Source organism: Pectinatus frisingensis (assembly GCF_014076555.1).
Taxonomy (GTDB): Bacteria; Bacillota; Negativicutes; order Selenomonadales; family Selenomonadaceae; genus Pectinatus; species Pectinatus frisingensis.
The window spans coordinates 235,001-292,671 of record NZ_CP045424.1; the positions used below are offsets into that span (position 1 = coordinate 235,001).

Annotated in this window: 58 protein-coding genes, 1 pseudogene and 1 riboswitch (2 of these 60 running past the window's edge); of the genes and pseudogenes, 41 read left to right on the plus strand and 18 right to left on the minus strand. The window is 41.1% G+C overall.

All coding sequences use genetic code 11. The features are described 5' to 3' along the window. On the minus strand, window positions 1-311 hold the 5' portion of the coding sequence (locus F8M42_RS13570; RefSeq protein WP_196595289.1) for a helix-turn-helix domain-containing protein. Its footprint begins 151 nt before the window's first position; the window shows 311 of its 462 coding nt (coding positions 1-311); the start codon lies at window positions 309-311; its stop codon lies off the left edge, out of view. 121 nt (window positions 312-432) lie between these two features. Continuing rightward, on the minus strand, window positions 433-942 hold the full coding sequence (locus tag F8M42_RS01090) for a hypothetical protein (RefSeq protein ID WP_182187584.1): 510 nt from the start codon (window positions 940-942) through the stop codon (window positions 433-435). A gap of 48 nt (window positions 943-990) precedes the next feature. On the opposite strand from F8M42_RS01090, the gene F8M42_RS01095 reads away from it, so the two are divergent. Further along, window positions 991-1,326, plus strand: a complete 336-nt coding sequence (locus F8M42_RS01095) for a methyl-accepting chemotaxis protein (RefSeq protein WP_182187585.1) — start codon at window positions 991-993, stop codon at window positions 1,324-1,326. Window positions 1,327-1,429: 103 nt separating this feature from the next. On the opposite strand, the gene F8M42_RS01100 is transcribed toward F8M42_RS01095, so the two are convergent. Then, a complete protein-coding gene (locus F8M42_RS01100; protein WP_182187586.1) occupies window positions 1,430-2,089 on the minus strand; it encodes an RsiV family protein in 660 nt (219 codons plus the stop codon). Between the two features lie 197 nt (window positions 2,090-2,286). Here F8M42_RS01100 and F8M42_RS01105 point away from each other — a divergent pair, with 197 nt between their 5' ends. Beyond that, entirely contained in the window at window positions 2,287-3,387 is a 1,101-nt protein-coding gene (locus F8M42_RS01105) for a threonine synthase (RefSeq protein ID WP_182187587.1), read from the plus strand. A gap of 69 nt (window positions 3,388-3,456) precedes the next feature. Here the strand turns inward: F8M42_RS01105 and F8M42_RS01110 are convergent, their stop codons facing one another. Both F8M42_RS01110 and murA read right to left on the minus strand, forming a co-directional pair. Next, window positions 3,457-4,530 carry an oxidoreductase gene (locus F8M42_RS01110; protein WP_182187588.1) on the minus strand — a complete coding sequence of 358 codons (1,074 nt, stop codon included), beginning with the start codon at window positions 4,528-4,530 and terminating at the stop codon, window positions 3,457-3,459. A gap of 120 nt (window positions 4,531-4,650) precedes the next feature. Continuing rightward, window positions 4,651-5,916 carry a UDP-N-acetylglucosamine 1-carboxyvinyltransferase gene (murA, locus tag F8M42_RS01115; protein ID WP_182187589.1) on the minus strand — a complete coding sequence of 422 codons (1,266 nt, stop codon included), beginning with the start codon at window positions 5,914-5,916 and terminating at the stop codon, window positions 4,651-4,653. A 232-nt stretch (window positions 5,917-6,148) separates the two neighbouring features. Here murA and F8M42_RS01120 point away from each other — a divergent pair, with 232 nt between their 5' ends. The 8 genes from F8M42_RS01120 (at window position 6,149) to F8M42_RS01155 (ending at window position 12,264) form a co-directional block, all read left to right on the plus strand. Next, window positions 6,149-7,261 carry an aminopeptidase gene (locus F8M42_RS01120; RefSeq protein ID WP_182187590.1) on the plus strand — a complete coding sequence of 371 codons (1,113 nt, stop codon included), beginning with the start codon at window positions 6,149-6,151 and terminating at the stop codon, window positions 7,259-7,261. A 112-nt stretch (window positions 7,262-7,373) separates the two neighbouring features. Next, complete coding sequence (locus F8M42_RS01125; protein WP_229711388.1) at window positions 7,374-7,931, plus strand: biotin transporter BioY; 558 nt, start codon at window positions 7,374-7,376, stop codon at window positions 7,929-7,931. Between the two features lie 23 nt (window positions 7,932-7,954). Continuing rightward, entirely contained in the window at window positions 7,955-8,632 is a 678-nt protein-coding gene (bioD, locus tag F8M42_RS01130; RefSeq protein WP_182187592.1) for a dethiobiotin synthase, read from the plus strand. 34 nt (window positions 8,633-8,666) lie between these two features. Next, window positions 8,667-10,010 (plus strand): adenosylmethionine--8-amino-7-oxononanoate transaminase, encoded by a 1,344-nt coding sequence (bioA, locus tag F8M42_RS01135; protein ID WP_182187593.1) that lies wholly within the window; start codon window positions 8,667-8,669, stop codon window positions 10,008-10,010. Between the two features lie 454 nt (window positions 10,011-10,464). Beyond that, complete coding sequence (locus F8M42_RS01140; protein WP_196598282.1) at window positions 10,465-10,800, plus strand: hypothetical protein; 336 nt, start codon at window positions 10,465-10,467, stop codon at window positions 10,798-10,800. Further along, complete coding sequence (locus F8M42_RS01145) at window positions 10,797-11,033, plus strand: cupin domain-containing protein (RefSeq protein WP_182187595.1); 237 nt, start codon at window positions 10,797-10,799, stop codon at window positions 11,031-11,033. The genes F8M42_RS01140 and F8M42_RS01145 overlap by 4 nt, the downstream gene beginning before the upstream one ends. A 17-nt stretch (window positions 11,034-11,050) precedes the next feature. Beyond that, window positions 11,051-11,989, plus strand: coding sequence for an NAD(P)-dependent oxidoreductase (locus F8M42_RS01150; RefSeq protein WP_182187596.1), 939 nt, complete (start codon window positions 11,051-11,053; stop codon window positions 11,987-11,989). A gap of 152 nt (window positions 11,990-12,141) precedes the next feature. Continuing rightward, entirely contained in the window at window positions 12,142-12,264 is a 123-nt protein-coding gene (locus tag F8M42_RS01155; RefSeq protein WP_229711389.1) for a hypothetical protein, read from the plus strand. Between the two features lie 229 nt (window positions 12,265-12,493). Here the strand turns inward: F8M42_RS01155 and F8M42_RS01160 are convergent, their stop codons facing one another. The 7 genes from F8M42_RS01160 to F8M42_RS01190 all read right to left on the minus strand — a co-directional run bounded on the left by F8M42_RS01160 (window position 12,494) and on the right by F8M42_RS01190 (window position 19,060). Further along, a complete protein-coding gene (locus tag F8M42_RS01160) occupies window positions 12,494-13,282 on the minus strand; it encodes a putative hydro-lyase (RefSeq protein ID WP_182187597.1) in 789 nt (262 codons plus the stop codon). Between the two features lie 20 nt (window positions 13,283-13,302). Continuing rightward, window positions 13,303-14,664 (minus strand): acetyl-CoA carboxylase biotin carboxylase subunit, encoded by a 1,362-nt coding sequence (gene accC / locus F8M42_RS01165; RefSeq protein WP_182187598.1) that lies wholly within the window; start codon window positions 14,662-14,664, stop codon window positions 13,303-13,305. 14 nt (window positions 14,665-14,678) lie between these two features. After that, window positions 14,679-15,110 (minus strand): acetyl-CoA carboxylase biotin carboxyl carrier protein, encoded by a 432-nt coding sequence (gene accB / locus F8M42_RS01170; RefSeq protein ID WP_229711390.1) that lies wholly within the window; start codon window positions 15,108-15,110, stop codon window positions 14,679-14,681. 15 nt (window positions 15,111-15,125) lie between these two features. Further along, window positions 15,126-16,130, minus strand: a complete 1,005-nt coding sequence (locus tag F8M42_RS01175) for a 5-oxoprolinase subunit C family protein (protein ID WP_182187599.1) — start codon at window positions 16,128-16,130, stop codon at window positions 15,126-15,128. Continuing rightward, window positions 16,127-16,855 carry a 5-oxoprolinase subunit PxpB gene (gene pxpB, locus F8M42_RS01180; RefSeq protein WP_229711391.1) on the minus strand — a complete coding sequence of 243 codons (729 nt, stop codon included), beginning with the start codon at window positions 16,853-16,855 and terminating at the stop codon, window positions 16,127-16,129. The genes F8M42_RS01175 and pxpB overlap by 4 nt, the downstream gene beginning before the upstream one ends. A gap of 25 nt (window positions 16,856-16,880) precedes the next feature. Beyond that, entirely contained in the window at window positions 16,881-17,639 is a 759-nt protein-coding gene (locus F8M42_RS01185) for a LamB/YcsF family protein (RefSeq protein WP_182187600.1), read from the minus strand. A gap of 203 nt (window positions 17,640-17,842) precedes the next feature. Beyond that, window positions 17,843-19,060: an NRAMP family divalent metal transporter gene (locus tag F8M42_RS01190; RefSeq protein ID WP_182187601.1), complete on the minus strand. Its 1,218-nt coding sequence runs from the start codon at window positions 19,058-19,060 to the stop codon at window positions 17,843-17,845. Window positions 19,061-19,385: 325 nt separating this feature from the next. Here F8M42_RS01190 and ahpC point away from each other — a divergent pair, with 325 nt between their 5' ends. The 6 genes from ahpC to hydF all read left to right on the plus strand — a co-directional run bounded on the left by ahpC (window position 19,386) and on the right by hydF (window position 26,507). After that, window positions 19,386-19,949, plus strand: a complete 564-nt coding sequence (gene ahpC / locus F8M42_RS01195) for an alkyl hydroperoxide reductase subunit C (RefSeq protein ID WP_182187602.1) — start codon at window positions 19,386-19,388, stop codon at window positions 19,947-19,949. 289 nt (window positions 19,950-20,238) lie between these two features. Then, complete coding sequence (locus F8M42_RS01200) at window positions 20,239-20,736, plus strand: NADH-quinone oxidoreductase subunit NuoE family protein (RefSeq protein ID WP_182187603.1); 498 nt, start codon at window positions 20,239-20,241, stop codon at window positions 20,734-20,736. A 13-nt stretch (window positions 20,737-20,749) separates the two neighbouring features. Continuing rightward, window positions 20,750-22,003: a complex I 51 kDa subunit family protein gene (locus F8M42_RS01205; protein WP_182187604.1), complete on the plus strand. Its 1,254-nt coding sequence runs from the start codon at window positions 20,750-20,752 to the stop codon at window positions 22,001-22,003. Window positions 22,004-22,005: 2 nt separating this feature from the next. Next, on the plus strand, window positions 22,006-23,742 hold the full coding sequence (locus F8M42_RS01210) for an NADH-dependent [FeFe] hydrogenase, group A6 (RefSeq protein WP_182187605.1): 1,737 nt from the start codon (window positions 22,006-22,008) through the stop codon (window positions 23,740-23,742). A 122-nt stretch (window positions 23,743-23,864) separates the two neighbouring features. Next, window positions 23,865-25,283, plus strand: coding sequence for a [FeFe] hydrogenase H-cluster radical SAM maturase HydG (hydG, locus tag F8M42_RS01215; RefSeq protein WP_182187606.1), 1,419 nt, complete (start codon window positions 23,865-23,867; stop codon window positions 25,281-25,283). Window positions 25,284-25,295: 12 nt separating this feature from the next. After that, window positions 25,296-26,507, plus strand: a complete 1,212-nt coding sequence (gene hydF / locus F8M42_RS01220; RefSeq protein WP_182187607.1) for a [FeFe] hydrogenase H-cluster maturation GTPase HydF — start codon at window positions 25,296-25,298, stop codon at window positions 26,505-26,507. A 102-nt stretch (window positions 26,508-26,609) separates the two neighbouring features. Here hydF and F8M42_RS01225 read toward each other — a convergent pair whose 3' ends face one another. Further along, entirely contained in the window at window positions 26,610-27,137 is a 528-nt protein-coding gene (locus tag F8M42_RS01225) for a nitroreductase family protein (protein ID WP_182187608.1), read from the minus strand. Further along, window positions 27,118-27,540 (minus strand): MerR family transcriptional regulator, encoded by a 423-nt coding sequence (locus F8M42_RS01230; RefSeq protein WP_182187609.1) that lies wholly within the window; start codon window positions 27,538-27,540, stop codon window positions 27,118-27,120. Before F8M42_RS01230 ends, F8M42_RS01225 begins: the two co-directional genes overlap by 20 nt. 277 nt (window positions 27,541-27,817) lie before the next feature. On the opposite strand from F8M42_RS01230, the gene F8M42_RS01235 reads away from it, so the two are divergent. Beyond that, on the plus strand, window positions 27,818-28,510 hold the full coding sequence (locus F8M42_RS01235) for an SDR family NAD(P)-dependent oxidoreductase (protein WP_182187610.1): 693 nt from the start codon (window positions 27,818-27,820) through the stop codon (window positions 28,508-28,510). Window positions 28,511-28,812: 302 nt separating this feature from the next. After that, the gene (locus F8M42_RS01240; protein WP_182187611.1) at window positions 28,813-29,049 is read left to right on the plus strand and encodes a hypothetical protein; all 237 of its coding nucleotides are present in this window, start codon (window positions 28,813-28,815) and stop codon (window positions 29,047-29,049) included. A 134-nt stretch (window positions 29,050-29,183) separates the two neighbouring features. Here F8M42_RS01240 and F8M42_RS01245 read toward each other — a convergent pair whose 3' ends face one another. Together F8M42_RS01245 and F8M42_RS01250 are read right to left on the minus strand one after the other, a co-directional pair. Further along, window positions 29,184-30,026 carry a C40 family peptidase gene (locus tag F8M42_RS01245; protein WP_182187612.1) on the minus strand — a complete coding sequence of 281 codons (843 nt, stop codon included), beginning with the start codon at window positions 30,024-30,026 and terminating at the stop codon, window positions 29,184-29,186. 19 nt (window positions 30,027-30,045) lie between these two features. Continuing rightward, entirely contained in the window at window positions 30,046-30,357 is a 312-nt protein-coding gene (locus F8M42_RS01250) for an ArsR/SmtB family transcription factor (RefSeq protein ID WP_407672861.1), read from the minus strand. 517 nt (window positions 30,358-30,874) lie between these two features. Between F8M42_RS01250 and F8M42_RS01255 the strand changes: the two genes are divergently transcribed. The 9 genes from F8M42_RS01255 to F8M42_RS01295 are packed head-to-tail and all read left to right on the plus strand — an operon-like array spanning window position 30,875 to window position 40,976. Next, complete coding sequence (locus F8M42_RS01255; RefSeq protein WP_182187614.1) at window positions 30,875-32,353, plus strand: anthranilate synthase component I family protein; 1,479 nt, start codon at window positions 30,875-30,877, stop codon at window positions 32,351-32,353. Next, complete coding sequence (locus F8M42_RS01260) at window positions 32,353-32,931, plus strand: anthranilate synthase component II (RefSeq protein WP_182187615.1); 579 nt, start codon at window positions 32,353-32,355, stop codon at window positions 32,929-32,931. The genes F8M42_RS01255 and F8M42_RS01260 overlap by 1 nt, the downstream gene beginning before the upstream one ends. After that, window positions 32,931-33,941, plus strand: coding sequence for an anthranilate phosphoribosyltransferase (gene trpD / locus F8M42_RS01265; protein WP_182187616.1), 1,011 nt, complete (start codon window positions 32,931-32,933; stop codon window positions 33,939-33,941). Before F8M42_RS01260 ends, trpD begins: the two co-directional genes overlap by 1 nt. 6 nt (window positions 33,942-33,947) lie before the next feature. Next, entirely contained in the window at window positions 33,948-35,345 is a 1,398-nt protein-coding gene (gene trpCF / locus F8M42_RS01270) for a bifunctional indole-3-glycerol-phosphate synthase TrpC/phosphoribosylanthranilate isomerase TrpF (RefSeq protein ID WP_182188579.1), read from the plus strand. Next, on the plus strand, window positions 35,346-36,533 hold the full coding sequence (gene trpB / locus F8M42_RS01275; protein ID WP_182187617.1) for a tryptophan synthase subunit beta: 1,188 nt from the start codon (window positions 35,346-35,348) through the stop codon (window positions 36,531-36,533). It abuts the gene before it with no gap. Beyond that, on the plus strand, window positions 36,526-37,308 hold the full coding sequence (trpA, locus tag F8M42_RS01280; protein ID WP_182187618.1) for a tryptophan synthase subunit alpha: 783 nt from the start codon (window positions 36,526-36,528) through the stop codon (window positions 37,306-37,308). The genes trpB and trpA overlap by 8 nt, the downstream gene beginning before the upstream one ends. A gap of 22 nt (window positions 37,309-37,330) precedes the next feature. Continuing rightward, window positions 37,331-39,139: an indolepyruvate ferredoxin oxidoreductase subunit alpha gene (gene iorA, locus F8M42_RS01285; RefSeq protein ID WP_182187619.1), complete on the plus strand. Its 1,809-nt coding sequence runs from the start codon at window positions 37,331-37,333 to the stop codon at window positions 39,137-39,139. Then, window positions 39,136-39,735, plus strand: a complete 600-nt coding sequence (locus F8M42_RS01290; RefSeq protein WP_182187620.1) for an indolepyruvate oxidoreductase subunit beta — start codon at window positions 39,136-39,138, stop codon at window positions 39,733-39,735. Before iorA ends, F8M42_RS01290 begins: the two co-directional genes overlap by 4 nt. Further along, entirely contained in the window at window positions 39,732-40,976 is a 1,245-nt protein-coding gene (locus tag F8M42_RS01295; RefSeq protein WP_182187621.1) for a phenylacetate--CoA ligase family protein, read from the plus strand. Before F8M42_RS01290 ends, F8M42_RS01295 begins: the two co-directional genes overlap by 4 nt. 169 nt (window positions 40,977-41,145) lie before the next feature. Here the strand turns inward: F8M42_RS01295 and F8M42_RS01300 are convergent, their stop codons facing one another. Then, window positions 41,146-41,901 carry a sulfite exporter TauE/SafE family protein gene (locus F8M42_RS01300; protein WP_182187622.1) on the minus strand — a complete coding sequence of 252 codons (756 nt, stop codon included), beginning with the start codon at window positions 41,899-41,901 and terminating at the stop codon, window positions 41,146-41,148. A 97-nt stretch (window positions 41,902-41,998) separates the two neighbouring features. After that, the gene (locus tag F8M42_RS01305) at window positions 41,999-42,466 is read right to left on the minus strand and encodes a YbaK/EbsC family protein (RefSeq protein WP_182187623.1); all 468 of its coding nucleotides are present in this window, start codon (window positions 42,464-42,466) and stop codon (window positions 41,999-42,001) included. Between the two features lie 133 nt (window positions 42,467-42,599). Between F8M42_RS01305 and pyrF the strand changes: the two genes are divergently transcribed. The 14 genes and pseudogenes from pyrF to F8M42_RS01380 form a co-directional block, all read left to right on the plus strand. Beyond that, on the plus strand, window positions 42,600-43,313 hold the full coding sequence (gene pyrF, locus F8M42_RS01310; RefSeq protein WP_182187624.1) for an orotidine-5'-phosphate decarboxylase: 714 nt from the start codon (window positions 42,600-42,602) through the stop codon (window positions 43,311-43,313). 39 nt (window positions 43,314-43,352) lie between these two features. Beyond that, window positions 43,353-43,916 carry a Maf family protein gene (locus F8M42_RS01315; RefSeq protein ID WP_182187625.1) on the plus strand — a complete coding sequence of 188 codons (564 nt, stop codon included), beginning with the start codon at window positions 43,353-43,355 and terminating at the stop codon, window positions 43,914-43,916. A 19-nt stretch (window positions 43,917-43,935) separates the two neighbouring features. Further along, a riboswitch (cobalamin riboswitch) is annotated at window positions 43,936-44,104 on the plus strand. Window positions 44,105-44,361: 257 nt separating this feature from the next. Further along, window positions 44,362-44,610: a hypothetical protein gene (locus F8M42_RS01320; protein ID WP_182187626.1), complete on the plus strand. Its 249-nt coding sequence runs from the start codon at window positions 44,362-44,364 to the stop codon at window positions 44,608-44,610. Beyond that, window positions 44,607-46,061 carry a ShlB/FhaC/HecB family hemolysin secretion/activation protein gene (locus F8M42_RS01325; protein WP_182187627.1) on the plus strand — a complete coding sequence of 485 codons (1,455 nt, stop codon included), beginning with the start codon at window positions 44,607-44,609 and terminating at the stop codon, window positions 46,059-46,061. Before F8M42_RS01320 ends, F8M42_RS01325 begins: the two co-directional genes overlap by 4 nt. Before the next feature lie 140 nt (window positions 46,062-46,201). After that, window positions 46,202-48,098 (plus strand): annotated as a pseudogene (locus tag F8M42_RS13800) (two-partner secretion domain-containing protein); the annotation flags it as partial. An 87-nt stretch (window positions 48,099-48,185) separates the two neighbouring features. Further along, window positions 48,186-53,069 (plus strand): hemagglutinin repeat-containing protein, encoded by a 4,884-nt coding sequence (locus F8M42_RS01335; RefSeq protein ID WP_407672862.1) that lies wholly within the window; start codon window positions 48,186-48,188, stop codon window positions 53,067-53,069. Beyond that, window positions 53,036-53,770 carry a glycohydrolase toxin TNT-related protein gene (locus F8M42_RS01340; RefSeq protein ID WP_182187630.1) on the plus strand — a complete coding sequence of 245 codons (735 nt, stop codon included), beginning with the start codon at window positions 53,036-53,038 and terminating at the stop codon, window positions 53,768-53,770. Before F8M42_RS01335 ends, F8M42_RS01340 begins: the two co-directional genes overlap by 34 nt. Beyond that, window positions 53,767-54,009, plus strand: a complete 243-nt coding sequence (locus F8M42_RS01345) for a hypothetical protein (RefSeq protein WP_182187631.1) — start codon at window positions 53,767-53,769, stop codon at window positions 54,007-54,009. The genes F8M42_RS01340 and F8M42_RS01345 overlap by 4 nt, the downstream gene beginning before the upstream one ends. 173 nt (window positions 54,010-54,182) lie before the next feature. Then, window positions 54,183-54,587, plus strand: coding sequence for a hypothetical protein (locus F8M42_RS01350; protein WP_182187632.1), 405 nt, complete (start codon window positions 54,183-54,185; stop codon window positions 54,585-54,587). 222 nt (window positions 54,588-54,809) lie between these two features. After that, the gene (locus F8M42_RS01360; RefSeq protein WP_229711513.1) at window positions 54,810-55,025 is read left to right on the plus strand and encodes a DNA/RNA non-specific endonuclease; all 216 of its coding nucleotides are present in this window, start codon (window positions 54,810-54,812) and stop codon (window positions 55,023-55,025) included. 4 nt (window positions 55,026-55,029) lie between these two features. Next, window positions 55,030-55,122 (plus strand): immunity protein YezG family protein, encoded by a 93-nt coding sequence (locus tag F8M42_RS01365; protein WP_182187633.1) that lies wholly within the window; start codon window positions 55,030-55,032, stop codon window positions 55,120-55,122. Between the two features lie 19 nt (window positions 55,123-55,141). Next, entirely contained in the window at window positions 55,142-56,461 is a 1,320-nt protein-coding gene (locus F8M42_RS01370; protein WP_182187634.1) for a PepSY-associated TM helix domain-containing protein, read from the plus strand. A 96-nt stretch (window positions 56,462-56,557) separates the two neighbouring features. After that, window positions 56,558-57,133: an orotate phosphoribosyltransferase gene (pyrE, locus tag F8M42_RS01375; protein ID WP_182187635.1), complete on the plus strand. Its 576-nt coding sequence runs from the start codon at window positions 56,558-56,560 to the stop codon at window positions 57,131-57,133. A gap of 18 nt (window positions 57,134-57,151) precedes the next feature. Beyond that, window positions 57,152-57,671: the 5' portion of a hypothetical protein gene (locus F8M42_RS01380; RefSeq protein ID WP_182187636.1), read on the plus strand. Its footprint extends 164 nt past the window's final position; only the first 520 of its 684 coding nucleotides appear in the window; its start codon is at window positions 57,152-57,154; its stop codon lies beyond the right edge, outside the window.

Sequence of the window (57,671 nt, forward strand, 5' to 3'; positions counted from 1 at the left end):
ACAATATGAGCCTCAACATCACCAGTAACTTTTGGAGCGACCGGAGGAGTTATACGCTTTTTTCGTTGAATTGTAGCGGTTAATCCGTTATTGGCATATGAAGTTCTTACTTTTTGTACGGTGGTTGCCGATGTGCTGAATGCAACAGCTATTTCTGCTACAGTCATGTGTCGTTTGTTATTCTTATCTGAAGCAAGTAGAATATTAGCTCTCAATATAGCTTTTGCTGTTGTATTACCTTTGGTAACCAAATCATGCAGCATATTTCTATCTGAATCGCTAAGTTCAATTGAGTATTTGACTGATGGCATGGTATACCCACCTTTCTTATTATAGGTATAGCATACCACTACAAACGTTTATATGCAATTTTTAGATGTTACAATATACTAGTGTATGGGGGTGGGTTTGTCAATATAAAATGACAATTGTTCATAAAATCAGATAATAGGATGTATTTATTTCTATATTTTTGTTAGAAAAGATATTTTCAAGATTATATTCCAAGTATTCTTTAAACTCTTCAAGATTCCGAGGGCATTTTGGTTTTTGTGCAGCCTTCCGCTCTAATTCCTTGGCAATTCGCTGCTTTTCCTGCTCTGACCTAATCTGCGTCTCAAGATGTTGGTTAGTATTCTTTATTTCAGCTACTTCATTTCTAAGATCATTTATAGTTCCTTCTTCTAACAGTATCTTGGATTTTAGTGCCATAACCATTTTTTCATCATTTTGTATAGTGGACCTCACTTGATCAACGTCTGTTAGTTTACATTTCAATTCTTTAATTTTAGTGTGACTTTGATCTAGCTTGACTCCTTCTTCATTTAAATCAGATTCTGTTGAATCAAGTTTGGATTGTAATTTTCCTATTTCGGATTCTTTTAATTCCGATTCTTTCTGTAATTTATTTTGTTGAACAGATGATCTTTTTATTACATTCACCGCTGCACTCAATAACGTAATATACTCTTCTGAGCATTTTTCGTTAATATGAAGGTGGGTACAGATGAGGTACAAAATGGTATGGGGGCAATAAAGCAGGCAGGGACTAATTTCGGTGCGATAATGAAAATGGTTACTGATCTTTCAGGTGAAGTTGCAAATGTTTCTTCTGTTATAAAAGGCTTGGCTGATGATGGACAGAATGTTGCGGCATCAATGTCCCAAATAGATAGTTTGATGAAAAAATCTACTGATGAAACGCAGACTGTTTCTGCAGCCACCGAGGAACAGGCGGCTTCAATGGAAGAGATTAATTCTTCCAGCGAAAAATTAAATAAAATGGCACAGGAATTACAGGAGGCAGTGCGCCAGTTTAAATTGTGATCTGGGCCAAATAATTTTATATAAAAACTGCTGCTTAAAATATACATTCAAAAATCTGACTTTTGGATGTAATTAGAATAAGCAGCGGTTTTTTGTCGTGTTATCAACCTTTGGAAATAGGCAAAACAATATGAATTATACCCGTTGACCAGGGAGCAAGATCATATGGCGGATATATAAAACCTATAAATAATTTACCCGATTTTTTTTCAAGGTAATAATTCTGGGAAACATATGTTGGGGAAGTTATTTGTTCAGGTGTGAGTTCAGCCTGTCCATCACCGTCCCAAATTGATGCAGATCCATTATTGATTGCTTTTTGAAGGTCGGTAACAGTTAAATTAATATAATCTGATGAAGGGATTTTTTTGCCGGTTTTTTTGTCATAGACAATGTTATGAACAAAGTAATTACCATGTGCAGCGTGATAATAATAGCGGTATTCTCTAAATCCGACGGACAGTACAGAAGAATCATTGTAATAAATCTTGTAATGAAAACTGGCTGTTGTTTTTGGCATGCTATCTATGGCTGCACGCATGTCAGCAATATAACTTTGGATGTCACGGTTAATGATAAAGTTTACACCATCATTATTTACATTGATTATGGGATATTCGGATTTTTCACCATTAAGGTAAAAAATCTTGTTGGTAATTTCATTAGTTGATGAGGGCGCACTTTCAGTCGGTGACAGATGAATGCAAAAAAGCATTGTCATGGTAAGCAGAGTAAATATCAGTTTGATTTTTCGGTGCGTCATTGTTCCAAACCTCCTTTAATTTGTTATAATAAAGATAATATCAGTGCATTATATTAGTCAATGATGTAATTTTTTGAATTATTAGTTATGATAGAAAATCATAGATTGTATTACACTTGAGTATTATTGAATTTTTGCCGGATGTTTTATGCTATAATAAATGCACGATCAGTGGTTATCAAATGGAGGAGTTTGTTATGGATTTTGTTTGTTCTGAGTGCGGGAATAGGGAAAGCGCAGATACTTATAAACCCAGATGTGATAAGTGCGGCGGCCTATGGAAACTGGATTTTGAACCACCCAGATTTGATTTAGACGAAGTTGATAAGGGCACGTGGAGCATCTTTCGGTATCGGAGATTTATGCCGGTAGATGATGATTCGTGGCGTAATATTTCTTTGGGAGAAGGGATGACGCCGATCATTGATTTTGATGATGGGATTTTATTTAAAATGGAATATTACATGCCAACGTTGTCATTCAAAGATCGTGGAGCGGCAATGCTGATGTCACATTGCCATAGTATCGGAGTAAAGAACGTGGTACAGGATTCCAGCGGTAACGCCGGTGATAGTGTGGCTGCCTATGCCGGGCGGGCTGGAATAAAATGTGAAATATTTGTGCCGCAAAGCACTTCACCAAAGAAAATTGGTATGATCAGAGCCCATGGGGCGGTTTGTAACGTAGTGCAGGGATCACGTGATAATTGTGCTGATGTTTGTAGGGCAAAAGTGAAAAAAGAAGGCGTATATTATGCAAATCATGTATATAATCCGCTTTTTTACGAAGGTACAAAAACTTATGTTTATGAAGTCTATGAACAGATTGGAAGAATTCCGGAAAATATCATTATTCCGGTTGGAAACGGCACATTATTCCTTGGTGTTATAAAAGGGTTGGAAGAATTATTAGCAGCTGGGATAATTGATAAAATGCCACAGATCATTATAGCACAGAGTGCACAATGTGCACCTTTTGTAAAAGCTGTTGAAAAACATGCTAAGATTCCCAGCAAAGTTGAAGTAAAACCTACTTTAGCTGAAGGAATAGCCGTAGGTGTGCCGATGCGAGGCAAAGAAATATTGGAGTATATTTATAAATATGATGTTAGAACCATAGCTGTTCCTGAAGAAATGATTTTGCCCACACGCGGCAGGCTGGCAGCCAGGGGAATTTTCTGCGAGCATACTACGGCGGCAAGCTATGCGGCATATAAGCTGTATTGTAAACAATACGGCAGGATGAAGGAATGTCTGATTCCGATGTGCGGGGCTGGATTAAAGTCCGAACCATGGTAAATATAATAATGTCAAGTTTTTTAAAAAAAGCCATTCAAAGCTTTGCCGGCAATGAATGGCTTTTTTGCATTATTTATGTTGTTGGCGCATTTTTTTCCAATGCAATATGCAGCGTATTCCCGGATGGATATGTGGAATGGCAAAACAGCGATTGCAAGAAAGACAGCTTGATTTTTGTGTCTGACCGGATGCAAATTTGGTTAGTATATCTGGCTCGCAAATCAGTGTGCGGGCTAAAGAAATTAATTTTATTTTACTTGCCAAAATGGTATTTATATCATTGACACTTTTTACTCCCCCAACAATACTCATTGGAATAGAGTGATTTTGTGCAAAAGTATTAATTCGTTTGAAATAATAAAGTGAATCACTGCGAGGCTGATTGATAAAATCAACTCCGCTCCATTCGATGAATTCAATGCCTAACTGCTGGCATTTGTCAATTACATAATCCATGTCTGCAGCATATGTTTCATCATCGGTTTGGGAATCGCTGTTTATTTTTATGGCGATAGGAAAATCATCGCCGCATTTTTCTTTTATGCCTGAAATGATTTCAGAGCAAAGACGAAAGCGGTTTTTAATATCACCGCCGTATTTATCTTGGCGATTGTTAAATGTTTTGTCAATAAAACGTGATAATAAATAGCTGTGGGCAGCGTGTAGCTGAATACCATCGACACCGGCTTGCTTAAGACGATAAGCAGCAGTTATAAAAGCTTTTTTTATCACTGTAATTTGTTCGCAGGACAATTGAGCAGCATGATGGTTTTTCTTTAATTCACGGGCAGAGACATCGAAAAGATTGTCGGTATCAATGGCTCGTGGACCGGCGTGGCTTATTTGCGGCATAAACAGACTGTTATGTTGATGGATGAGTTTAGCTGCGCGGTGGAATTGAGCAATATATTTATCATCGTCAATACGGATTTGTTCTTCATTTGCTAATCCACCGGCAAGAACGCAGCAATGCCCACTTATTATGAGAGCAATATTATTTTGACTTAATGTATTGTACATTTGGTATTCGGCATCAGTCATGAATCCGTCGGTTGATCCAAGAAAACTGTGGACGGCAGAACGGATGAAGCAATTCTTTAATCTTAAATGAGATAACTGGACAGGAGTGTCAAGGGAAATCATTACAACGGCTCCTTTATAAAATATTTTTGTTGTTTGTAGAATAGAATTAAGTACCTAATTAAGATTATCCGCTGCCATAAAAATTTTGGCAGCGGATAATTTTTGGATGTTATTATTAGTTCAGCTGTTTATACGGCGGATATTAGCACCAAGTTGGCAAAGCTTGCCGACAAGATTATCATACCCCCGGTCAATATGGTGAATGTACCCGATTTGTGTTTCACCTTCGGCGATAAGTCCGGCTAAAACCATAGCGGCACCAGCTCTTAAATCGGTAGCCTTAACCTGACAGCCTAGAAGATGATCTACGCCTTCAATTACGGATGTGCGTCCTTCAATTTTTATGTTGGCACCCATACGTTTTAACTCATCAACGTGCATAAATCTGTTCTCAAAGACTGTTTCGGTGACGAGTCCCGTTCCCTCAGCAACAGTGAGCATGGCCATGAATTGAGCCTGCATATCGGTAGGAAAGCCAGGATATGGCATCGTTTTTATATCCACAGCCTTGAGCCTTTTGTTATTTTTGACACGAATGCCCTTTACATCTTCAATTATTTCGGCACCGGCTTCAGTCAATTTGGCAATAACTGGTTTTAGATGTTCGCTAATGGCATTTTCAATATAGATGTCTCCTCTGGTCATCGCAGCAGCGACCATATAAGTACCGGCTTCAATACGATCAGGGATAATAGTATAGTTGCGGCCGGTTAATTTTTTTACACCCTCTATTTTTATGACATTAGTTCCGGCACCACGGATATTGGCCCCCATCATGTTGAGAAAATTAGCCAAGTCAATTATTTCCGGTTCTTGGGCAGGATTTTCCAAGAGAGTTTTTCCTTCAGCCATGCAAGCTGCCATCATAATATTTTCTGTGGCACCTACACTGGGAAAATCCAAATAAATTTTAGCACCTCTCAGTTTATCAGGAACAGTTGCGTTGATAAAACCGTGACCTATTTCTATTTGTGCGCCAAGTGCCTCAAAACCTTTAAGATGCAGATCTATAGGCCGTGTACCGATGGCACAGCCGCCGGGCAAGGAAATCTTTGAATGGCCGCAACGAGACAGCAAAGGCCCCATGATGAGAAAAGAGGCTCGCATTTTACGAATCAATTCATATGGTGCTTCACATGATGCTATATTTGTACTGTCAACGGACAGTATATTTTTTTCTTTTTCAAAATTTACCTTGACGCCAAGTTCACTTAAAACTTCGGAAATTGTTTCGACATCATCTAAACAAGGAACTTCTTCCAATACACAAGCTTGATCTTGACCTAATAATGTAGCGGCTATTATAGGTAAAACGGCATTTTTTGCACCGCTTATTTTAACGTGACCGTTAAGTTTTACACCGCCGTTTATGACGAGTTTTTCCAATTTACATCCCCCGAAAAATGCTTATATCCCATATAGTGTAACATTTAAAGATACATCTGGCAAGCGTAATATTATTAGTAAATATATTGCAGAAAAAGTAATAAAAAAGGTTTTATGCATTTAAAATCGACCATAAAAAATGATATATATTGTTATTTTGCATAGAAGACATATTGAAAAAAGCAATATAAAGGATTACACTTTCAGTAGTGAAATATTTGGAGGTAAATAAATGGATAAACGTATAGAAATATTAGCACATAATTTAATCAATTATTCCACACATCTGCAAAAAAACGAAAAAATACTTATTGAAATCACGGATGATGGCATAGAATTGGGAAAGGCTTTATTAAAAGAAGTTTATAAGGCTGGTGCAATTCCTTTTTTAACGTACAAGGTACAGCAGCTGCAACGTCAATTATTACTGGGAGCAGCAAAGGAACAGATGAAATTTATTGCGGAATATGAATCTATGCGTATGAAAGGTATGGATGCTTATATTGCAATACGTGGCAGTGACAATGTGAGTGAATTGGGAGATATACCTCAGGATAAGATGAAATTGTACCAGATGTATTGGATGAAGCCAGTACATAGTGATATACGGGTACCGGATACAAAGTGGTGTGTGCTGCGTTACCCTAACGGAGCAATGGCGCAGCTTGCTAATATGAGCACAGATAAATTTACCGATTATTACTTTGCTGTCTGTAATCTGGATTATGGTAAGATGGATAAAGCAATGACACCCTTAAAAGAGCGCATGGAACATGCTGATGAAATTCATATTAAGGGACCGGGCACTGATATAATTTTTTCAATAAAAGATATACCGGCAGTGAAATGCTCAGGTGCTTGTAATATTCCGGATGGGGAATTGTACACCGCTCCGGTGAAAACTTCAGTGAATGGGATAATAACTTATAATACACCGGCAGTATATCAGGGAGTTACTTTCGAAAATATATCTTTTACTTTTAAAGACGGAAAGATAATAACGGCCTCAGCTAACAAGACAGAAGAGTTAAATAAAATTTTGGATACGGATGATGGGTCACGTTATATCGGTGAGTTTTCTTTTGGGTTGAATCCGTATATAACATTTCCCATGAAAGACACATTATTTGATGAAAAGATAAGCGGTAGTATTCATTTTACACCAGGATGTGCCTATGATGACGCCGACAATACTAATCGCTCGTCGGTGCATTGGGATCTTGTATTAAATCAAACCAAGGCATACGGTGGTGGGAAAATATATATGGATGATGAATTGATAAGAGAAGATGGATTATTTGTTACTAAGGACTTGCAGTGTCTCAACCCGGAAAATTTAAAATAATAAAAAATGTATAAAAGCGGTTATCGTCAACTTGATTATTAATTAAGTTGACGATAACCGCTTTTTATGTTTTAATAGTCAAAGATGAAACAATAAAGGAAGGATGATATATTTGCAAAGTCTGGTAAAAAAAATGACTGCCCGGGAACTTGTATTATGTGGCTTATTTACGGCACTTACTGCTATTGGTGCCTTTATAAGAATACCTGTCCCCGTTGTACCGTTTACTCTGCAGTTTTTATTCACGATGTTGGCCGGTATTTTACTTGGTGGCAGACTGGGTTCCCTAAGTGTTGCCATTTATGTATTGTTGGGGTTGATTGGGTTACCGGTTTTTACTGAAGGCGGGGGACCCGCTTATATTTTTCAACCTACATTTGGTTATCTTATAGGATTTATTATTGCCAGTTGGGTAACTGGACAAATTGCCAATACAGCAGGTGCAAGGCCGTCCTTTAAACGATTGTTGGCGGCTGATTTTGCAGGAATGGCTATAGTTTATGCTTTGGGGTTGCTATATTGTTATTTTATCAGTAATTTTTATCTGGGTAAGGTCGTTTCGGTATGGATGGTATTTTTATATGGTTTTATATTGGCGGCTCCGGGAGATGCTGCATTATGTATATTGGCGGCGGCAATTGGTAAAAAAATACTGCCAATGATTAGATGAATATATATTAAGAGGGTATTGTTATGAATGGAAGGGCAAAAGGGCTGTTTATTACAGCTACAGGGACTGATGTGGGCAAAACGTATGTAACAGGACTTATCGTAAAAAAGATGCGCATGGCCGGATTGAACTGCGGTTATTACAAGGCAGCAATCAGTGGGGCAGACAGTATCAAGGAAAGCGATGCCGGTTATGTGAATAAATTTGCCGATATTGGTCAAAACAATGAAAGTCTTGTGCCGTATCTTTATAAAGAAGCGGTGTCCCCGCATTTAGCAGCCAGGATAGAAAATAATCCGGTGGAAATGTCCGTAGTAGAAAATGGCTTTAATAAAAATGCACAAGAATTTGATTATTTGACGATGGAGGGAAGCGGTGGAATAATCTGCCCGATTCGCTACGACAGTTCGACAAAAATATTTTTAAAAGATATTATAAAGCGGTTTAATTTACCGTCAATAATTGTTGCTGATGCCGGACTTGGAACGATAAACGCAGTGGTATTGACGGCTGCATATATGAAGAATCATTCGCTGCCAGTTAAAGGAATTATTTTGAATAATTATACCGGAGGTATTATGCAAAACGACAATATAAAAATGATTGAAGCTATAACCGGGCTGGAGGTACTGGCATTAATAAAACACGGTGATAAAGAATTATCAATTGCCCCGAAAAAATTAGCGTCATTTTATAATTGAGATAAGATATCAGGAGAGGGTCGGGTTCATTAATATGAATAAACTTGTGGAAGAAGACTTAAAATATATTTGGCATCCATGTTCCCAGATGAAAGACTATGAAACTTTACCGCCAATAGTTATTGATCATGGTAAAGGCAGTTATCTTTATGATGTTGACGGAAACGAATATATAGATATTATAAGTTCATGGTGGTGTAATTTGCTGGGACATTGTAACCCGGTCATAAATGCTGCCGTAAAAGAGCAGCTCGATAAACTGGAACATGTTATTTTTGCTAATTTATCACATGAACCAGCAATCAAACTTTGTCAAGAGTTGGTAAAGGTTTTGCCACCGGGTTTAAGTAAATTCAATTTTATGGATAACGGTTCATCTGCCGTAGAGTGCGCACTAAAAATGGCATTTCAATATCAGGCACAGATCGGACAGACTAAACGGACCAGATTCATGTGTTTATCCGGAGGGTATCACGGTGAAACAATAGGGGCTTTATCAGTTGGCAGTATGGATCTTTATGCTAAAATTTACAAGCCGATGCTGATGGATACCATTCATATACAGGCACCGGATTGTTATCGTTGTCCATATGGATTGCAGCGGGATGATTGTCAATGTGAATGTTTTGAATATGCTGAGAAGAATTTTACTCATTATAGTAAGGTGACAGCAGCAATAATTGTCGAGCCGTTATTACAGGGCAGTGCAGGAATGCGTATTTATCCGCCGCTGTATTTAAAAAAATTGCGCAAACTTTGTGACAGTGCAGGTGTACTGCTCATAGTTGATGAGATAGCTACAGGATTTGGCCGTACCGGTAAGATGTTTGCCTGTGACTATGCACAGATATCACCAGACTTAATGTGTGTTTCCAAGGGGCTGACTGGCGGTTACATGCCTATGTCGATAAGTATCACCACCAAGAAAATATATGATGCTTTTTATGCCGATTATAGTGAAGGAAAGGCCTTTATGCATAGTCACACATATAGCGGCAATCCACTTGGCTGCAGTGCGGCACTTGCGGTGCAGAAAATATTGCGCGAAGACAAGATATTGGAAAAGGCGCAGCCAATGGCCAAATATCTTAACAATAAAATTCGTGAAAGAATAGCAGAACATAAAAATGTTGGGGAAATACGCCATATCGGATTGATTAACGCAATAGAAATTGTTGCTGATAAGGTCGATAAAAAACCTTTTGCACCGCAGCTGCGCATAGGTTATCAGATATATAAAACAGCCTTAAAAAATGGACTTTTGCTAAGGCCGCTGGGGGATATACTGTATTTCAATCCACCGCTTAATATCGATCAGGGTACACTTGATAAAGCAGTAGAAAAATGTGCAGCAGCAATGGAGGCAGTGCTGTCATAAAATGCCACAAAATAGTACTATTCAATTAGATAGTAGTAAAGTGCATAATAGAAATTATAGAAAATGAGCATAGTGAATATTGTATAATGAGAAAACCTTGTATATAATAACAGCATAAGTTGATTCTGTTTATTGCAAAGGCGCAAACGTGTTATAGTTTGCGCTTTTTTAGTCTGACCAGTGAATGTGTAAAATTGGATATAAAGGGAAATTGTGTACTGATATCCGGTGGTAAAATTTGTTTAATGGTATCTTTTAATAGTCATATGGTTTTTTCTTTGGAGGGTTACAGCTGGAGTAAATATGTTGTGCAGATTTATGATTTTTTACAATTAAAACATAAAAATTGCAAATGCTTTTTTCTGCAATATCGCTATAATCAGAATGCAGTGATATGAGATAATTGTTGGAGGTCGTGCTGATCATACCGGGACAACGCTGATGGATATGTGGTATGATGCTTTTTTGCTGGGAGCAAGTAATGATTGCTGCTGTACCTGATCTTTGTATAGGCAGGATAGATGCGGTGCCGGCCGCGGGATATTGTAAAATAGCTCCCAATAAAGTAAATACGATATCTGGTCGTATTGTGTTTGAATTGGATATTCGCAGTATGGTAGAAGGAAAAGCCAAATTTATTTTTTATAAGCAACGGTATGTGCCATTGGCAGGTTACCAGAGTTATGTGGTAATTGGCAACGCCAATGACATGAAGTATAATATTTATGATGATATGGCGAATGTGTTCATTAGAGATTTACTGCCAACAGAGATTGGGAATTTGATGTGAATATGCATATTTTATCGTTTAATCTAGGTGGCAGTCACGCATTTGCTGAAACACATGTACAAGAGCGCGTATATTTTGTCGGGCGAAGGGCTATATCTCATGGAACAGCAATGGCTGCCAATAAAAAAGATGATTTTATGTGCTTTGACCCATATGTACCGCAGTGTCCATATGGGGTAGGACGGGAGCCGTTTGCATATATTTATTTCAGTGATTGTAACAAAGATACATAAATTTAGGAGGTAGTTTTATGAAACTGGCGATTGTGGAACCTATAGGCATTAACGAGGCCAAATGTCATGAATTAACAGAAAAAATATTGAAAAATCGGGTGGAAGTGAATTATTATAATACACCGGCTGATGATGAAGAAAAAATAAAACGTTCCCAGGGGGCACAGGCAGTGATGATTGCCAATAAACCATATAAAGATAATATCCTTATGCAGTGCCCGGATATTAAAATGCTTTCAGTGGCATTCACTGGTGTCGATCATGTGGGGATGGGTTATTGCCGCAAAAAGGGTATTGTGGTATCTAATTGTTCAGGATATGCAAATGAGGCCGTGAGTGAATTGGTCATGGGAATGTGTATTGGACTATATAGAAAACTGTCCGAATGCAGCAGCGCTGTACATACGGGAAAGACGAGTGCCGGTCTGCTGGGAATGGAGCTTTGCGGGAAAAAGTTCGGGGTGATTGGTGCTGGTGCCATAGGATTGAAAACAGCCGCTTTGGCCAAGGCGTTTGGTTGTGAAGTCTACTGCTATAAGCGTAATAAACCTGAAAATAGTGGGTATACTTTTACAGACATGGATACAATTTTGAAGACCTGTGATATTATTTCTCTACATGTTCCTTTGAATGATAGTACTAAGGGATTGATTAATAGTGATAAGATAAAATTAATGAAAAAAAATGCTATTTTAATAAATACAGCAAGAGGACCGGTAGTGGAAACGCAGGCCTTGGCTGCGGCACTGCAAAGCGGCAGTATTGCCGGTGCCGGCGTAGATGTATTCGATGTTGAACCGCCTGTTTCAAAGGAAAATCCGTTGCTTACGGCGCCTAATATTATTTTGACGCCGCATATTGGCTTTGATACCAAGGAAGCATTGGAAAAAAGAGCCATAATTGCTTTCATGAATGTTGCCAAATGGCTCGATGGCATGCCGCAAAATGTGATGTAAGATTTAAATGGACCATGAGGGAAAAGAAATGTTTATGCAAAGGCTGAAAATATAGAAAAATGGCTTAGAAAAATAAATCGATTTAATCCCACACCGGAATTTGGGACGATGGATACTTTTCACAAAAATTCGCATCATCAGGTATGATTTTTGTGCCGGGCAGAGCGGGCATAAGTCATAGTCCAGAAGAATGGACAGATTTTGCAGCTATTGATAAAGGTACGAATGTATTGAAAAATACTTTATGTGCATTGGCAAATCTAAAAGGATTATGATTTTATCCATTATAAATCAGCTAAAGATAACAGCTGTATTTTCCAGTTATTATTCCTGTATATTGATAATGCAAAAAGTGTGTAACTCGTCATTAGTAACGAATTTACACACTTTTTTGCTATTATAAAAATAATACTAATAATATAACCTTTTAAAAGTAATTACAATAATCAGAAAAAAGTGACTGCCGCATCTTCGAAATGCGACAGTCTAAAATGATGTGATTATTTACATTATAGCTAACTGGGCATTGGGAATATCGGTAATAAACATATAACCGGGTGCGTGAGTTATCATAAAGGCTGGTTTTACAGTCATTGCTATAGACTGCGGTGTTACACCGCAAGCCCAAAATACAGGAATTTCCCCATCGTATATCTTGGAAGGTTCGCCGAAATCAGGCTTATCAATATCTTTAATACCAATCATTTCAGGATTGCCGAGATGAATGGGAGCGCCATGCACAAAGGGCATTCGTGTTGTTATTTGAATAGCACGGATAGCGTCGGCTGGTTTCATTGGACGCATAGATACGACCATTGGCCCATGGAAAACTCCGGCAGGGATACATTCAATATTAGTTAAATACATTGGCACATTGTGATTATCGGTAATGTGGCGTATTTCCAGACCAGCTTCAAGCAGCGGACTTTCAAAGGAAAAACTGCAGCCTAAGAGAAAGGCAACCAAGTCATTGGACCAATATGGAGCAATATTATCAACCTCATCGGTTAATTCCCCATGACGATAGATGCGATAACGCGGAATGTCATAGCGAAGATCAGCTGTCGGTGCCGTAAGGCGCGGTATGGGACTGCCTGCTTCAGTGACATCAAGCAGTGGACAAGGTTTTTTATTGCGCTGGCAAAATAGCAAAAAATCAAAAGCAAGTTCTTTCGGCAATATTGCCATATTTGCCTGGGCATAGCCATTGCACATGCCGCTGGTCGGCACAGATATTTTCCCATCATGAACCAACTGACGTACTTGTTTAGGTGTAAAATCTGCATAATTCATGTTTATTCTCCTATGGAAAATTACAAGGGTTTATTCAAGATTTCTTCTAAATGATCTTCCAGATAATTAGTATCGATTCTTCCTGCGAGAAATATTTTATTGGCTAGTAGCCGGCGATGCATATCTATGGTAGTTTTGACGCCGGTTATTGTAAAATTATTTAACGCATAGGCCATTTTTTCTATGGCTTTGTCACGCGTGGGGGCCCAGACAATTACCTTGGCGATCATTGAATCATAAAATGGTGTTATGATATTGCCGGTATACATAGCACTGTCAATGCGGATACCACTGCCGGCGGGAGGACTATAGGCGGTCAGTATGCCTGGACAGGGCATAAAATTGTTATAAGGATCTTCAGCATTAATGCGGCATTCTATGGCCCAGCCATTAATATGAATATCATCTTGTGTCCAGGGAAGAACTTCTCCGGCAGCAACGATAATTTGTGCCTTGATAAGATCAGTTCCGGTTATCATCTCAGTGACTGGATGTTCTACCTGGATACGGGTGTTCATTTCCATAAAATAAAAATTTTTTTGTTCATCAACTATAAATTCAATGGTTCCGGCACCACTGTAATTAACGGCTTTAGCAGCGCAAACAGCTGCAGTTCCCATTTTTTTCCGCAGAACATCAGTTATTATAGGAGACGGGGCCTCTTCAAGCAGTTTTTGGTGGCGGCGCTGTACGGAACAGTCACGTTCTCCCAGATAAACGACATTACCGTAATTATCGGCCATTATTTGTATTTCTACATGTCGAGAATGTGTGAGGTATTTCTCCAGATAGACACCGGCATTACCAAAAGATCGTTCGGCTTCTTGCGCAGCCTGATGCAGTGCTTTTTCGAGTTCTGAACTGCTGTCGACGACACGCATTCCCTTGCCGCCGCCACCGGCAGTTGCCTTTATAAGCACCGGATATCCAATTCTTTCGGCGGTTTTCTTAGCATCGGCACTGTTTACAATAAGGTTTTTTGTTCCTGGAATAATAGGAACGGCGGCTTTGGACATAGTTTGTCTGGCAATAGCCTTATCGCCCATACTGGCTATTGCACTGCTTGATGGGCCAATAAAGTTTATATTGGCGTTTATACAGGCTTTGGCAAAGTCGGCATTTTCAGCCAGAAAACCATAACCGGGATGGATTGCGTCTGCCTTGGTGTGTAAAGCGATAGTGATTATTCTTGAAATATCCAGATAGCTTTTTTTAGCTTGTGAGGCACCGATGCAGTAAGCTTCGTCAGCTAATTTAACATGTAGTGAATCTTTATCGGCTTTTGAATATACAGCCACCGACAGAATGCCCATTTCGTGGCATGCTTTAATTATTCGGACAGCAATTTCACCACGATTGGCAATAAGAATTTTTCTAAACATAAGCATCCCTGTCCTTAATAGGTTTTTATTCTAAATAACGGCTGCCCGTATTCGACAAAATCACCGTCTTTTACAAGAATGTCAACTATTTCGCCTTCAACCTGTGCTTCAATTTCGGAAAAAAGTTTCATTGCTTCTAAAATGCAAACAATAGTATTAGGGTGAACTTTTGTGCCAATTTTCACGAAAGAAGGAATATCCGGTTCAGATGAACTGTAAAAAGTGCCTACCATTGGAGCCGTTATTTCTTCTGTTTTTTCTTGGGTATGTTCAATCAAAGCGGGAGAAATTGATTTGACTTTGTCAAAGGACTGTCCTGCTGCAATCGGGACACAGGAATTTTTTTCCAGGACGATTTCTCCGTCACTGTATTTTAATTTTAATCTATTTAAAGTTGAATGCTCCAATGCCTGCATTAAATCTTTTATTTCCGATAATTCCAACAAGATGGATTCCTCCTGTTAATTTTGTAATTTAGCATTTATGGCAATCTTTATATTTTCCATGAACTTTTCCATCTCAATAAACAACTGCTCACCCTCTTCGTTGCTTATCAACTTGAAATGGATGTGATCATTGGGTTTCATCTGTGCTATGCGGGCAACGTCAACAGCAATTGCCTGAGCAATGATCGGATAGCCGGCTACCGATTGATGGTCGGCCATTAGAATAATGGGCAGCCCCTGAGGCGGAACCTGAATGGTACCAAGCCCCACTGCTTCGGATATTATTTCCAGAGGATTTTCTGTTCGCAGGAGGTCACCTTTTAAACGATATCCCATACGATCGGCGTTGTTGGTGACAGTGTATTCAGATGAAAAAAAATTGTATTTTGATTGTTGATCAAAATATTTATAATGTATTCCGGCAGTCACACGTATAGGTTTGCGTAATATCTTGCCGGAGAGATGGGTCTTTCCTATATACCATTTGGCTTCAGCAAATGACTGTGCACCGCGGGAAAGCAGAGATGATAGCATTTGCCTTCCGAAAGAGTGCGGCGTGCCAGTATTGAGTAAATCATTTTTTTGCAGGGAACGGCCTTTAAAACCACCAAAATTGGCTCTTAGGTAAGTGCTCTTGCTGCCCATGACCGGGTTGACATCAAAGCCACCAGCTACGGCTAAATAAGCGCGGCAGCCTGTATGGCAGCTGTCGAATTTCATTATAGCCCCTGTCTTTACGGCAACGGGACGCATATATGGGACAGGCATGCCATCGATTATCGGGTTAAAGTTACCGCCGGTGACAGCAATCAAAGTGTCGGCAGTAAATTCTATAGTCGGACCTAAAAGTGTAATCTCCAGTGTCCCTTCATTTTCGTCATTACCGACAAGCATATTGGCAAGACGCATTGAGTAGGTATCCATGGCACCGGATATTAAAACGCCTATTTTTTGATAGCCGTAACGGCCGGCATCCTGTATGCTGGTCAATAAACCGGGTCGGATTATTTTCAGACTCATACTTTATCCTCCTTCAGCCGTTGGTATTCTTCTGGTGAAATAGGTACGAATTTTACTAAATCGCCGGAATGCAGCAGACTGGGACTGGATGCTTTCAGATCAAATAAATTAAGCGGAGTGCGGCCAATAAGCTGCCAGCCACCAGGTGTGCTTATTGGATAGCCACCAGTTTGTTTACCGGCAATACCAATACTGCCGGCAGGAATAACCAGCCGAGGTTCCTTGCGCCGCGGTGTGGCAATCCGCTCATCCATTCCACCGAGATAAGGAAATCCAGGACAAAACCCGATCATATAAACCAGATAAGTACTCTGGGAATGAATATTGATTACATCTGTACAACTTAAATTATTGTAGTTGGCAACAAATTCAATATCCGGGCCATATTCATCACCATAACATACAGGAATTTCCACTGTATGCGGCTTTGCCTGGGGCATCTTGACAGCTGCAGCTATATAATTTTTAATGAGCCCGGTTACAATAGTGAAAGCAGTTTTTTCTTTAGAGGTTACACAGTGGTTTTTTACTGTGAATGGATTATAAAAAACGGCAACACTGGTATAGGATATAGTATATTCACATAAACCGGGAAAAGGATGCTTATCTATGTAGTCAGATAAGTTTTTAACATTTTTGTGAATTTGCGGATTTATTTCATCGCCGAAAATAATAATAAGTCCGGTTTCACCAAGTGGTTTTATAGTATAGGCAAGTTTATCCAAAATTTTTCTCCTTAGTGAATATGTCTTAAATAAACGCTTTTATTGCTATACCGGCGGTTTTTAATGCTTTGTTTATTTTTTCAGCAAAAAGCAATGCTTTGGCGCTGTCACCGTGAATGCAGATCGTGTCAGCTTTTACATTCAGTTCTTGACCGTCGGCCGCAGTGACTTTTCCGTCCTTAACCATGTGCAGAACCTGCCGGATTGCTTTTTGTTCATCTGATAAAACCGCACCGGGTTGATTCCTCGGCATTAAGCTGCCATCTGCAAGATAGGTCCTATCAGCGAATACTTCACTGGCTGTTTTTAATCCGATTTTGTCACCGGCAGTAATGAGCTCACTGCCGGCAAGACCAAATAAAATAAGTGAATTGTCTACCGCAAAAACGGCTTGAGCGATGGCCTCTGCTAAAGATTTATCTTTAGCAGCCATGTTATAAAGTGCCCCATGTGGTTTTACGTGCTGCATGTGACCTCCGGTGGATTTTATAAATCCTTGTAGAGCGCCTATTTGATATACTGTGATGTCATATGCTTCTTGCGCGGATATTGCAATTTTGCGGCGGCCAAAACCGTTTAAATCCATTAACCCGGGATGCGCACCGATGGCGGTACTGTTTTTTATAGCAAGGGCAACTGTTTTGTGCATTACCCGTGGATCGCCGGCATGGAAGCCGCAGGCAATATTAGCTGAAGAAACGTATTTCAACACTTGGGAGTCATTACCAAGTGTATAAGCTCCGTAACTTTCACCAAGGTCACTGTTTAAGTCTATGGTTTGCATGAGAAATCAGACCTCCTTTTGCATAACTATAAAAATAAAATATTGTAATTATTAATGTAATAAAAACATGTAAACATGTATATTATATATTATTTTATCCGATTAACTCAAATCAGGATAAGCATGGCACTGTTTAATAAATATATTGGGGAACGTGGAAATACTGTAAAAACAGCAGTTAAGGAATAATTTAACGAAATTAGTCAGCTGAGAAATTGATTTATAAAAGTATGGATGCTCATGTAACCCATCAGAAGAACCACCAGTAATCCTGTTAAAGTCATCCATACGGGGTGCCTGTAATTTCCTACGATTTTTTTATTATAAGCACCTACTAAAATAGATGCCAATGCCAATGGAAGAATAAAGCCATTTATTGTTCCGACGATAATCAGCACTTTAACCGGCTGGCCGATAAGGATAAATACAAGTGTAGAAAAAATGATAAAGCCGATAATTATTTTGCTGTAATAAGCATCAATTTTTGCACTGAAAGATTTGAGAAAGGATACAGAGGTGTAGGCGCAGCCTATTACTGAAGTGGTGCCGGCAGACCAGATTACAATACCAAACAGCTTATAGCCAATATCTCCGGCGGCAGCCTGAAATACGGAAGCGGCAGGATTAGACGGATCAATGGCGTAGCCGTGTGTAATGACACCCAGTGCACCCAGAAATAAAACTATGCGCATGACACCTGTTATTAATATGCCGCTGACGGCACTGCGAGTCGCCTGCGGTACAAAATTTATCCCTTTTATTCCGGAATCAAGCAATCTGTGACCTCCGGCAAAGGTTATATAACCACCGACGCTGCCGCCGATTAAAGTTACCAAAGCCATTATGTCAATTTTATCAGGCATAAATGTCTTGACTACAGCATCGCCAACCGGTGGAAGAGCGGCAACGGCAACAAACAATGCCAGCAAGAGGCGAACAATACCAAAGGTACTGACAAATTTGTCCATAATATCTCCGATTTGTTTGAAGCAAAAAATCGATAATGCGATAATACCGCAAATGAAGGCGGCCGGTTTTATTGAAAGTCCGAACAAAACATTCAAACCCAACGCAGCACCGGCTATATTGCCGATATTAAAACATAGTCCGCCGATGATAATTAGGACAGAGATGAAATAACCAAGTCCGGGAAGAACAGCATTACCGATTTCCTGACCACGTTTACCGGAAGCAACGATGATACGCCAGACGTTTATTTGGACAATTATATCAATGATAACTGAAGCCAGAATTACAAAACCAAAACTGGCACCGGTTTTTTGTGTGAATACTGTTGTCTGCATGAGAAAACCGGGCCCAATGGCCGTTATCGCCATCAGAAATATTGCACCGATGTAAGAACGAAGTGTTGTTTTTACTTTGAACCGGTCGGCCTCTTTTTGAATTTTATTTTCGTCCATTGTATTTTCTCCTTTAAAAACTTTATTTTTATAAATAAAAAGCGCTTAAAGTAAAATAATATTACCTTAAGCGTCATTGCTATATATAAAATATAGCATCAAAGTGTTGTTTTGTAAATAGTAGTAAGGTTTATGAACAGTTCTTATGTATGAAAATATTTATAGAATATCTTGATGTGGGATATATCAGGATGACAGCTGATAATGGACTCTTGAAAGATAAATTTTTATTTGCTAAATGACGGATTATTTGTTATACTACCTTATAGATAGTGATAAAGATTATCATTATCTATAAGGTAACATTATTAAAAGGAGGATGGGTATGTCATTAATTAATAAAGAAATCAGTGATTTTTCAACTGATGCTTATATCGGTGATGCTTTTAAAACTATAAGTAAAAAAGATATTTTGGGAAAATGGGCTGTGTTTTTCTTTTATCCGGCTGATTTTACTTTTGTCTGTCCCACTGAACTTGAGGATTTGGCAAATTCTTACGAAGCTTTTAAAAAGATTGGCTGTGAAATTTATTCAGTTTCTTGTGATACTCACTTTGTGCATAAAGCATGGCATGATGCGTCCGATACTATAAAAAAGATAAGATTTCCGATGCTCGGTGATCCGACCGGAGCGATTGCTCGCGATTTTGATGTTTTGATCGAGGCGGCCGGTACGGCGGAACGGGGTTCATTTATTATTAACCCGCAGGGAAAAATAGTTGCCTATGAAGTTATCGAGGGAAGCGTTGGACGCAACGCAGCTGAATTGCTGCGTCGTGTTGAAGCGGCCCAGTTTGTGGCAGAACATGGCAGCGAAGTATGTCCGGCTAATTGGCATCCAGGTGCAAGAACGTTGAAACCGGGAATTGATCTGGTAGGAAAAATTTAATTCAAATACACCGATAATTATCGTAAAAGATGTACGGCAGAGTACCATTCGCTGCCGTACATTTTTTTGCAGTGCACCCGGATGGGGACAGTGTGGGGGTAAAAGGCCCGCGTACGGGTGGTATGAGTGGCAATAATTTTAACAGAAAATAAATATAATAATTGTTTCACTTAGTGAAAGTTTTAATTTGTTGAAAAACTTTTATTTTTATTAATCCTAATGTATACTTAATTCTATTAATAAATATAATAAATTGCCATAACAGATAAATTGAAAGCTGGTCCGGAGCATGATTGAAGATAGCGGCAAGTTTGATTTGAATGACGAATTGAAAACTCAGATAGAGACGATTTTAGATAATCATTGCCATGATTTTACCCAGATCGTCGGCATACTTTTGGATGTGCAGGAGCAAATTTCCCAGCATTATATTCCTAAGATAGCGGCTTTTTATATAGCTGATAAATTGCCGATTAAATTATCTGTCATTTATGATTGCATAACTTTTTATGATGCATTAAGTGATAAGCCGCGCGGACGTTATCCAATAGAGGTATGCGACAGTGTGGCTTGTAAAGTAAATGATAATGGATTTTTGCTGGAAACACTTAAGGAGCTTTTGGGGATTGATTTTGGTACGGTGACTTATGATGGAAGATTTACTATAGAAAAGGTATCTTGTTTTGGTGCCTGTGATCGGGCGCCGGCTGTGAAGATAAATAAGATTGTGTATGGGCCCTTGAAAACCAGGGAGCAGGTACGGGATTTATTGAAACAGTTTGTTTAAGCGAGGGATATCAATGGAAAATATTAAGTACATAACGGAAAATTTTGGTAAATACGATATTTCATCAATAGATTCTTATATGAGTATTGGTGGGTTTGAGGCACTGAGAAAAGCTGTTGCGATGGATGGTGATGCCGTTGCTGCTGTGTTGTCTGAAGCTAAGATAAAGGGGCGCGGCGGGGCTGAATATCCCATGGGAAGAAAGTGGTCCCAAGCGCGGGCTGTAAAACGGCCGCATCATTGCGTTGTCTGCAATGCCGATGAAGGGGAAACCTGCACATTTAAGGATCGGGAACTTATAAAAAATGATCCGTTCAATTTGATAGAAGCGATAATAATTGCTGGATGGACAGTGAATGCGGAAGATGCATACATTTATTTGCGGGCCGAATATGCTTATTTGCGGCCACGAATTATCAATGCAATACAACAGGCTGAAGAACATGGTTTTTTGGGAAAAAACATTTTGGATACAGGTTGGAGTTATAATATTCACTTATATAGCGGTGCCGGAGCTTATGTTTGCGGTGAAGGAACGGCATTGATACGCTCAATTGAAGGTAAAGCGGGCAGACCGAGAATGAAACCGCCCTTCATGAAGCAAAGCGGACTTTTTGCACGGCCAACTTGCATCAATAATGTGGAAAGTTTATCAATCGTACCACATCTTTTACGTAACGCATTGCCATATATGCAGGCGGGAACGAAAGAATCCGTTGGGACTAAACTCATTAGTGTGGGTGGTAATGTCAATAAACCGGGAGTATATGAAATACCTTTTGGGATAAGTATTCGTGATATAATTTATGACTTGGCAGGTGGGGTTCAGGAGGGACGCAATATACGGCTGGTCCAATTTGGCGGAGCGTCAGGGAAGATTTCTGATGACAGGATTCTTGATGTTCCGTATAGTTACGAATCATTTACGGCAAACAATTTGATAATTGGTTCAGGGTCTGTTTTAGTGATAGATGAGCGCACGAGTGTAATTGATTTTTTACGTTATACGCAGGATTTTTTTCTGCATGAAAGCTGCGGACAGTGTACACCCTGCCGCGAAGGCAACAGGCATATAAGAATATTTTTAGAAAAGATAAAGAATGGGATACATACTGATGAAGATATAAGAACGATGAAAACATTTGCCACAGTAATGCCGATGTCATCTCTGTGCGGATTGGGAGAAACGGCGCAAAATGCCTTGAAATCAGCATTTACTATTTTCCCTGAAGTTTTTACAGTGAAAAAATCAGCAGGGGGCATATGATAATGGAAGATATGATTAATTTAAAAATAAACGGTATGCCGGTAAGAGTACACAAGGGCACGAAGATACTTGAAGCAGCCCGGCTGCTGCATATTGATATTCCTCATTTATGTTATCATCCCGACCAACGGATCAAAGCACGCTGCCGCATTTGCTCAGTGGAAGTGGTTGGTAAAAAGCGCCTTCTGGCAGCTTGCGCAACAGAATGTTGGGAGGGCATGGAAGTATTTACGGACACGAAAGTAGTGCGTGATACACAAAGGGGAATTTTGCAGTTGATTATGGCTGATCATGAAGAAAACTGTCTGACCTGTCCACGCAATGGCAATTGTGTTTTACAGCAGCTGTGCAGTCGGTTTAATGTACTGCGTCCTAATTTGACACATGTTGCTGAACATCTGACGGTGCGAACTGGCAACCCCAGCCTTGTGCACGATCCGGAAAAATGTGTAAAATGCGGACGCTGTATACGTGTCTGTAAGGATGTTCAAGGGATAGAGGCAATCGGTTTTGCCGGGAGAAGTACGGGATTAAAGGTTACCACGCCGTATGAAGACGATTTTACTAAAACGGATTGTGTTTTGTGCGGACAATGTACAGTTGTCTGCCCTGTCGGTGCGTTAGTGGAAAGAGATGACACTGATAAGGTGCTGGATGCGATATTTGATCCTGCAAAAAAAGTTATTGTGCAGACGGCGCCGTCAGTTCGTGTAGCACTCGGAGATGCATTTGGCCTGCCCAATGGAAGCATAGTCACTAAAAAGATGGTGGCTGCATTGCGGATGATTGGCTTTGATAAAGTGTTCGATACAAACTATGGGGCTGATTTGACTATAACTGAGGAAGCATGTGAACTTATTGACAGATTGAAAAATAATAGAAAAATGCCAATGACAACATCGTGCTGTCCGGCATGGGTAAATTTTGTTGAAAAGCATTACCCAGGTGAAATTGAACATTTATCGAGTACCAAATCACCTATGTCGATTTTTTCTGCAGTATTGAAAACACAATATGCCAGGCAGGAGAAAATTGCGCCGGAAAATATTTTTTCAGTAGCAGTTATGCCGTGTATTGCTAAAAAATACGAGGCAAGGCGGCCGGAGCTGGGGAAAAATGGAAATTTTGATACAGATGCGGTTATAACGACTCGTGGTTTGATAAAATTAATAAAATATATAGGCATAGATTTTGTTAATTTACAAGAAGATGAATTTGATGATCCGATGGGGGAATCAACAGGAGCCGGTGCTATTTTCGGTACTACCGGTGGTGTTATGGAAGCTGCATTGCGCACAGCTTATGAATGGCTGACAGGACGGGAAATGCCGACGCTGGAGTATACTCCGGTACGTGGATTTGAAGGAATAAAAGAAGCCCAGGTGAAAATAGATAAATACAATTTGAAAATAGCGGTCGTACACACATTGAAAAACGCAGCATTGGTTATGAATAAACTGCAGGCCGGACAGTGTGATTATGATTTTATAGAAATAATGGCCTGTCCCGGTGGGTGTGTGGGAGGCGGCGGTCAGCCAGTCACCACGACTTTCGCTGCTACTAAGAAACGAATGAGCGCTTTATATGAAATTGACCGTAGCAGTAAACTACGCCGGTCACATGAAAATCCATATTTGAAAAAACTGTATGCTGAATTTTTGGTAAGCCCCGGCAGTGACAAGGCACATCAGCTTTTGCATACGTGCTATCAGGCAAGGACAAAAGAGTTTGATTTTTGAGGGCATTGTGCAGTAATATTTTGAAATAGCGATAAATGGGAGTAAACATTGTAGTAATCTGTATATATTTTTTCTGCCGCAGTGAGAGATAATATAGTAATTTTAAGAAAGAAGACGATTTTTTGTACAATCCCAAATCAGAACATGCTGATGATTTTATCAATGATGAAGAAATTATGGAAACTTTGGATTATGCAGAGAAAAATAAACATAATAGGGTGCTGATAGAAACAATTTTGGAAAAAGCACATAAAAATAAAGGTCTTTCCCATCGGGAAGCTTCAGTACTGCTGGCTTGTGATATACCTGAACTCAATCAGCAGATATTCAAACTGGCTAAGAGAATAAAAGAAGATTTTTATGGAGATCGTATTGTTTTATTTGCGCCGCTTTATTTGTCAAACTACTGTGTGAACGGTTGTGTATATTGTCCATATCATGCCAAAAACAAACATATCTGTCGACGCAAACTGACGCAAAAAGAAATAGAAGAAGAAGTAATCGCATTGCAGGATATGGGGCATAAAAGACTGGCAATCGAATGTGGTGAAGATCCGGTGAATAATCCAATCGAGTATATATTGGACAGTATTAATACCATATATAATATAAAACATAAGAATGGTGCCATTCGCCGAGTTAATGTAAATATCGCAGCGACTACTGTGGAAGAGTACCATATGCTTAAAGAAGCGGAAATAGGAACATATATACTTTTCCAAGAAACATATCATAAGAAAAATTATGAAAAGCTGCATCCGACCGGACCAAAACACAATTATGATTATCATACTGAAGCAATGGATCGGGCGATGCAGGGTGGTATAGACGATGTCGGCTGCGGTGTGTTGTTTGGACTATCAACATACAGATATGAATTCGCCGGTTTGCTGATGCATGCCGAACATTTGGAAGCACGCTTTGGTGTAGGACCGCATACAATAAGCGTACCACGCATCAGAAAAGCTGATGATATTGATCCGGCTGCATTTGATAACGGAATATCAGATGATACTTTTGCCAAAATAGTAGCCTGTATCAGGATAGCTGTGCCTTATACCGGTATGATAGTTTCAACCAGAGAAAACCAACAATGTCGTGAAAAGGTGCTTGATCTTGGTATTTCACAGATAAGCGGTGGTTCGAGAACAAGTGTAGGCGGCTACGCAGAAGAGGAAAAGGCAGAGGATAATTCTAAACAGTTTGATGTCAGTGACAACCGCTCTTTAGACGAAGTTGTTGACTGGCTCATGCAGCTTGATTATGTACCTAGCTTTTGTACGGCATGTTATCGTGCCGGTCGGGTTGGTGACAGGTTTATGAGCATCTGCAAAAGCGAACAGATTTTAAATTGCTGTCTGCCTAATGCTTTGTTGACACTTAAGGAATATCTGTGCGATTATGCGTCACCGGCGACTAAGAACTTGGGATTAAAAGTTATCGCCAAACAAATAAACAATATTGGCAGTGACAGTGTCCGCAATAAAGTTGCAGGTGAATTGCAGCTTATCGAGAATGGGGCAAGAGATTTTCGTTTTTAAAAGGAGATTTTTATGGACTTGAATGCTGTACCTTCGGCAAACCGTACACATATTGCTTTTTTTGGCGTGAGAAATGCCGGCAAGTCGAGTGTTATGAATGCTGTCACCAATCAAAATATAGCTATAGTTTCTGAGGTGAAAGGAACAACGACTGATCCGGTGTATAAAGCAATGGAACTTTTACCACTCGGTCCGGTGACGATTATTGATACACCGGGAATTGATGACAGGGGAACACTTGGCAGGCTGCGTGTGGAAAAAACGAAACAAGTGCTGCATAAAACCGATATAGCGGTGCTGGTCGTAAATGCTGTGGATCCTTTAACGACGGCTGACAGGGATATGCTGGAATTGTTTAAGGCACAGCGGATACCTTATATTATAGCATATAATAAAAGTGATTTAGGGACACCTATTAAAACCATTGATTTACAACATGGTGTACTTATTAGTGCTAAAAACAATGACGGCATATTCGAATTAAAGGAACGGTTGGCGCATTTAATTCGATGTGATAATGGAAAAACACTGCTTAAGGATATAGTGGCTGCCGGTGACACAGTTATTTTAGTGATACCGATTGATAAGGCAGCACCTAAGGGACGGCTGATACTGCCGCAGCAGCAGACCATAAGGGAATTGCTGGATATTGGAGCCACAGCAGTCATGACACAGGACAGTCAATTGAGTAAAGTAATAGCAGGACTCAGTAAAAAACCGAAAATGGTAATTACCGATAGTCAGGCTTTTGCAAATGTTGCAAGGCAGACACCGGATGATGTATCGTTGACATCATTTTCTATTTTATTTTCCCGTTATAAGGGAAATCTGCTGGCGCAGATGCAGGCCGTAAAATTACTTGATGAATTGCAGGATGATGATAAAATATTGATTTCGGAAGGCTGTACACACCATCGTCAGTGTGATGATATTGGTACGGTTAAATTGCCACATTGGATAAAAAAATATAGCGGAAAAACACCACAGTTTATTTTTTCCAGCGGTACGCAGTTTCCTCAAGATCTAACATCATATAAACTAATAATACATTGCGGTGGCTGCATGCTTAATGAAAAAGAAATGCAGTATCGTTTGAAATGTGCCGGGCAGCAGAATATATCCATGACTAATTACGGTACAGCCATAGCGTATATGAATGGAATATTGAAGCGTTCAGTACAGATTTTTGCTGATGTCGATAAAAAATATAATATTTTTTGCTGATTTTTATAAGATAATAGTAAAAACAATACGCCGGCGGGAAGTTTAATAATTTCCCGCCGGCGTATTGTTTTATTTAAGACGAATATGAATATATTTTAAGAATTATTGCCAATCAATGATTGCCTGATCCAGCGGTTTGCGTTGTCCTTTGGAAACAATTTTAGGATAACCGACAGAGACGACAGCCATCAATTCATACCCGGCTGGTACATTTAAAAGAATTTTTATTTCTTCTTCGTTTTTTAATATTTCACCGATCCAGCAAGTCCCCAGACCCAGATCATTGGCTGTCAGCAGCATATTCTGCAAAGCGGCACCAATAGCCTGCACGTGTTTTATATATAACTTGGGAATTGTGATGTTAGTCATGATACTGGCGTGATCAAGAAAAACAGCAATCAAGCAGGGAGCCGTTTTTATCCAGTTTTGATATATTGATAGGGAAGCGATTTTATCCAGTAATTTTTTATTTTCCATAATCACAGAAAATTTCCAAGGCTGGAGGTTGTTACCGGAAGGAGCCCAGATTGCCGCATTTAATATTGTTTTGATGGTTTCGGAACTGACTGCTTTAGGTTCATAGGATCTAATGCTCCTGCGGTTCAATATATTATCGGATAAAGTTGTCATGAAGACACTCCTTTGTATTAATGATATCTGATGTATTGCCATTAGTTTTATTTATGAGTTCGGTATAGTGCTTTACCTTATGCTGCATGAATTTGACTCGTTTTTTAGCATCTTCAAGCTGCTTTTGAGCCAGATGGGTGTATTCTAAAATAATTTTATATCGCGGCAGCAGGGAGTCAGTTCCCTCCAGATACAAATCAACATAGTGTTTGATGACTTTTATTGGCATACCGCAGTCTTTAAGATACTTTACCCTGATTAACCATTCAATAGATTCTTCATTAAACAGACGGGTGTTGTTTTTATTACGTTGTATATTCGGTACGAGACCTTTATCAGTATAGAATCTAATGGTATAAGGAGTCAAATGGGTTTTTTGTGATACTTCTTTAATAGTATACATAATTCTCCTTAAAAATGCTTGACTTCGTGTTGCTCGAATGTTCTAAAATGAGCGTATCATAAAAAGGAGGTATTGTAAAGACATAGCGGTTATTGAAAAATCAATCATAAAGGGGTGACTTTGTGGCATTATAGCATTTAAAGAGTATTTTATATATCAAGATATTGTAAACAAAATGGGATATTATTAGTTTTATAATGGGGAAATACAGTTATACGAACTTAGACAACGGAAAATCATGGAATGAATGTTGTAAAAAGGAAAGCAGGAATGTGACATGGAGAAACAAAAATCAGCGTTGATTGTCGGGGCATCGCGCGGGCTGGGACTGGCAATAGCAAAAGAACTTTTAGAACGCGGCTGGCAGGTGACTGGGACGGTGCGCAGCAAAAGCGGTGCGGGATTGCAGGCGTTAATCGGGCAATATAAAAAACGGCTTGAAATTAAATATCTTGATATTACTGTACCAGAACAGATAGCGGCTATCAAAGATAATATCATTGATGAACAGTTTGATGTTCTTTTTGTAAGTGCAGGTATTACAAATGAGCGTTATGAAACCATGGGTGAAGTGTCTGCAGAGAAATTTATCAAGATTATGATAACCAATGTTTTATGTGTGATGCGGACAGTAGAGCAACTCAGCGGAAAAGTCCGACCGGGCGGAACTATAGGGGTTATGTCATCAGGACAGGGCAGTATTGGTAACAATGAGACAGGTGAATTTGAAGTATATCGGGCTAGTAAAGCGGCATTAAATATGGCAATGCGCAGTTTTGCCACCCGCCGGGGCGAAGATTATGCACTGCTACTGCTGGCTCCTGGCTGGGTAAAAACTGATATGGGAGGAACCTGTGCAACATTTACCATTGATGAGGTAATCACCGATATTGTTGATACGATAGTTGTGCAGGAAGGCAGACGCGGTTTACGTTATCTTGACCGATTTGACAAGACAATAAGGTGGTAAAGCTTGGAAATCACATACGTATGATTAGAGTATTTTTATGAGATTTTTTGAATACGGCAGAAATATTGCAATGTGTAGATAAAAAATATTTTTGCCTGTGCCGGCAGATATAGCAGCAGATACGGTTTATGAATATGTAGGAGAGTTGTGAAAAACGGTCCTGTATGATAATAGGCCACATGCAGAAAGATATTATGTAAAATATCATAAAAATGTTACAATGTTGTCACATTTTCCAATAGCAGCAGTGCTATAATCTTTTTATAGATAGTAAGCAAATATTTACAGAAAGAGTGAGGAAAATGTTCAAGACAAAGATAAAAAAATTAGCAGCGTTCGTGCTTATTTCGTTCATGTCAGTAGGCTTACTGGGAACTACCCTGGCGGAGGCCCATCCTCATGAATGGCCGCCGCATCGTCATGAAGAACCGCGGCGCGATCCGCCGCCCCAAAATAATGAAGGTCATTCTACTGGTGAAGTGACAACGGCTGCCATAGTCGGTGCGGTGGTCGGTGCTATAATAGCTAAAAATACTTGATTTTGATGGTTATGGATAATATTAATATGCCGGATGATATGTTTGCAGAATTTGCAAATATATCATCTGGCATATTTTGTTAAAATCATTGACTATATTGCGCTTTTCATAAGACGGCAGTTAATATATAATATTTATTTTACGATATGTTTACCGCCGATAAAGTATTTTTGCCAATAAGTGTTATCAAGGCGGTCAATGCGTACCCCTTTACTGGTTGAGGCGTGGATGAACTGTCCGTCACCAAGATATATGCCACAGTGGCTGACTTCCTTGGTATCAGTAGAGAAAAATACCAGGTCTCCGGCTTGCAGCTGGTTGACAGGCAGCTTTCTGCCTATTTCGTATTGGGCATCGGCAGTCCGGGGAATTATAAAATTATTTTGTTTAAAGACATACTGTAGGTAGCCGGAACAGTCGAACCCTTTGGGTGTGGCACCACCGTATATATATGGAACGCCTATATATTTTTTAGCGGTTGAGATTATGGCGGCTGCCTTATTACCGGGTAAAAATGGAGCTGTTTCAGTAACTTGCTGGTTTCGTATAGTCGCTATGGCACTTTCTTCCGACTGTGGAATTTGAGAATTTTTGGCCGGTCGGCCGGTGGCTGGTTTTCTCACTGGAATACCTGCAACAAGTGGCGATGTCGGTCTAGGTGCAGAAGTAACAGCCGGGACGCCGGTGGATGGACTGGTCCCATTTAAAGACCACCAGGTCTGGTGGTCGACAATGCCGGTAGCAGGCAAATGATTATCGGTTTGAAAGGCCTTGATTGCAGTTTGGGTGGTTTCATCAAAAATACCGGTTACGTTGACGGTATAATTATGTTTTTGCAGTAATTGCTGTAAAAGCCGTACATCATGTCCTTCGGCATGAAGTTTTAAGATAGGAGCTGCCGATACAATATTGGCAGTGGAAGAGAAAAGAGAAACTGCAATAAAAATGCCGGCGATAAGATTGATTGATTTACTCATGGCAGAAAACCTCGCTTAATCAGTTATGCAATATGTGCTGTAAACCTTGATTTAAGAGGACGACAACATGATTATCATCAAGTGAGTACCAAGCTTCTTTGCCCTCCCGACGAAATTTCACCAGTCGGGCACTGCGTAGGAGACGCAACTGATGAGAGATGGCCGATTGGCCCATTTGCAGTGTTGCAGCTATATCACAGACACACATTTCATCATTGGATAAGATGGTCAGTATTTTTATGCGGGTAGGATCTCCCAGCAGCTTAAAAGTTTCGGATAAGCGTACGGTGGTGGCATTATCCAAAAGATGTAATTTTGATTTATTTACCATGTCTTGATGTACGTGGTAAATATCGCACATATCACAGTCTTTGTTAGTTTGTTCGTTTGACATGGTTACGCCCCATTATTGAAAAATTACTATATTTGAATATAGTATAACAGAATTTTTCAATGGCGACAAAATAAAATTTATAAAATATGCTTGACAATATTACAACAAGATAGTAGAATAAGTTCCAAAATTAATATTCGCCTTAAATAAACCACTGATGCGGAGATAAAAATATATCGTGCACTTACAGAGAGCTGTTGTTGCTGAGAGATGGCAGGACGCAGAGTATTAAATGGACCGCAGAGGGCATAGTCAAAGATAAAGAAATTTATTGAGTATTCTATGACGCAGCACATGCGTTATTTGTGAGGAATATGTTGGTATTCTGCATGAGAGGGAAAATTCTTTCCAAGCAAGGTGGCACCGCGAGTAAATACATACTCGTCCTTGACAAAATAATTTGTCTTTGGGCGGGTATTTTTTTATTGTTTTTATTTTGAGGAGATGTTTGCTGATGATTGATTATCGACCTGGTTTAGCAGAATTGCAGGCGGCTGCCCGGGCTGGTTCATATGATATTATGCCGGTCAGCCGGGAATTGTTTGCCGATATTAAAACTCCGATAGCGGTGCTTCAGGCAATGAAAAATGTCAGTGACTGCTGTTTTTTGCTGGAGAGCGTGGAAAGCGGTGAAAAATGGGGGCGTTATTCATTTTTGGGCTTTGATCCCTCTATGGAAATAAAGTGCAAAAATCATCAAATGAGTATTAAAAAAGGTATTAATGAACAGCGGTTTCACACTGATGACCCAGCGGGGGAAATACGCAAGATACTGCATAATTATAAAAGCCCGCATTTTCCCTTTCTACCACCGCTGACCGGTGGCCTTATCGGCTATTTTGCCTATGAATATATACGCTATAGCGAAAAAAAGCTTGATTTTACTGATAAAAGGCAGGATTTGAATGATGTTGATCTGATGTTGTTTGATAAAATTATAGCTTTTGACAATCTGCGGCAGAAGATATTTTTGATCGTCAATATTCGTACTGATGATATCGAGGCAAATTATGAAAAAGCTGAGCGGCAGCTTGATAAATTGGCTGATTTGGTAGAAAATGGTCAACCGTATAAAGGGAAAGCAGGTAGATTGACTACAGGATTTACCAGTGAAATGTCAGCCGCGGAGTATGAAAAATTGGTCGGGAAAATTAAAGTATATATAAAAGAAGGCGATATTTTTCAGGCGGTCCCGTCCAATTGCCGTATGGCCGGATTCAGCGGTAGTTTATTGAATGCTTACAGGGTATTGCGCACGACTAATCCGTCACCATATATGTTTTATTTGAGCGGACGGCAGATAGAATTGACCGGAGCATCACCGGAAACGTTGGTCAAGTTGAAAGACGGACGACTGGCTACTTTTCCGATAGCTGGAACAATGCCGCGAGGAAAAGATAAGGCAGAGGATGCAGCGTTGGAAAAAAAGCTGTGCGTAGATGAAAAGGAACTGGCCGAGCACAATATGCTGGTCGACCTTGGCAGAAATGATTTGGGGAAAATAAGTGAATTTGGTTCGGTAAAAGTAAGCAATTTCCATAAAATTGAAAGATTTTCCCATGTGATGCATATAACTTCCACTGTCACGGGGAAAATACGTTCGGATAAGGATGCGCTTGATGCTATTGCGGCAACATTGCCGGCAGGGACATTATCAGGGGCGCCTAAAGTCAGAGCCGTGCAGATATTGCATGAAACAGAAAAAAGTGTGCGTGGCATTTATGGCGGTGCTGTTGGCTATATAGATTTTACCGGTAATATGGATGTGTGTATCGGTATACGAATGGCAGCAGCTTATGATGGTAAGGTTTATGTCCGCTCTGGCGGTGGGGTGGTATTTGACAGTGTACCTGAGACAGAATACACAGAAACGCTCAATAAAGCCAGAGCGATGATTGAAGCAATTGAGAAAGCACAGGAGGTGTGTGAATAATGTTATTGCTAATTGATAATTATGACAGCTTTTCTTATAACCTTTATCAGCTGCTCGGTGAAATTGGTGCTGATATTAAGGTTATACGCAATGATGAATTAAGCTTGGATGAGATAAAAAAAATGGCGCCACAGCAGATAGTTTTGTCTCCAGGACCGGGTCGCCCGGCTAATGCGGGTATATGCGAAGCCGTGGTACGCACGTTGGGAAAGTATATACCAATACTGGGGGTATGTCTTGGTCATCAGGCAATTGGAGAAACATTTAAGGCGAAGATAGGTTATGCAAAAAAGATTATGCACGGTAAAAAAAGCATGGTTACGATTACCGATGATATGCCGATATTTAACGGACTGCCACAGCAATTTGAGGCAGCACGTTATCATTCGCTGGCTGTTGAGAAAGATACTATGCCTGAAGAATTGATAGTGACGGCACAGACGGATGATGGTGAAGTGATGGCAATGCGGCATCGGCAGTATCCAATATTTGGTCTGCAGTTCCATCCTGAATCAATTCTTACTTTTAACGGAAAACGTATTTTGGAAAATTTTTTACAGACAGGCGGTGCAGTGTAATGATAAAAGAAGCTATATATGAAGTGGTAAACGGCAATGATCTTGATTATAAAACGGCTAATGATGCCATGCTGGAAATAATGGAAGGCAAGGCAACAAATGCGCAAATCGGCGGTTTTTTGACGTCACTGCGGTTAAAGGGAGAAACTGTTGATGAAATTGCTGCCTGTGCAGCAGCAATGCGGGCAAAATGTCATCCCGTTAAGCATAGTGCAGCCGATGTATTGGAAATAGTCGGTACGGGCGGTGATGAAGCCAATACATTTAATATTTCCACTACAGCGTCTTTTGTCATTGCAGCTGACGGGGTCACTGTGGCCAAGCACGGTAATCGCAGTGTATCGAGCAAATGTGGTGCGGCTGATTGTCTGGAATCATTGGGAGCGCGGATTGAACTTAATGCCGTGCAGAATGAAAAGATGCTGGACACAATAGGAATATGCTTTATGTATGCACCGGTTTATCATGCATCGATGAAATATGCAGCGCCAGTACGGAAGGAATTGGGAGTAAGGACGATATTTAATATTTTAGGACCGCTGAGTAATCCGGCGGCGGCTAATATCCAGCTTATGGGAGTATACGATGCAGCTCTCGTACATCCGATGGCTGAAGTATTGGACAAATTGGGTGTAAAAAGGGGAGCAGTTGTGTATGGTGGCGGGCTTGATGAAATAACTGCCTGTGGCAAGACCATGGTGTGTGAGGTTGATAATGGCAAATTTTCCGATTATCAGATAGATCCGGCCGAATATGGGATAGCGTATGCTGCCCGCGATGCATTGGTCGGTGGTGTCGGAGTCGAAAATGCCAGGATAAGCCGGACTGTACTGCAAGGGGAAAAGGGCGCTAAGCGTGACACCGTATTGCTCAATGCAGGAATGTCGTTATATCTTGCCGGGCGGGTTAATGATATAGCTGCTGGTGTGAAGAGAGCTGCTGACATAATAAATAGTGGCGCTGCTTATCGCAAAATGCAGCAGTTCATAAAAAATACTAATGAGGTGTGATGTTTGATGATTTTGCAAGAGATAGCCGCTAAAACGCGATTGAGAGTGGAAAAATGCAAAATACAAAAACCATTAGAAGAAATTAAAGCAGAAGTGCTTAGCAAAAAAAATACACGGCCGTTTCTTTTTGAACAGGTATTAAGCAGTGATGATTTATCATTCATTTGTGAAGTAAAGAAAGCGTCGCCTTCCAAAGGTATAATATCCCGTGATTTTCCCTATTTGCAAATTGCCGTCGATTATGAAAAAGCGGGTGCAGCAGCTGTATCGGTACTGACGGAACCAGAATTTTTTATGGGTAGTGACAATTATTTACGGGAAATTGCGGCAGCAGTTGATATTCCGGTACTGCGCAAGGATTTTACTATTGATGAATATCAAATTTATGAAGCGGCACTGCTGGGCGCCGGTGCAGTGCTGCTGATTTGTGCTTTACTTTCTTTAGAACAGCTGCAGCATTTTCGCAAAACAGCAGATATGCTGGGGCTTTCTTGTCTGGTAGAAGCGCATGATGCTGTTGAAGTGGATAAAGCGCTGGCAGCGGGAGCACGGGTTATTGGTGTCAATAATCGTGATCTGCGTGATTTTAGTGTAGATATAAATAATAGTATAAAGCTGCGCCATAAAGTGCCGGACAACATTATTTTTATATCAGAAAGCGGTATAAAAACAGCTGAAGATATTGAACACCTGCGTAAAAATAACGTGCAGGCAGCTTTGATCGGTGAGACTTTAATGCGCAGTCAAGATAAGGTAAAAGAACTGACCCGGTTATATGGCGCTGTAAAAATGCCTCGTGTTAAATTTTGCGGGATAACACGTATGGAAGATGCAGATATTTTAAATATGGTGCAGCCGGATTATGCCGGTTTTATATTTGCCCCCAGTAAAAGACGGATAACACTGTCCTTGGCTCAGTCAATAAAAAAAAGGCTTGCATTGTCAATTGATACGGTGGGAGTTTTTGTCAATGAAGTACCCAAAGCTATAGTTGATATAGCACATGCGCTGACACTTGATGTCATACAGCTGCATGGGGATGAGACGGAGGAGGATATCAAGCAGATAAAGCAGGCCTCTGGTTGCGACGTTTGGAAAGCTGTTCGGGTGAAAAACAGCGGAGATATTGAAAAATGGCGGAATTCATCAGCTGATATGCTGTTGTTTGATACCTTTTGCGATAAGCTGGCCGGAGGAACCGGCAGAAGTTTCGATTGGTCGGTACTTAGGGGATTAAAAAGGCCGTTTGTTTTGTCAGGAGGACTGAGGAGCACCAATATCGTGCGGGCAATAAGAGGCGTTGATCCATGGGGAGTGGATATAAACAGCGGCGCAGAGGTAGATGATATTAAGGACAGTGCAAAGATCAAAGAAATAATGACGATTATAAGGAGACTGAAATAAATGGGAACAAAAGGAAGATTTGGCATCCATGGCGGCCAGTATATACCGGAAACCCTGATGAATGCTGTAATAGAATTGGAAGAAACTTATAAAAAATATAAAAACGATCCGGCGTTTATAGAGGAATTGGATGATCTTTTGAAAACTTATGCCGGCCGACCATCACTGTTATACTATGCTGAGCGCATGACAAAGGATCTTGGTGGTGCACAAATTTACCTTAAACGTGAAGATCTCAATCATACAGGTTCGCATAAAATAAATAACGCGCTGGGACAAATACTGCTGGCAAAAAAAATGGGCAAAAGAAGAGTTATTGCCGAAACCGGAGCCGGACAACATGGTGTAGCTACAGCTACGGCGGCAGCTTTTATGGGGATGGAATGCGAGATATTCATGGGCAAAGAAGATACTGACCGCCAGCGGCTTAACGTTTACCGGATGGAGCTTTTGGGAGCTAAAGTCCATGCGGTGACAAGCGGTACGCAGACACTTAAGGACGCTGTCAATGAAACAATGAGGGAATGGACCAGGCGCATTGATGATACTCATTATGTGCTGGGGTCGGTAATGGGGCCGCATCCTTTTCCGACTATTGTAAGAGATTTTCAAAGTGTGATAAGTAAAGAAGCCAGGCAGCAGATATTAGAAGCGGCAGGACGTCTGCCGGATGTGGTTATGGCTTGTGTAGGCGGCGGCAGCAATGCCATGGGAATGTTTTATAATTTTATCAACGATAAAAGTGTACGGCTTATCGGCTGTGAGGCTGCCGGCCGGGGCATAGAAACCGGAAAACATGCCGCAACACTGACAACAGGGACTGAAGGTATTTTCCATGGAATGAAATCATATTTTTGTCAGGATAAATATGGACAGATAGCACCGGTTTATTCCATTTCGGCAGGACTTGATTATCCGGGCATAGGACCGGAACATGCCTACCTGCACGATACCGGACGTGCTGAATATGTTGCGGTGACTGATGATGAAGCCGTAGAGGCTTTTGAGTATCTGTCACAGGTTGAGGGAATAATTCCGGCAATTGAGAGCGCTCACGCCGTAGCTCATGCAATCAAGCTGGCGCCGCAGCTTGACAAAGATAAAATAGTCATTATTTGTTTGTCGGGGCGCGGGGATAAAGATGTGGCGGCAATAGCACGTTATAGGGGGATCGATATACATGACTAAAATACAAGATGCATTCAAAAATAAAAAAGCATTTATTGCGTTTATAACGGCAGGAGATCCTGATTTGGCAACGACAGAAAAATTGATTGCAGCAATGGCACAAAATGGTGCCGACCTTATAGAAGTGGGAATTCCTTTCTCTGACCCGGTGGCGGAAGGTCCGGTTATACAGCAGGCCAGCAAACGTTCTTTGGATAATGGAACAACAACAGATGGCATTTTTGCCATGCTGAAAACCGTGCGTCAGCGGGTCGATACGCCTATGGCATTTATGACATATGCTAATTTACTATTTGCTTATGGCAAGGAAAAATTTTTTGCCAGATGTAGTGAAGTAAATGTGAGTGCAGTAATAATTCCTGACATTCCATATGAAGAAAAGGATGAATTTTTTGAGTATGCCAATAAAGAAGGAGTAGAGGTGATTTCGCTGATAGCACCTACTTCTGCACAAAGGGTCGGGATGATTGCGAGGAAAGCGCAGGGATTTATTTATCTGGTTTCATCGTTGGGTGTTACCGGAGTAAGAAGTGAAATTACGACTAATCTTGATGATATTGTAAAAATTATCAGGGAAAATACAAATCTGCCAATCGGTATTGGTTTTGGTATTTCTACACCTGACCAGGCGCAAAAAGCAGCTGCAACAGCCGATGCTGCCATTGTTGGCAGTGCAATTGTCAAACTTGTTGCCAAGTACGGTAAGGATGCACCAGGACCGGTCGGGGAATATGTAAGGAAGATGAAAGAAGCAGTAGTGAAAGCGGCACGATAGCTGTTATGAATGGAGTAAGAATATGTCAAAGAAATTAGTAATGGGAAATGAGGCAATTGCATTTGGTGTGATTCGTGCCGGAGTGGATGTCGTGACCGGTTATCCGGGAACACCATCTACGGAAGTACTGGAAACAATTGCCAAACACCGTCCGTCGAACGTGTATGTCGAATGGTCTGTAAATGAGAAAGTAGCCATGGAAGTAGCTGCAGGAGCATCTTATGCGGGGGCACGCTCATTGGTAACGATGAAGCAGGTAGGACTTAATGTGGCAAGTGATCCACTTATGAGTCTTGCCTATATTGGTGTAAAAGGAGGTATGGTCGTACTTGTTGCAGATGACCCTGGACCGATTTCTTCACAGACAGAACAAGATACACGCCATTTTGCACAATTTGCACATCTGCCTATTTTTGATCCTGAATCACCAGAAGATGCGTATTTTCTTATTGGTGAAGCTTTCAAATATTCGGAAAAATATCATACACCTGTAATTTTCCGACCAACTACTCAGATTTGTCATGCTTGTGCCGGTATTGAATTGAATGATGATATAGATAAACATAATATTGAAGGATTTATAAAGGATAAAAAGTGGGTAATTTTTCCACGCCTTTCTTATGAAAATCATATTCGTATCGTAAAGCAGGAACGTGCACTTGGTGATGTATTTTCAGAATTTGGTTATAATCGGATGAACAACGATAAAACTGCCAGATATGGAATTATTTCAGGCGGTGTATCCTCTGTTTATGTGAGGGAAGTACTTGAGGATACAGACGATCATGTACGCACTTTGTCTGTTGCAACGCCGAATCCGTTCCCAGAAAAACTTGCAGTGCGTTTTCTTGACGGTCTTACGGATGTGTTGGTCATTGAAGAATTAGATCCGGTACTAGAAGAAGCATTGCTGAAAATCTGTGGTAAATATCATTTAAATGTAAATATTCATGGACAGTATACGGATGAAACAAACATTGCCGGTGCCAATCATTATGAAAATGTGCTCACTGCTATTGATAAATTTATGGGACAAAAATTGACAGTAAAAAAATTGCAGATAGACAGTCCGCAGCTTCCTGTGCGTATGCCGGTGCTTTGTGCGGGATGTCCACATCGTGCCTCTTTCTATAGTGTAAAATTAGCCATGCAGAGAATAAAACAAAAAGCAGTTTTTACAGGAGATATCGGTTGTTATACATTGGGGAATGCAAAACCACTCAATATGGTGGATACTTGTCTGTGTATGGGGGCGGATATTACTATAGCACAAGGATTGCAACGTATAGATGATACAGTAAAGCATATTGCCTTCATTGGTGATTCAACGTTTTTCCATACAGGAATACCTGGGATAATCAATGCCGTATATAATGAGACAGATATTACAGTGATAATTTTGGATAATTCCACAACAGCTATGACAGGCCAGCAGCCACATCCGGGAACAGGATATACAATGATGGGGGATTCACATGAAAAAGTACATATAGATAAAGTGCTGGCAGGCTGCAATGTTGGACTTATTAAAAGGGTAAGTCCTGTATGTCTTGAGCAGGCAGTGGCGGCGGTGCAAGAGGCTGTGGCATATAAAGGTGTTTCTGCCGTGATTTTTGAAAAACCATGTATCGGACTCAGTAAGTCAGGACCAATACCTAAGGTCGATGCAGAAAAATGCATCGGATGCCAGTCTTGCATTAAAGAAATAGGGTGCCCGGCAATATTGCCTATGAAAAATAAAAAAATAACTATTGATACAAATCTTTGCTATGGCTGCGGGTTTTGCAGCCAAATATGTCCGGTAAAAGCCATTGGAGGTGCCGAAGAATGAAAATAGATTGTCTATTGGCCGGTGTTGGCGGACAAGGCACAGTACTTGCTTCACGTATTATTGCACAGACTGCTATAGATTTGGGATATGAAGCACACACTTCAGAAGTTATAGGTATGGCGCAGCGCGGTGGATCTGTCACAAGTCAGGTACGATTGGGTGGAAATATTGTCGGACCTATGATACCAATGGGGCATGCTGATTTGCTGATTGGTTTTGAACCTGCTGAGGCGGCACGAAATTTCGCGTATTTAAAAAATGGCGGAACTGTGATAGTAAATACAAATCCGCTTGAACCGGTTACTTCATTGATAAATCACGACTATAACCTGAATGAGATACTGGCATGGCTCCAAAAGCAGGCTGGACGATGTATTTGTATTGATGGGAAAGCGTTTTGTATCAAGGCAGGTTCCGGTAAGGTACTGAATGCGCTTATGCTTGGTATACTTGCTAGAGAAGAAATATTACCATTTACAAGGGAGCAGATTTTAGCAACGATTTTAGTATATGTGCCGAAAAAATATAGAATGCTTAATGAAAAAGCTTTTAATATCGGGTATGCCTATAAAGATATAGATAGGGAAATGTTATGAAAATATCAGAAAACCAATTTGAGAAATTTAAAAAAACATTGCAGCATGCAGCAAAAGACAGTCCTTTTTATAATAATTTTTATAAAGATAAGGGCGTAGAACCGGAAGACATTAAGACACCAGAAGATATCGTTAAATTACCGACGACAGATAAGTATGATTTGCGCTGTGCGTATCCATTAGACATACGAGCTGTGCCTGATGAAGATGTAGTGCGTATACATTCTTCTTCAGGTACAACAGGGCAGCCGGTCATAATTCCATATACTGAAAATGATGTAAAAACATGGGGAATGATGATGGCCCGCTGTATGGCTGTAGCCGGTGTAAGCAATAAGGACCGTGTTCAGATAACACCCGGTTATGGTTTATGGACGGCCGGTATCGGTTTTCAGCGTGGTACAGAAATGTTAGGTGCTATGGCGATTCCTATGGGACCGGGCAATACAGAAAAGCAGATCAAATTCCTTATAGATTTGCAATCTACTGTACTTTGTGCAACATCTTCTTATGCATTGCTTTTGGCCGAGGAAATAACACGCCGCAGCCTCAAAGACAAAATTAAACTTAGATGCGGTATCGTAGGTTCGGAACGTTGGGGCAATAAAATGCGCAATCGTATTATGAAAGAGCTTGGTATTGATATTTACGATATATATGGGCTCACAGAAATTTATGGACCGGGTATCTCGGTCAGCTGCAGGGAACATAATGGGTTGCACTATTGGAATGATCAGCTTTATTTTGAAATTTTGGATCCAGAAACGGGGAAAAATCTTCCGGACGGTGAATTGGGAGAATTGACGATTACAACGCTTACTAAGGAAGCCGCACCACTTATCCGTTATCGTACACATGATCTGACCCGCTTACTGCCGGAAAAATGTCCATGCGGACTGCGATATCCGCGGCATGACATCATTTTAGGCCGCACAGATGATATGATTAAGATCAAAGCTGTTAATATATATCCAGGTCAGATAGAAGATGTTCTTAAGGTTATTCCAGAAATCAGCAGTGAATATCAGATTATACTGGATCGTGGCGATAATTATAAAGATTTTTTATTGCTGCGTATTGAAATTACGCATGGTGTAGAAAAGGAAATTGCGGAGGAAATTGTAAAACAGCGTTTTAAAACATGTATAGGAATTGCTGCACAAGTGGAAGCAGTACCTATTGGCACACTGCCGCGCAGTGAGAAGAAAACGCTTCGCGTAATTGATAAAAGATACTGTTGAGGGTAATGATTGCAGTAACATAAATGTTATGAAGATAAGTATCAGGTACCGTCTAATATTATGTCGTCATACCAGCGGCAGTTATTATTGTTGACGAAATCCCTTGAATGAATAGGAAAAATGTTTTTGGTAAAGAAATATAAAAGCATGAAAAAAATATTTTTAAAAATTAATTGCAAAGTATCAGAATGAGTCCGCCGAGAACCGGCATCAGAACCATGAATACTTTTAACAGGGATGGTGGAACCAAGCGTGTGAACTTAGCACCGATAAAGGAACCAATCATCAATCCCAGCAGTGTCTGAATAAATAAATATAAATCGAGATGCCCGGCAATTAAGTAACCGAGGCCGCCAAAGGCTGATATCGGAATGATTACCAGCATTGTTGTACCGACCGACTGATATAAAGACAGCCCAAATATTAACAATAAGCTAAGCTGGATAAAAGCTGCGGCACCAATACCGAAGGCTCCAGATAAAACTCCATTGAATATGCCGGTTATGATGGCCAGCAGCCAGAAGTGCCAGCCGGTTAAAAAAGTTGTGCGCAGATGAAAAATATTGATGTATTGGGCGTGGAACAACCGCAAGTATAATAATAATGCCGATAGCAGCATCATTACTGCTGTCGCTGTTTTTAGATCGGCTGAAGGCATATAATTGGAAATATTGGCTCCTATGAAAGCACCGATTGCACCGCCGATACCGACGGTGCATCCTGTTTTCAGGTTGACATTGCCCTCGCGAAGATGACTTACGGCTCCGGAAAATGTAGTAAACATCATTGTTGAGAGAGCTATTCCCAAAGCTGCGTGAATTTGTACGCCGAATCCGACAGTGAGCAGAGTAATAGTGACACCGGCTCCACCTGCACCGACGAACCCAATCGTCATTCCTAAAAGCAGCATCGCAATAAATAACATAAATAAATCCCTTCATATAATATTCATATAATATATGTAATGTTTTGTACTGAATTAATACCATTTTGTAAATAAATTTTAACTGTTTAGCAATATATTATAATATTTTTGCTACATCGACCCAGCGGACGGCATTAGAATACTTGGACAATTCATCAATGGTGAGTTCAATTGCGCTGTTGGCACTGCCGCAGGCAGGAAAAACAGTAGAAAACCGTTTAAGTGATTCGTCAAGGTAGATTTTTACATCGGGATTGACGGCAAATGGACATACACCACCGACTGGATGGCCTGTCATTGTTTCTACTTCATCAAATTTCAACATGATGGCTTTTTTGCCGAAAGCTTGTTTGTATTTGTGATTGTCAATTTTAGCATCACCAGCCATGACGATTAATATAGCAGCGTCATTTAATTTTAACGAGAGGGTTTTGGCGATGCGGGCTTCTTCACAGCCTAATGCTTGAGCCGCTTCAGGTACGGTTGCACTTGACACGGGAAATTCTTTGATATCATTTTCTTTATCATATTGGGAAAAATAGTTTTTTACCTTATCAATAGACATTATACTGCCTCCTAAAATTAAATATGTTAACTATTATAGTGCGAAAATGTTTAAGTGTAAAGGTTGGGCAGAGTAGTGCAGCTGTGCTATAATAAATGACGGTATTAATGGATTTGTTTTAAAGGAGAATAATATGGCTGACGAAAGAATCATTGCAGCGCTTGATGTGCGTACATTGGATGAAGTTAAGGCGCTGGTCGGGCAATTAGGGGACAGTATAATTTTTTATAAAGTCGGTATGGAACTTTTTTATGCTGTTGGTCCGCAGGTAATAACTTACCTGAAGAGTAAAAATAAGCGGATTTTTCTTGATTTGAAATTGCATGATATTCCCAACACTGTTGCTGAAGGATTGATTTCTTTAATGAAATTTGGAGTCGATATTTTTAATGTTCATGCCTCTGGAGGATTTACAATGCTGAGTCAGGCGGCGCAGCGGATAAAAGAAGCTGCCCATGCTGCGGGAGTCAGGCCGCCAAAACTGATAGCTATAACTGTTCTGACGAGTATGAACGAGACCGACTGGCGTAGTCTCGGCATGACGATGCCAATTGCCGAACAGGTTGTCAATCTGGCAAAATTATCGCAGCGGGCAGGACTGGATGGCGTTGTAGCTTCACCGCGGGAAGCGGCGATGATACGAAAAGCTTGTGGCAGGGATTTTATGATTGTCACACCAGGAGTCAGGCCGCGGGGAACGGCAAATAATGATCAAAGCCGTGTCGCTGCTCCGGCTGAAGCTTTAAGAAATGGAGCCAACCAGCTGGTAATCGGCAGACCTATTTATGCTGCACCAAATCCCAAGGCAGCGGTTGATAGTATTTTGGCAGAAATAGCTGCTGTTTAACAGGTTATTGGTATAATAATTTAGGATTGAGAGGGAAAAATGATTATATTAGCATCAAAATCGCCGCGGCGGCGGGAATTATTAAAACAGATAGGCTGTAGATTTATTTGTGAATCTTCTGATACAGATGAAGTGAAAACCGGTGCACCAGAAGAATTGGTAATGGTAAATGCAAGAATGAAAGCTGCAAATATTGCGGCAAAACATAAAGACACATGGATAATCGGGGCAGATACGATCGTTGCATTGGATAATAGAATTTACGGCAAACCGGCAGATACTGAAGAAGCTGCTGCCATGCTTGGGAAAATAGCGGGCAGAACGCATGAGGTTTATACTGGGATTGCTTTAGTATATAATGATGAATGCTGGCAGGATATGGCGGTTACTCAAGTGGAAATGACGGCCATGACAAACAATGAAATACATAAATATGTGTTGACCGGCGAACCGTTGGATAAGGCAGGAGCTTATGCTATTCAAGGTAAATGTGCTGTTTTCATTAAAGGCATAAATGGTTCGTATTCTAATGTAGTTGGGCTGCCTTTGCAGAAATTGTATGAATTGAGTGCTAAGGCTGGGTTATTATTAAGTGAAGGTTGATTAATAGCAGATAACAAAAAATGCATATCTATGGACAGGTGTTGCAAGACTTAATAGAGAAGCCGGTAAAAGCCGGCACGGTCCCGCCACTGTAAGGGGAGTTGGCACAAATACCACTGGTTTTACCGGGAAGGAGTGTCGTAGCTATGAACCTGAGTCAGGAGAACTGCCTGTTTAAAAATCACCATTATTACCCGCGAGCGATGGGGAGGGGATTGTCTTGCTTATTAAGGGATAATAGCCAATTCTTTCGGGAATTGGTTTGTTTTTTATTGCCTTTTAGGTTTTTTCATTGAATACATAGCTTTTGTTTTATCAGCAGTCATTGTAACGAATCAGCCAACCCGCTGTCCGTCCTTAAAAAAGCGGGCAGTCAAGTATAAAATAGCGGCAGACTGCATAATAAAATCTAATGGAATAATAAAGTACCATGGAAGGAATCATTATGAAAAAATATTATATAATAAGTATGATTTACATATTTGTCATACTTATTTTCAGTATCGGCACAGCAGCTGCCGACAGTAACATCAATTCGCAGGAAACCATTTTACAGCACCAGCAGCAAAGACTCGCCGAGCAAAATGCCCAGGAGCAAAATCAGCGCAGAACTCAGGAAAAATTTATCTCGAACGGTAAAAGTGCACAACACTTGGAAAAGATAAAACTGCTAAAGAAAACGTTAGCTTTTTGATAAAAACTTTTACAGTAAATGGTCCATATGCACAAACCAAATTCAAATGGATTAAAAAATACCTCGAACAATATGCAAACGAAAAAATAGGAACAGCTGGGATAGACCTGCTCCTCAATAGCATAAATGAAGAAATAATTGCCCGCGGTTATGTCACGACAAAAGCATATGTCACGGCACAAGACCTCACATCGGGTGTGCTGACGATAAATATTCAAGCTGGAACCATTGATAATATCTATTTTACCGGCAAAACATGGGGAACATGGAAAAATGCTTTTCCGATGCGTCATGGAGACCTTCTCAATGTTCACGATCTTGACCAGGGATTGGAACAAATGCAGCGCGTTTCCTCGCAAAACGTAGCCGTTAACATTCTGCCGGCCCAAAAACCTGGACAAAGTGATATCGAGATTACCGTAAAGAGAACCAAACCATGGAAAGCAGTGTTTTCTGCTGATGACTCAGGACTCAGCAGTACCGGAAAACTGCAGCTGTCCACAGGATTGGAAATGGATAATTTGTTTTCTGTCAATGATATACTCAACATTTCCTTTAATGAAGATGGTGAGAAAGATGGTCAAAATAAGGGGACGAGAGCAAACAGCATCTATTATGCTGTACCACTGGGCAGGCAGACACTGTCCTTCAGTGCTTATACCTATGATTATCATCAAAAAGTGAGAACTGCCATTAATCCTTTTATGTCTTCAGGTGCAATTACCGCCTATGATCTGGGCATCACTCGTCTCTTGGACAGGGACCAGAAGCAAAAAACAAATCTGGAGCTGCATCTTTTGCGCAATAGACGACACAGCTATATAAACAATACGGAAATCGGTGTCCAGAGGCAAAACACCACAGCAGTACAAATCGGTGTAACTTATAAAAAATATATAGGTAAGAGTGTCCTGGATGCAGCATTGTTTTATCAAAGAGGTGTCGGCTGGCTGGGAGCGCAGCCGGGAGCCAGTGATAATATTTCCGGTGGATCGACTACAAAATACAATATGTATCTGTTCAACCTGAACTGGAATGCACCACTGAAAATCGGCCGCACAATGTGGCAGTACAATCTTGAAGCCAAGGCGCAATATACAAAGAATCTGCTTTACGGATCAGACTTTTTCGGCATCGGCGGAAGATATAGTGTGCGTGGGTTCGATGGAGAACAGACGTTATCAGCAGAAAATGGGCTGGTGCTCAGGAATGAATTGCGGCTGCCGATATATAAAGATCAACAGCTATATGCGGCACTCGATTACGGCAAAGTTTCAGGACCATCGGCGGCTTATCTGCTGGGCAGGGAACTAGTGGGAACGGCACTGGGGATAAGAGGCACAGTAAAAAACGTTCAATATGACATATTTATCGGCTGGCCGCTTAGTAAACCAAAAGGATTTGACACACCGGCCAGGACAGGTGGTTTTTCAGTTTCAGTACATTTTTAAAGGAGTAAAAAATGAAAAAAACAAGGATGAAAATAAGAAAAAGCATAGCTGCCCTGCTTCTGGCGGCAATGACACTGCAAAGTCCCCTGGCCGCGGCAGCTGCTATAGCCGATGCTTCGGCAGATATTGCACATCAACCGATGGTAAATCCCGGTACGGTCCCGGTCATCGACATTGCTACGGCAAATGACAAAGGAATATCACATAATCTGTACAGTGATTTCAGTGTGGATAAAAATGGCATTATTTTGAACAATTCCCTGCAACCGATCAATACGGTACTTGCCGGACAAATAGCAGGCAACGCCAGGCTTAAAGCTCCGGCGACTATAATTATCAACGAAGTGACTGGAACAAATCGCACCAACCTGAACGGACTCATTGAAGTGGCAGGGACGCGGGCCGATGTCATTATCGCCAATCCCAACGGCATCAGCGGCAGCGGCTTTGGTTTTATCAATACCGGCGGCAGTGCTTACGACGGGACGTCCACAGCTGGATAAGGATGGCAGTCTGTCGGGCATTCAGGTCACAGGCGGTGACATTGCTGTCGACGGTGACGGACTAAAAAGTGAAAACGCACCGGATAAACTTGATATACTGACCGGTGCGGCCAAAATAAATGCGCAGCTGTGGGCAAAAAACGATCTGAACGTCGTGACCGGCAGCAATCTTATAGACTATAACACATTGCAGACGAGAACGCTGCCTGGTGCAGCAGACTCCGGTGTATCACTGGATATCAGTGCCGTCGGCGGAATGTATGCCGGACGCATAATGCTGCAAGGGACAAGTAAAGGTCTTGGTGTCAATGTAGACGGCCAGCTGTACTCAAAAGGTGACCTGTCCATATCAAGCAGCGGCATGCTGTCTGTGCAGGGCGATGTGGCAGCTGCCGGCAAAGTAAGTACCACTGCCGCAGATGATGTGACCAACGCCGGGCAGATAAGCGCCGGAGGCGATGTTACTGTCACATCCGGCGGCATGACAAAAAACACCGGCTATATTGCTGCCGGACAGGCACAAGATGATGATGACGAGACCGACAGCCCGGCGGCACTTCCGGCCGACATATCAGTAAAGGCCGGGGCCAATATCAACTCGGACGGTATCCTTAAAGCATCCCGGAATATAACCCTGGCGGGAAAAAAGATAAAATATAACATACAAAACACGGATGCAGCACAAGTAACAGTAAATGAAACCGATCCGGATCCCGTACAACCGCCGGAAAAACCGGTACCGCAAGCTCCGGTGCAGACCGAAGCACCAGAAAAGAAGATTGTCAACGACATCACCCCTGGAGCATCGGGAACAGCAGATATTCCTGATTATGCCAATGTTACCACGACAAAAAAACAAGATAAGCAGGATGTTTTACCGCTGGTGGCTGACCAGGACGCTCCGGAACAGTATAAACCTATAGCAGACAAAGCTGCCGATGGAATAGACCTTATACAGATAGCAACAGCCGACGGCAGCGGAGTATTAAGAAATCTTTATACCGATTTCAATGTCGGATCGCGCGGCTTGATCTTCAATAACGCGATCGGTTATACTGCCACTCGGCTGGGTGGATATATCGACCGCAACTTTCGACTCGGAACTGTTGCGGCCCGGACAATACTAAATGAAGTGACAGGTACTCGACCGACCCGATTAAACGGTTATATGGAAATAGCCGGACAAAAAGCCGATCTGGTCATTGCCAATCCTAACGGTATCGCCATAAATGGCGGCGGTTATATCAATACGGCCAGCGCTGTACTGGCGGCAGCACCTGTGCAAAACCGTGCCGGACACGTAGACTTCGCAGCACCTTCGGCTGATATTCTTATCCAAGGTGAAGGGCTTGATGCCGATACTACGAATAAACTTATCATACAGACAAAAAACTTTACCAATGATGCCTCAGAATTATGGTCAAACAGTCTGGAACTGACTGCCGGTGGAATTTTGTACAATAGCGGTAAACTGGCCGCCGATCAAGACATGCAGCTGCATGCCGACAACCTGACCAACGAAAAATCAGCCGTCATAACCGGTGGTGGCACCTTGTCAATAACTGCTGCCGAAAGTATAAAAAACAACTCGGCTGTCATTCATGGCGGTGCCGATAGCACAATGACCGCACAAACTATTGATAATACCGATAAAGCGGCTATATACAGCGATGAAAATCTCCTTTTGACTGCCGGAAAAAGTCTGGTAAATGATGATTCGGTAGTAAAGGCCGGTAAAGATGCAGACCTTCAGGCCGCCTCACTGACCGGCACCGGTGCCGAGATAACAGCTGGCGGCAGATTGACAGCATCAGCCGGAGTCATCAACAACACTAATACCAATCTGGCAGCAAAAGAATCCGTGTCCCTCACGGCTCTTGGCAGTATCAAAAATCAAAATACAGCCATATACGCTGATAAAGACCTGACAATAAAAGCTGCGGCACTGCTGAATAAAACATCGTTGCTGGCCGCCGGCGGACAGACAGGACTTAGTACCGGCATACTGGAAAATACCGACAGCTCGGTGATCTACGGCAGCAGCGACATGAACATAGCTGCATCCGATTATCTTTTAAACAGCTCATCAGATATCGAAAGCGGACAAAACCTGTGTATAACAGCCGGCAGACTTACCAATGAAAAAACAGCATTCGATACTGACTGGACGATTACCCATCAGGATATCTCTTACGGCATTGCCCATTGGAATGGCAACTATTACAGCGCCTCACGCCGCTTTGACCGGGAAATAAAAACCGGCACAATAGAAAAAGAAACACCGACTGCCCATATAACGGCGGATAAAAATGTGGCTGTCACAGTAAATAAACTTGTCAACCATTACAGCGAAATAACGGCAGGCACCGATCTTGCCATCAATGCTGCTGATTCTCTGGAAAACCTCGGTTATCAGGGCACCATTATCGCAACTGACACAGGAAATGACTACCAGAACTGGAAATACAAAAAGAAAGGCCGCTGGTGGAAGCACAGCCACTGGGTTTATGGAACTACTGTCGTTCCTTACTATGACCAGAATATAACCGATGAAACCACCCAGCGTGCCGGAATACTGAGTGGCGGTGCCAGGGTAAATATAACTGCGCCGCAAATAAAAAATATAACCTATGACGCCGGTAAAAATGAGATAACGCAAAGACCGGCCGCTGCCACTGCCAGTGCTGACCGCACCCTTATTGATGCACGCCTGATCCAGTATGCCGGAACCGACAGTCACAGATTCTGTATCAATAAAGATCCCTCAGCCAAATACCTCATTGAAACCAATCCCCGGTTTGCCGACTATCACAGCTTTTTATCGAGCGATTACCTATTGCAAAGAATCAAAAATGACCCCGAAAAGGTAATGAAAAGACTCGGCGATGGCTACTATGAACAAAAACTTGTTACAGATCAGATAACCGGACTTACCGGACGCAGATATCTGGACAACTACAGCTCGGCTCTCGACCAATATAAGGCTCTCATGGATAACGGTGCCGCCTTCGCCCAAAAATATGACCTTACCACCGGGGTAGCTCTCAGCAAGGAACAAATGGCAGAACTGACCTGTGACATCGTCTGGCTGGTAAAAGAAAACATCAACGGACAAGATGTGCTGGTGCCGAAGGTATACCTCTCCTCACTGAAAAACGGTGACCTCAGACAAAGCGGTGCCCTCATAACCGGTACAGATGTGACACTGATAAGTCCCAAAGACCTTCAAAATATCGGCACGATCAAGGCTGACAAAGATCTCACCATAAAAAGCGGCAGCCTTGAAAATAAAAATGCCGTGGTCGTCGGTGGCGATATAGCTATCAAAGCCGATGGTGATGTTGAAAACAGCGGTGCCGTAATAAATGGACAGAATGTATCCATAGCGGCACAAAACATAATAAATAACACCCGTACAGTAACTACTCAGTACAGACAGCTCAGCCAGACTTTGCTCGGCAGTACTGCCTCGATAAACGCTGCCAAAGACCTGACCCTTTCCGCTGCGGCATCCATAGAGGATAAAGGCGGCACGCTTGCAGCCGGACAAGGGCTGGTACTCACTGCCCAAAAGGATATCAACATAGAAAATATATCCCAAAAGCAGCATGTAGCAGTGGCTTACGGCTCATCAAGTGCCGAACTCAGCAGCGTTGAAAACTTTGGCAGCAATATAGCTGCCGGCGGAGATATCAGCATAACAGGCACCAAAGTGACGCTAAAAGCATCCTCGCTTGATGCCGGCGGCAAAGCTGCTGTGACTGCCGAAAAGGATATCGATATAACCGATGCCAAAGATGACAATGAATCCGACATAGCCGTAGGCAGCAGAGGGGGAAGCTACTTTGCCCGCCAAAAGCACGACGATGAAACCGTTGTCGGTGCAGCTGTCAGTGCGGCAGGTGACATTGCAATAAAGTCGGGCGGCAGTGTGGATATCAAAGGCTCGGCTATTACCAGCGATAAAGGTGCTGTGAGCCTTGCCGCACAGGGAAATATCAATCTGGTAAATGATACCGGGCACCATGAAAGCATTTATGAACTGCACAAAAAAGATAAAGGCTTTCTAGCATCGAAAACGACAGATATATATGATTACAAATCATCGGATGATGTAGTAAAAAGCAGTATTGAAGGTAAGGATATAGCCGGTCTGGCCGACAAAGACATCAATATAACAGGTTCCAGTGCTGTTGCCGATAATGATGTCAGCTTAAAGGCAGGCGGAGATATCAATATTATCTCTGCTGAAGAACAAAGCGGCAGTACCTACTACCGATCCGTCAAAAAATCCGGTCTGCTCTCAGGCGGCGGGCTGGGCTTTACCATCGGTAAAGAAAGTGCCAAGGACAAACTGCAAAACACTGACACCGAGCAGATAGCAGCCACTGTGGGCAGTATCGGCGGCAGTGTTGATATAGCGGCTGGCAGTAAGGCAGCCGTAAAAGGCAGTGACATCATGGCCGGTAAAGACATCAATATAACAGCCGGACAGGTGGATATACAAAACACCGATAACGTATATACCAGTAAAGAAGACCACGAATACAAAAAAAGCGGACTGACCGTATCTATTGGCGGACAGGCAGTAAAAACTGCAGACGATATCACCGCACCGGTGCAGCGCATCGGACAGGTAGAAGATGACCGCCTGAAAGCCCTGTATGCTAAAAAGGCCTATGACCAGATCAAAGATGCCAAGGATACAATAAGGGACATAAACAAAAAAGGCATAAAGTCAGCCATCAGCATTGACGTAAGCCTTGGTAGTTCCAAGAGCGAAAGCCACAGCACCAGTACGGACATAGAAGCCAAGGGCAGTAGTATCAGCGCGGCCAAAGACGTCAGCATAACGGCCAATAAGACTGATATCAATATAAAAGGCAGCACCGTAGCAGGAAACAACATTACCCTGGATGCGAAACGGGATATCAATCTGACAGCAGCCCAAAACAGCAATAAGACAGACAGCACAGCAAGCTCTGCTTCGAGCAGTATAGGAGCCTCTATCGGACTTGCCGGCGGCGTCAGCTACAATGCCCGGCTGGAAAAAAACAGCTCGGCAACACGGGAAAATACCACTGCCTACACCAATACCGAAGTGACGGCAGGAGATACCCTGAAAACGAACTCGGGTGAGGATACCACCATCACCGGCGCCAAAGCCAGCGGTGGCAAAGTAGAGATGAATGTCGGCCGTGACCTTGCTATAAAATCACTGCAGGATGCGGATGACTACAATGAGCACAACAGCTCCTCAGGTATAGCTATAGCAACGGGCGGTACTAATGCCTCGGCAGACAAAGGCAGGATAGACTCCGATTACCAAAGCACTGCAGACCAGTCCGGTATCTATGCCGGAAAAGACGGCTTCGATATTACTGTTGGCAAGAATACCGACCTTAAGGGTGCGGTCATCGACAGCGATGCGGCGCCGGACAAAAACAAGCTGAGCACCGATACCCTGACCTATTCGGACATAGATAATAAAGCAAGCTATGACTCGAAGAACACCGGAGTGAACTATAACACTGGAAAAGATGTCAAACCAAAAGACAAAGGATTGACCCCGGATATAGGAGTAGAAGCAAAGGGCAATGCCGCTGGCACGACCAAGTCGGCCATAGCACCGGGAACTATAGATATAAGAGGCAACCCCGGACAGGACATATCCGGCCTCAGCCGTGATACAAAAGACGCTTTAAACAAGCTGGGCAAAATCTTTGACAAAGATAAAATTCTGGAAAAACAAGAACTGGCAAAACTCTTTGGTGAAGAAATATTTAAGACAATAGGCGACCTTGGATTAAAAGACGGCAGTCCGGAAAAGACAGCACTTGATGCTTTTGCCGGCGGTATAATGAGTAAGCTCGGTGGCAGCAGTTTTGTCGCAGGAGCGGCAGGAGCCGGCATCAACGAAGTGATTATCAAAGAACTGGGGGAAATAAGAGACCCGGCTGTTATGCAATGGGCAAGCGCAGCTGTAGGAGCCGCAGCTGCGAAGGTAACTGGTGGCAGTGCAGCGGCGGGAGCGGGTGCAGCAGCCAGTGAAACAAAAAATAACTGGCTCAGCCATGAACAGGTTCAGGCATTTGAAGACAGGGCAAGTCAAATTCAAAGTGAATATTTAGCTGGGGAGATAACTGAATCAGAAGAAAAAAAGCTAATGATAGAATTAGGCAGGACATATCGTATAATAGACATCATTCAAAGTGATAATAGCTATTATAATGAATTTAAAGACGATAACGGTCAGGCTTGGGAAACCGGAGTTTATATGGCAGATCCTTTCCGTTTTATAGGCATTTTGAAAGGAAACCCATCTTATAACGAAAACCTATTTAACGACACAGAAAACTATGCCATAAATAGTTATTTTGCAAATCATCCGGTGACATTGTATGATTTGGGAGTAATAACTCCGCAGGGAAATAGTATAATAAAAACCTTGTCTATGATTCAAAAGCCAGCATGGCTGATAATGTTCACAAGGCACTGGATATAGCAGGTTTTATCCCGGGTATAGGATCATTTTCTGAAGGCGCCAATTCATTATTATATGCTTTTCAAGGAGAAAAAGGCGAAGCGGCACTGGCAGCATTATCGGCAATACCGGGCATCAAGGCAGTAAAAGTTTTAAAAGACGGCATACAATATCTTAAAATAATACCCGAATCAGGGGAAGCTGGTAAGGCATTAAAAGAATTATATGATGTTGAAAAAACAGCTGATGTCGCTAAGAGGTCGGGTAATGCTGGACTTATCATTGGTCGTTTTACAGTTCAAGAGACATCAAAGTTAGCAGCTACTAATGCAGAACGTGCAGCTGCTCAAGAAGCAGCGCAAGCAGCAAAAAGCACTGGTTGGGTTGATAATGCTGGTAATATTAATTGGCCTAAGAATGATGGTTTTGTAGGTACCCCCAAAGATGTAACTTTACAACCAGGAGCAAGAATTGATAGGTATGGAACTGAGAGTGGTTATTTTGTTTCACCTGAGGGAACACCCTATTCACAACGTGCTTTGGCTCCAGAATCTGAATCTAAGGCATATACAGTGTATGAAATCGTTAAACCAATTGATGCATTAGGTGGTGAGATTGCCCCTTGGTTTGACCAAGTAGGTGGAGGAATTCAATTTAGATTTAGTAGTACTATTGAGGAACTTAGAGCAGGAGGATATATTAGGGAGGTGGCTACAAAATGAATAAAATACAATTACAGAAAAGACTAATTTCTGAAAATATTAGACAAGATATGTACTCACTTAAGGGTGGATTTCCAAATGAAGCATACTGCCTTGCTGAAGTTAATGGAAAGTGGGAAGTATATTATAGTGAACGTGGAAATAAAAATGGACTAAAAATATTTGAAGATGAAAAAGAAGCTTGCCAATATTTTTATGATTGGATGATAAGAGTTCTAAAAAACATGAAATTGATATAACGTATCAAAGAGAGCGGTCAGTGGGCGTAAAAAATCCGCTGACCGCTCTCTTTCTCTTAGATATCGTCTGCTTATCAAACAAAATTGGATAATATTTACCTATAACCATAACCCTGACCTCGCAGCAGGGAAGCAGCCTAATAAAGAATTTTGTTTATGACGCTAACGCATCAATGACAGAGAATGTTCATAAATTACTAAGTACAGGTGGATTTATCCTGCTCGTACCTGTAAGCGAAGGAGCCAATGCCATTATCTACTTTGCGGAAGGTGATAATGAATCAGCATTGATGTCCGCCTTTGCGACAATCCCTGGAATGAAAGTCGTGGCGGTTGCCAAGGGAGCTATCAAGCTTGTTCCTGAAACAGAAGCTGTAGCTAAATTTGTACAGGCTTATACGAAAGAAGTAAAAGCAGGGGAGAACGCAGCTGATGTCGCTAAGGGGTCGGGTAAAGTTTTAAATCTATCGGATGAACTGGCGAAAAGTGGTGTGAAGTACAATCACGATGGGCACTTTATGACTGTGGTTTCCGTACTTTTTGTGACCAGTTTACTGTTATCTATGACACGGAGGTAGATTATGATACTTTAAGTAAAATTGAAAATAGATTATTTTATGAGTTATCTACTATTACTTCAAGATTTTCACCCTATGAGGAAGATTTGAAAATACCGAATATATATTATGGCGAGCAGGAAGTAAGATCTAAAGTTGATGAAGTAATGAATAAGTTATGTTGCAGCTAACACTACTGATGATGGACATTTAATAGCAAGTATCTTCAAAGAATCTGGGGATATTGATAATTTAGTACCAATGAATTCTACTCTGAACAGGAGCAAATATAAATCTTTGGAAAATACTTGGAAGAAAGCTTTGGCGGATGGGAAAGAAGTTAAAGTTAAAATTGAGCCAATTTATGAGGGCAATTCTTCTCGACCATCTCAATTTGGAGTTAACTATTTTATCAATGGTGAAAAATTTAGTGCAGAATTAACTAATTACAAGGAGTGATTTTATGGAAACTAAAAGAATGGAACAATTGTACCAAAAGATCGTTAATATTATAAATAGTATGGTCCCTGAAAAATGGGAAAAATTATATTTATAAAAATAAGGGAGATGAAATATTGCGGTACTGGTATAAGCTGCACCGATGGATAAGTCTGATTTGCATGATATTTTTTCTGCTGCTTTGTGTGACAGGGCTGCCATTATTATTTAAGACGGAAATATATGAGTATAATCTTTTACATAAACCAATGGAACATCGCACTTTGGAATATCAGTCAATATGGAATGATGCAGCAGATGGATTTCGACTAGTAAAGGATAAGTATCCTGATAAGACGATAAAAGCTGTTTCAGCTATGCCGGATAAAGGCCGGTTATTGTATCGTATTCAAGATAAAAATAGTACTAAAGTTGTTGATGCACGGCTTAGTATGGGTGGAGAACAAATCAGTTATTATCCCGATACTAAATCACTGCAAAACTGGCATGGCGAGTCGGTACGGTATTCGTTTATAAGTAAATTCATGCATATAATGCACAGACTTCATATGTATATGGGACTGGGCAAGGGCGGCATGATATTTTTGGGAATGATGTGTGTGATGAGCCTATTCTCGGTTATATCGGGAGTAATTATTTATGCACCATTTACGAAAAAAATAAAATTTGGCCGGATAGATGACGACAATGCTACGGTAAAGTGGTTCGGCTGGCATAAATTTTTGGGAATAGTAACTGGTGTGTGGGCAGGAGTGCTTTGTTTCAGTGGTGTCATGATAGTAGTTTTTTCGCTGGGATATGGGACATATATAAGTGATACACGAGCTGAAGCATTACAGAATTTACCAAAAACGGTGCAGGGACAAAATGTAGAATTTACCGCAGCTGTGAATTATGTGCAGCAACAGTTCCCCCAAAAATATATTTTATCGGTGGATACTCCGGATCGGCTGGCAAATCATTCACGCTACGTTTTTTATTTAACACAGGCTAAGAAGATGCCTGCTGATTTTATGGGACAGATGGTTTTTGTTGGGACCGATGAACAAGGAAGACTGCAATATTTTACGAGACCGCTGCCAATATATTTATCTGTTGCTGCCGCAGCATTGGATCTTCATATTCACAATCATGATAATTTTTATTTGAAAATAATTTGGGCAATTTTAGATATCGCAACTATTATAGTGATTATATCGGGAATTATCGGTTGGTGGAAACGCAGACGAAAAATATCAAAGAAAAACAATAAAAGCAGAAGAACAGATATGACAAAATATATTGTTTGGAAAATGCCGATAGCATTGTTTGTTTTGAGTGCAATGGGAATGGTGCTGCCATTATATGGGTCTGAATACGATATGCCTGGTATAATTGCATGGTTGGCTGCAGGATTACTTTGTTTGTATCAATGGTATAAGCAAAATAATCTTTAAAACTTTTAATGGTCAGTGATAACATCTGCTTATAGCATGACAAAAATAGGGCAGAATGATATAATGGCATAAATGAAGTATGGGAGAGATATGCTAATGACTGAACAGGAAGTAAAAAATTTACTTTTGAAAACCAATGCCATAATGGAAGGGCATTTTTTGTTGACATCGGGGCTGCATAGTCCTACATATGTAGAAAAGTTCAATGTATTGCAGCATCCTGAATATACGGAAGCCTTATGTCGGGAGATTGCGGCGCAATTTGCTGATAAAAATATACAAACGGTAGTGGGGCCGATGACAGGCGGGATTTTATTAGCGCATGAAGTTGGCAAAGCTTTGGGAACACGAGCTATTTTTACAGAACGCGTCGATGGCAGGATGGCTTTTCGCCGAGGATTTTCATTACAAAAGGGTGAACGTGTACTTGTTGTTGAAGATATAGTTACTACCGGTGGTTCAGTTAAAGAAGTTATAGATGTTGTTAAAAGTGAAGGCGCAGTACCGGTCGGTGTGGGTCTGCTGGTGGATAGAAGTGGTGGTAAAGCTGATTTTGGTGATGTTCCTCATAAAGCGTTGCTCAACCTTGAAGTGAAAACATATAAACCGGAAGATTGTCCGCTTTGTAAGAATAATGTGCCGATGACTAAGCGCGGCCGCACCGGTAAATAATGTTAGAACGGTGATAATGTGAAAGAAGCAATAAAAGAAAAAATCGCGGCGCAGGTGGAGACATGGGAGTATTTGAAAAAGCTGCCTAAGACAGCACATGGGTTTGTTTTTGAATTATTAATGCGGGAAAATGGTGACATGCTTGATATATACAGCTATGAAAATAAAGCGGCACATCGCAGCATAACAGCATATTATCATGAAGAAACAAGGGAATATAAACTGCGTATGCGGATTGGGCTGACTGAATTTTGTGTAATTGAGTATATTTATGCGGAATTGGCTGATTTTCAAAAAATGCTGGAAGAGCGCTGTGATAATTTGCTGGCTGATATGGCGGTATTTAATCCGGACCATATAACTTCAATTGTACATGATAAGAAAATCATGCAGTGGAACTACAGGGAAAAACTACCGGAAAGTTTTGCTGGGTTTCACCTTTTTATTACACCTGATAAACCGGTACGGGTGATTAACGGTTCATATATCATTTTTGATTATAGTGATTTTGTCAATCAAAGTAATTTTATAATTTATT

Coding starts and splice junctions, on each gene's coding strand:
- F8M42_RS01175 (WP_182187599.1), bottom strand. CDS start 16,130: ATGAGTCTGAAAATAATCCGACCCGGTTTATTGACCAGCATACAGGAT.
- F8M42_RS01185 (WP_182187600.1), bottom strand. CDS start 17,639: ATGCAAACCATAGACTTAAACAGTGACCTTGGTGAAAGTTACGGAGCT.
- F8M42_RS01110 (WP_182187588.1), bottom strand. CDS start 4,530: ATGATTTCCCTTGACACTCCTGTCCAGTTATCTCATTTAAGATTAAAG.
- F8M42_RS01290 (WP_182187620.1), top strand. CDS start 39,136: ATGAAAATAGATTGTCTATTGGCCGGTGTTGGCGGACAAGGCACAGTA.
- F8M42_RS01245 (WP_182187612.1), bottom strand. CDS start 30,026: ATGAGTAAATCAATCAATCTTATCGCCGGCATTTTTATTGCAGTTTCT.
- F8M42_RS01210 (WP_182187605.1), top strand. CDS start 22,006: ATGGAAGATATGATTAATTTAAAAATAAACGGTATGCCGGTAAGAGTA.
- iorA (WP_182187619.1), top strand. CDS start 37,331: ATGTCAAAGAAATTAGTAATGGGAAATGAGGCAATTGCATTTGGTGTG.
- F8M42_RS01335 (WP_407672862.1), top strand. CDS start 48,186: ATGACCGCACAAACTATTGATAATACCGATAAAGCGGCTATATACAGC.
- bioA (WP_182187593.1), top strand. CDS start 8,667: ATGAATAAACTTGTGGAAGAAGACTTAAAATATATTTGGCATCCATGT.
- hydF (WP_182187607.1), top strand. CDS start 25,296: ATGGACTTGAATGCTGTACCTTCGGCAAACCGTACACATATTGCTTTT.
- F8M42_RS01315 (WP_182187625.1), top strand. CDS start 43,353: ATGATTATATTAGCATCAAAATCGCCGCGGCGGCGGGAATTATTAAAA.
- F8M42_RS01305 (WP_182187623.1), bottom strand. CDS start 42,466: ATGTCTATTGATAAGGTAAAAAACTATTTTTCCCAATATGATAAAGAA.
- F8M42_RS01120 (WP_182187590.1), top strand. CDS start 6,149: ATGGATAAACGTATAGAAATATTAGCACATAATTTAATCAATTATTCC.
- pyrF (WP_182187624.1), top strand. CDS start 42,600: ATGGCTGACGAAAGAATCATTGCAGCGCTTGATGTGCGTACATTGGAT.
- trpA (WP_182187618.1), top strand. CDS start 36,526: ATGACTAAAATACAAGATGCATTCAAAAATAAAAAAGCATTTATTGCG.
- F8M42_RS01230 (WP_182187609.1), bottom strand. CDS start 27,540: ATGTATACTATTAAAGAAGTATCACAAAAAACCCATTTGACTCCTTAT.
- ahpC (WP_182187602.1), top strand. CDS start 19,386: ATGTCATTAATTAATAAAGAAATCAGTGATTTTTCAACTGATGCTTAT.
- trpCF (WP_182188579.1), top strand. CDS start 33,948: ATGATTTTGCAAGAGATAGCCGCTAAAACGCGATTGAGAGTGGAAAAA.
- F8M42_RS01150 (WP_182187596.1), top strand. CDS start 11,051: ATGAAACTGGCGATTGTGGAACCTATAGGCATTAACGAGGCCAAATGT.
- F8M42_RS01240 (WP_182187611.1), top strand. CDS start 28,813: ATGTTCAAGACAAAGATAAAAAAATTAGCAGCGTTCGTGCTTATTTCG.
- F8M42_RS01340 (WP_182187630.1), top strand. CDS start 53,036: ATGGCTGATAATGTTCACAAGGCACTGGATATAGCAGGTTTTATCCCG.
- F8M42_RS01350 (WP_182187632.1), top strand. CDS start 54,183: ATGACAGAGAATGTTCATAAATTACTAAGTACAGGTGGATTTATCCTG.
- F8M42_RS01250 (WP_407672861.1), bottom strand. CDS start 30,357: ATGGTAAATAAATCAAAATTACATCTTTTGGATAATGCCACCACCGTA.
- F8M42_RS01260 (WP_182187615.1), top strand. CDS start 32,353: ATGTTATTGCTAATTGATAATTATGACAGCTTTTCTTATAACCTTTAT.
- F8M42_RS01365 (WP_182187633.1), top strand. CDS start 55,030: ATGGAAACTAAAAGAATGGAACAATTGTACCAAAAGATCGTTAATATT.
- F8M42_RS01095 (WP_182187585.1), top strand. CDS start 991: ATGAAGGTGGGTACAGATGAGGTACAAAATGGTATGGGGGCAATAAAG.
- F8M42_RS01160 (WP_182187597.1), bottom strand. CDS start 13,282: ATGAATTATGCAGATTTTACACCTAAACAAGTACGTCAGTTGGTTCAT.
- trpD (WP_182187616.1), top strand. CDS start 32,931: ATGATAAAAGAAGCTATATATGAAGTGGTAAACGGCAATGATCTTGAT.
- F8M42_RS01300 (WP_182187622.1), bottom strand. CDS start 41,901: ATGTTATTTATTGCGATGCTGCTTTTAGGAATGACGATTGGGTTCGTC.
- F8M42_RS01295 (WP_182187621.1), top strand. CDS start 39,732: ATGAAAATATCAGAAAACCAATTTGAGAAATTTAAAAAAACATTGCAG.
- pyrE (WP_182187635.1), top strand. CDS start 56,558: ATGACTGAACAGGAAGTAAAAAATTTACTTTTGAAAACCAATGCCATA.
- F8M42_RS01190 (WP_182187601.1), bottom strand. CDS start 19,060: ATGGACGAAAATAAAATTCAAAAAGAGGCCGACCGGTTCAAAGTAAAA.
- F8M42_RS01225 (WP_182187608.1), bottom strand. CDS start 27,137: ATGACAACTTTATCCGATAATATATTGAACCGCAGGAGCATTAGATCC.
- trpB (WP_182187617.1), top strand. CDS start 35,346: ATGGGAACAAAAGGAAGATTTGGCATCCATGGCGGCCAGTATATACCG.
- F8M42_RS01255 (WP_182187614.1), top strand. CDS start 30,875: ATGATTGATTATCGACCTGGTTTAGCAGAATTGCAGGCGGCTGCCCGG.
- accC (WP_182187598.1), bottom strand. CDS start 14,664: ATGTTTAGAAAAATTCTTATTGCCAATCGTGGTGAAATTGCTGTCCGA.
- F8M42_RS01105 (WP_182187587.1), top strand. CDS start 2,287: ATGGATTTTGTTTGTTCTGAGTGCGGGAATAGGGAAAGCGCAGATACT.
- F8M42_RS01235 (WP_182187610.1), top strand. CDS start 27,818: ATGGAGAAACAAAAATCAGCGTTGATTGTCGGGGCATCGCGCGGGCTG.
- F8M42_RS01200 (WP_182187603.1), top strand. CDS start 20,239: ATGATTGAAGATAGCGGCAAGTTTGATTTGAATGACGAATTGAAAACT.
- F8M42_RS01320 (WP_182187626.1), top strand. CDS start 44,362: ATGAAAAAATATTATATAATAAGTATGATTTACATATTTGTCATACTT.
- F8M42_RS01140 (WP_196598282.1), top strand. CDS start 10,465: ATGATGCTTTTTTGCTGGGAGCAAGTAATGATTGCTGCTGTACCTGAT.
- F8M42_RS01205 (WP_182187604.1), top strand. CDS start 20,750: ATGGAAAATATTAAGTACATAACGGAAAATTTTGGTAAATACGATATT.
- F8M42_RS01345 (WP_182187631.1), top strand. CDS start 53,767: ATGAATAAAATACAATTACAGAAAAGACTAATTTCTGAAAATATTAGA.
- F8M42_RS01100 (WP_182187586.1), bottom strand. CDS start 2,089: ATGACGCACCGAAAAATCAAACTGATATTTACTCTGCTTACCATGACA.
- bioD (WP_182187592.1), top strand. CDS start 7,955: ATGAATGGAAGGGCAAAAGGGCTGTTTATTACAGCTACAGGGACTGAT.